The organism is Paenisporosarcina indica, assembly GCF_001939075.1.
GTDB classification, from domain to species: Bacteria; Bacillota; Bacilli; order Bacillales_A; family Planococcaceae; genus Paenisporosarcina; species Paenisporosarcina indica.
Window position 1 is genome coordinate 115344 of record NZ_MPTA01000001.1, and the last position, 57671, is coordinate 173014.

General features: G+C 38.9%; 42 protein-coding genes, 1 pseudogene and 1 riboswitch (2 of these 44 cut by a window edge). Of the genes and pseudogenes, 33 read left to right on the forward strand and 10 right to left on the reverse strand.

The window, feature by feature from the left end:
* The 8 genes and pseudogenes from GY23_RS00520 to GY23_RS00555 form a co-directional block, all read left to right on the forward strand.
* A protein-coding gene (locus GY23_RS00520) for a M14 family zinc carboxypeptidase (RefSeq protein ID WP_075617254.1) crosses the window boundary here: on the forward strand, positions 1-955 show its 3' portion. Its footprint begins 842 nt before the window's first position; the window shows 955 of its 1797 coding nt (coding positions 843-1797); its start codon lies off the left edge, out of view; its stop codon occupies positions 953-955.
* A gap of 51 nt (positions 956-1006) precedes the next feature.
* Positions 1007-2212 (forward strand): S-layer homology domain-containing protein, encoded by a 1206-nt coding sequence (locus GY23_RS00525; RefSeq protein ID WP_161487549.1) that lies wholly within the window; start codon positions 1007-1009, stop codon positions 2210-2212.
* Positions 2213-2393: 181 nt separating this feature from the next.
* Positions 2394-4753 (forward strand): annotated as a pseudogene (locus tag GY23_RS19075) (bifunctional 2',3'-cyclic-nucleotide 2'-phosphodiesterase/3'-nucleotidase).
* 540 nt (positions 4754-5293) lie between these two features.
* Positions 5294-5794: a C40 family peptidase gene (locus GY23_RS00535; protein WP_075617256.1), complete on the forward strand. Its 501-nt coding sequence runs from the start codon at positions 5294-5296 to the stop codon at positions 5792-5794.
* A gap of 182 nt (positions 5795-5976) precedes the next feature.
* The gene (locus tag GY23_RS00540) at positions 5977-7671 is read left to right on the forward strand and encodes a DUF4855 domain-containing protein (RefSeq protein ID WP_075617257.1); all 1695 of its coding nucleotides are present in this window, start codon (positions 5977-5979) and stop codon (positions 7669-7671) included.
* Between the two features lie 109 nt (positions 7672-7780).
* Positions 7781-9235, forward strand: a complete 1455-nt coding sequence (locus tag GY23_RS00545) for an O-antigen ligase family protein (RefSeq protein ID WP_075617258.1) — start codon at positions 7781-7783, stop codon at positions 9233-9235.
* Entirely contained in the window at positions 9232-10323 is a 1092-nt protein-coding gene (locus tag GY23_RS00550) for a glycosyltransferase family 4 protein (protein ID WP_075617259.1), read from the forward strand. The genes GY23_RS00545 and GY23_RS00550 overlap by 4 nt, the downstream gene beginning before the upstream one ends.
* Before the next feature lie 1071 nt (positions 10324-11394).
* Positions 11395-14133: a phosphodiester glycosidase family protein gene (locus tag GY23_RS00555; protein WP_075617260.1), complete on the forward strand. Its 2739-nt coding sequence runs from the start codon at positions 11395-11397 to the stop codon at positions 14131-14133.
* Between the two features lie 251 nt (positions 14134-14384).
* Here GY23_RS00555 and GY23_RS00560 read toward each other — a convergent pair whose 3' ends face one another.
* Both GY23_RS00560 and secA2 read right to left on the reverse strand, forming a co-directional pair.
* Positions 14385-15281 (reverse strand): accessory Sec system S-layer assembly protein, encoded by an 897-nt coding sequence (locus GY23_RS00560; protein ID WP_075617261.1) that lies wholly within the window; start codon positions 15279-15281, stop codon positions 14385-14387.
* Positions 15281-17641, reverse strand: coding sequence for an accessory Sec system translocase SecA2 (secA2, locus tag GY23_RS00565; protein WP_075617262.1), 2361 nt, complete (start codon positions 17639-17641; stop codon positions 15281-15283). Before secA2 ends, GY23_RS00560 begins: the two co-directional genes overlap by 1 nt.
* 247 nt (positions 17642-17888) lie before the next feature.
* On the opposite strand from secA2, the gene GY23_RS00570 reads away from it, so the two are divergent.
* Positions 17889-18929: a glycosyltransferase family 4 protein gene (locus tag GY23_RS00570; protein ID WP_075617263.1), complete on the forward strand. Its 1041-nt coding sequence runs from the start codon at positions 17889-17891 to the stop codon at positions 18927-18929.
* Between the two features lie 297 nt (positions 18930-19226).
* On the opposite strand, the gene GY23_RS00575 is transcribed toward GY23_RS00570, so the two are convergent.
* Positions 19227-20270: an LCP family protein gene (locus GY23_RS00575; RefSeq protein WP_075617264.1), complete on the reverse strand. Its 1044-nt coding sequence runs from the start codon at positions 20268-20270 to the stop codon at positions 19227-19229.
* 214 nt (positions 20271-20484) lie between these two features.
* Entirely contained in the window at positions 20485-21117 is a 633-nt protein-coding gene (locus GY23_RS00580) for a YigZ family protein (protein ID WP_075617265.1), read from the reverse strand.
* A gap of 176 nt (positions 21118-21293) precedes the next feature.
* On the opposite strand from GY23_RS00580, the gene GY23_RS00585 reads away from it, so the two are divergent.
* From GY23_RS00585 to GY23_RS00665, 17 genes are all read left to right on the forward strand, one after another.
* Positions 21294-22445, forward strand: a complete 1152-nt coding sequence (locus GY23_RS00585) for a sensor histidine kinase (RefSeq protein ID WP_084543922.1) — start codon at positions 21294-21296, stop codon at positions 22443-22445.
* Between the two features lie 31 nt (positions 22446-22476).
* Positions 22477-23151: a response regulator gene (locus tag GY23_RS00590; protein WP_075617267.1), complete on the forward strand. Its 675-nt coding sequence runs from the start codon at positions 22477-22479 to the stop codon at positions 23149-23151.
* Between the two features lie 230 nt (positions 23152-23381).
* On the forward strand, positions 23382-23963 hold the full coding sequence (locus tag GY23_RS00595) for a DUF4440 domain-containing protein (protein WP_084543923.1): 582 nt from the start codon (positions 23382-23384) through the stop codon (positions 23961-23963).
* A 237-nt stretch (positions 23964-24200) separates the two neighbouring features.
* Positions 24201-25553 carry an ATP-dependent helicase ComFA gene (locus GY23_RS00600; protein WP_084543925.1) on the forward strand — a complete coding sequence of 451 codons (1353 nt, stop codon included), beginning with the start codon at positions 24201-24203 and terminating at the stop codon, positions 25551-25553.
* Positions 25550-26170 (forward strand): ComF family protein, encoded by a 621-nt coding sequence (locus GY23_RS00605; RefSeq protein WP_075617269.1) that lies wholly within the window; start codon positions 25550-25552, stop codon positions 26168-26170. Before GY23_RS00600 ends, GY23_RS00605 begins: the two co-directional genes overlap by 4 nt.
* 116 nt (positions 26171-26286) lie before the next feature.
* Positions 26287-26850, forward strand: a complete 564-nt coding sequence (hpf, locus tag GY23_RS00610) for a ribosome hibernation-promoting factor, HPF/YfiA family (protein ID WP_075617270.1) — start codon at positions 26287-26289, stop codon at positions 26848-26850.
* A gap of 1212 nt (positions 26851-28062) precedes the next feature.
* The gene (gene secA / locus GY23_RS00615) at positions 28063-30576 is read left to right on the forward strand and encodes a preprotein translocase subunit SecA (RefSeq protein WP_075617271.1); all 2514 of its coding nucleotides are present in this window, start codon (positions 28063-28065) and stop codon (positions 30574-30576) included.
* A gap of 18 nt (positions 30577-30594) precedes the next feature.
* Positions 30595-31696, forward strand: a protein-coding gene (gene prfB, locus GY23_RS00620; protein ID WP_139311073.1) for a peptide chain release factor 2 whose coding sequence is annotated in 2 segments (ribosomal slippage) — positions 30595-30666 and positions 30668-31696 — 1101 coding nt in all. Because the reading frame shifts where the segments join, the coding sequence is not laid out codon by codon here.
* A 231-nt stretch (positions 31697-31927) separates the two neighbouring features.
* A complete protein-coding gene (locus GY23_RS00625; protein ID WP_075617272.1) occupies positions 31928-32791 on the forward strand; it encodes a YitT family protein in 864 nt (287 codons plus the stop codon).
* A 52-nt stretch (positions 32792-32843) separates the two neighbouring features.
* The gene (gene cccB / locus GY23_RS00630; protein WP_075617273.1) at positions 32844-33185 is read left to right on the forward strand and encodes a cytochrome c551; all 342 of its coding nucleotides are present in this window, start codon (positions 32844-32846) and stop codon (positions 33183-33185) included.
* Positions 33186-33594: 409 nt separating this feature from the next.
* Positions 33595-34281: a cell division ATP-binding protein FtsE gene (ftsE, locus tag GY23_RS00635; RefSeq protein ID WP_075617274.1), complete on the forward strand. Its 687-nt coding sequence runs from the start codon at positions 33595-33597 to the stop codon at positions 34279-34281.
* Positions 34271-35155: a permease-like cell division protein FtsX gene (ftsX, locus tag GY23_RS00640; RefSeq protein WP_075618199.1), complete on the forward strand. Its 885-nt coding sequence runs from the start codon at positions 34271-34273 to the stop codon at positions 35153-35155. The genes ftsE and ftsX overlap by 11 nt, the downstream gene beginning before the upstream one ends.
* A gap of 24 nt (positions 35156-35179) precedes the next feature.
* Positions 35180-36523: a murein hydrolase activator EnvC family protein gene (locus GY23_RS00645; RefSeq protein WP_075617275.1), complete on the forward strand. Its 1344-nt coding sequence runs from the start codon at positions 35180-35182 to the stop codon at positions 36521-36523.
* A 598-nt stretch (positions 36524-37121) separates the two neighbouring features.
* Positions 37122-37697: a peroxiredoxin family protein gene (locus tag GY23_RS00650; RefSeq protein WP_075618200.1), complete on the forward strand. Its 576-nt coding sequence runs from the start codon at positions 37122-37124 to the stop codon at positions 37695-37697.
* 143 nt (positions 37698-37840) lie between these two features.
* Positions 37841-39274, forward strand: coding sequence for a S41 family peptidase (locus GY23_RS00655; RefSeq protein ID WP_075617276.1), 1434 nt, complete (start codon positions 37841-37843; stop codon positions 39272-39274).
* Positions 39275-39311: 37 nt separating this feature from the next.
* On the forward strand, positions 39312-40526 hold the full coding sequence (locus GY23_RS00660; protein ID WP_245827524.1) for a PDZ domain-containing protein: 1215 nt from the start codon (positions 39312-39314) through the stop codon (positions 40524-40526).
* A 10-nt stretch (positions 40527-40536) separates the two neighbouring features.
* The gene (locus GY23_RS00665) at positions 40537-40782 is read left to right on the forward strand and encodes a CsbA family protein (RefSeq protein WP_075617278.1); all 246 of its coding nucleotides are present in this window, start codon (positions 40537-40539) and stop codon (positions 40780-40782) included.
* A gap of 193 nt (positions 40783-40975) precedes the next feature.
* On the opposite strand, the gene GY23_RS00670 is transcribed toward GY23_RS00665, so the two are convergent.
* The 6 genes from GY23_RS00670 to GY23_RS00695 form a co-directional block, all read right to left on the reverse strand.
* Positions 40976-42181, reverse strand: a complete 1206-nt coding sequence (locus tag GY23_RS00670) for a M20 family metallopeptidase (RefSeq protein WP_075617279.1) — start codon at positions 42179-42181, stop codon at positions 40976-40978.
* A 2-nt stretch (positions 42182-42183) separates the two neighbouring features.
* The gene (locus GY23_RS00675) at positions 42184-43041 is read right to left on the reverse strand and encodes a MetQ/NlpA family ABC transporter substrate-binding protein (protein ID WP_075617280.1); all 858 of its coding nucleotides are present in this window, start codon (positions 43039-43041) and stop codon (positions 42184-42186) included.
* 181 nt (positions 43042-43222) lie between these two features.
* Positions 43223-43885: a methionine ABC transporter permease gene (locus GY23_RS00680; RefSeq protein WP_075617281.1), complete on the reverse strand. Its 663-nt coding sequence runs from the start codon at positions 43883-43885 to the stop codon at positions 43223-43225.
* The gene (locus GY23_RS00685) at positions 43875-44900 is read right to left on the reverse strand and encodes a methionine ABC transporter ATP-binding protein (RefSeq protein ID WP_075617282.1); all 1026 of its coding nucleotides are present in this window, start codon (positions 44898-44900) and stop codon (positions 43875-43877) included. The genes GY23_RS00680 and GY23_RS00685 overlap by 11 nt, the downstream gene beginning before the upstream one ends.
* Positions 44901-45098: 198 nt before the next feature.
* Positions 45099-45214: riboswitch (SAM riboswitch) on the reverse strand.
* Positions 45215-45652: 438 nt separating this feature from the next.
* Positions 45653-45964, reverse strand: coding sequence for an AzlD domain-containing protein (locus tag GY23_RS00690; RefSeq protein WP_075617283.1), 312 nt, complete (start codon positions 45962-45964; stop codon positions 45653-45655).
* Positions 45964-46668, reverse strand: a complete 705-nt coding sequence (locus GY23_RS00695) for an AzlC family ABC transporter permease (RefSeq protein ID WP_075617284.1) — start codon at positions 46666-46668, stop codon at positions 45964-45966. Before GY23_RS00695 ends, GY23_RS00690 begins: the two co-directional genes overlap by 1 nt.
* A gap of 78 nt (positions 46669-46746) precedes the next feature.
* On the opposite strand from GY23_RS00695, the gene GY23_RS18615 reads away from it, so the two are divergent.
* From GY23_RS18615 to GY23_RS00725, 7 genes are all read left to right on the forward strand, one after another.
* Positions 46747-47001 (forward strand): helix-turn-helix domain-containing protein, encoded by a 255-nt coding sequence (locus GY23_RS18615; RefSeq protein ID WP_245827527.1) that lies wholly within the window; start codon positions 46747-46749, stop codon positions 46999-47001.
* A 125-nt stretch (positions 47002-47126) separates the two neighbouring features.
* A complete protein-coding gene (locus GY23_RS18620) occupies positions 47127-47303 on the forward strand; it encodes a cupin domain-containing protein (protein ID WP_245827528.1) in 177 nt (58 codons plus the stop codon).
* A 59-nt stretch (positions 47304-47362) separates the two neighbouring features.
* The gene (locus tag GY23_RS00705) at positions 47363-48001 is read left to right on the forward strand and encodes a TVP38/TMEM64 family protein (protein ID WP_075617285.1); all 639 of its coding nucleotides are present in this window, start codon (positions 47363-47365) and stop codon (positions 47999-48001) included.
* On the forward strand, positions 47998-48567 hold the full coding sequence (gene lepB, locus GY23_RS00710) for a signal peptidase I (RefSeq protein WP_075617286.1): 570 nt from the start codon (positions 47998-48000) through the stop codon (positions 48565-48567). The genes GY23_RS00705 and lepB overlap by 4 nt, the downstream gene beginning before the upstream one ends.
* A 746-nt stretch (positions 48568-49313) precedes the next feature.
* On the forward strand, positions 49314-52808 hold the full coding sequence (gene addB / locus GY23_RS00715; protein ID WP_075617287.1) for a helicase-exonuclease AddAB subunit AddB: 3495 nt from the start codon (positions 49314-49316) through the stop codon (positions 52806-52808).
* Positions 52792-56517, forward strand: a complete 3726-nt coding sequence (addA, locus tag GY23_RS00720; protein WP_075617288.1) for a helicase-exonuclease AddAB subunit AddA — start codon at positions 52792-52794, stop codon at positions 56515-56517. Before addB ends, addA begins: the two co-directional genes overlap by 17 nt.
* Positions 56514-57671, forward strand: the 5' portion of a protein-coding gene (locus tag GY23_RS00725) for a DUF418 domain-containing protein (protein WP_075617289.1). It continues 18 nt past the right edge of the window; the window shows 1158 of its 1176 coding nt (coding positions 1-1158); its start codon is at positions 56514-56516; its stop codon lies off the right edge, out of view. Before addA ends, GY23_RS00725 begins: the two co-directional genes overlap by 4 nt.

A 57671-nucleotide genomic window follows, 5' to 3' on the forward strand; every position in this document is an offset into this window, starting at 1 on the left:
TGGACAAGAGGGAAGAGTAGATTTCTCTCAGTTCGTTCATACGAATCTATTAAGTCCTAAGAAAAATGTATCGCATGAAGAAATGAGCTATTTGGTTCAAGTGTTTGCGGCGATGTATCCGGAATTTACAAAGTTAGAACAAATAGGAAAATCAGTTGAAGGACGTCCTATTTATGCCATTCGTTTAGGGAATGGGAAGAAAGAAGTGTTGTTTGATGCCTCCATGCACGCTCGTGAACATATGTCGACTAATGTCGTATTGGAGATGCTAGATACTTATAGTTATCATTATTTAAATAAGACCAAGTATGCGGGTTACAATGTGAAGTCCACATTGGATGCGGTCTCCATATGGTTTATCCCGATGATGAATCCAGATGGTGTCACATTAGTCCAAGCTGGAGCTAAAGCTGTGAAAAACGGGGCACTAGCAACGAAGATAAATGGCAGTAGCAATTTTGCACGGTGGAAGGCAAATGTTCGTGGCGTGGATTTAAATGATAACTTTGATACGGGATGGAAATATAATAGTCCGAATGTAAAGAAGCCGAGTTTTATGGGGTACCGTGGACCACGCGCATTTAGTGAACCGGAGTCCGTAGCATTGCGTGATTTTGTATTAAAGCACTCATTTAAAACATATATTTCTTACCATTCGTCTGGACAAATTATTTACTGGTTCCAGTGGCAGAAGGGGGCGCAAGCAACTCGAGACCTTACTCTTGCACGGAGCGTTTCAAGGATAACAGGATATAACGTTGTTCCACCTATGTACCTTCAAGGAACAGGTGCCTCAACAGATTGGTTTATTGATCAAAAAAAGATGCCTTCATTAACAATTGAAATATCACCGTATGTAAGCAACCGTCCTGTTCCATTAGCATACTGGGATCGCATTTGGAAACAAAATCAAAAGATTGGATTATTTATTGCACAAGATGCATCCAAACGATGACGATGACGTGAACAAAGATCTTACTATTAAAAGGAAGGATGAATGCAAACTATGAAAAAGATATGTTCGATTATGTTGATTGGGACTCTAGTATTTGCGAGTATGACATCCAGTGTTTTTGCAGCAAGTAATCGGCAGTCTGTTTTTTCAGATCTTACCATGAGTAGTCAATTCTACGAGCCTATTTATTCCATGTATCTAAAAGAAATTTATGAAGCGGATTACTCCAATGATTCCGCATTGATTCACCCCAAAAAGAATGTGACCCGGGGAGATGCAGCCTATATGTTGTATCATTTACTTGGATTGACATATGAAGATGGAAGAGATTTTTCTGATATGAATACATCGGATCATTATTATGAGGCCATTGAGACTTTAGCTGCACGTGGTGTAATAGATGGATTTAAAGATGGCACATTTCGCCCGATGGATTCTTTAACGCGTGGACAAATGTCGAAAATTATTTCATCAGCGTTTGATTATCAAATCAAGATAAGTCCTACGCTTCCTTATACTGATGTAACGGAAGCATTTAAACCATTTGTACACGCGTTATCCGAACAAGGAATTACAAAAGGGGTTACTGCTACAAAATTTGCACCAAACCGATTTATAACAAGACAAGAAATGGCCGCTTTTTTACACAGAGCTTATAAAAAGGTACCAGGTTCTGAATACAATGATTTTGAAGTAATGAATACTGTCAATGAAGCTACTAGAAAAACCAGAATGATAGCTGTTCAAGGACTGGAAGCCAATTTCCCGAATCAACGAATAACTGATATCAGAGAAGATATGAGTACAGTTACGGTTGAACCATACTTAACAAAAGCGTTAACTGATTATCTGGATTCTTGTTACTATTGCGATGGTGCTAATGTACAATCGGACTTTGATTTTGGATTGAAATATACGCTGAAAACACTAACGAATACATCGATCATCGTTGAATCTGCCATACCTTCAAATATAATTAATGAAGGACATCAAGCAACTATCAAACTTGTTCGAATCAAAGATGTTTGGAAAATCCAGTCGGTCGTGACAAAATCATTTGATGATGAACCATTAGATCTATCAATTGAACAAGCAATCGACTATTTGAATTTTGCAATCCCAGTACATTGGAACGAGGAAGTGAAATCCATCAAATATATTGGAAAACATGCAGTAAGTGGTGTGGAACAGTTCTTAGTAAATGATCAGTCACTATACTGGTTTAACTTAAATACCGGAGAATTAAATAAGCAATAGATTGATTGCCAGTTGAGAAGATATTTTGACCATCTCAACTGGCATATTTAATGTACATAGTAAATAGCATAATAGTTTGATAATTAAATTTAGAAAACAATTACTTTGGCTTAATATTTCGACAACAATTATTTGGTAGAATAGAATTGTTTCACTATTTGGGATCAAGGGAGAGAAATAAATGACAATGTGGAAAAAAGTGTCTGCATCAGCATTAGCGATGTCGCTAGCAGTGAGTGGATTAACTGTAGGACAAGCATCAGCTTCAACAAATGTTGAAGTAACACGGGGAGAATACGTGAAGTCATTAATTTCTGCAATGGGCGTTGAACTTGGAACAGGTAAAACAATTAAATTTGATGATGTTCCAGCAGAATTAAAACCGTATATTGAAAAAGCAATTGAGTTAAAGTTAATCAAAGGTAAATCAGTCTCCAAGTTTGATCCGAACGGCAAACTTAATCGTGAGCAAGCATTTGTGATTGCAGTACGTGGCATTGATTCAGAAAAAGCCTACCCAATAAATAACTTGAAGAAATTTAAAGATGAAAACAAAATCAGTGGAAGTTTGCGTACAGATCTTTCAAAAGGTGTTGGAATGGGCTTTTTGTTGGGATACGCAGATGGCACTGTAAAACCTGGCAAACACATGAGTAAAGGTGAGATGCGTGCAATTGTTCAACGTTTCTTGAAAGAATATAAACCGTCTACGGCAAATACGACAGTGTCCCTACGAATTCTTGGTACATCGGACATCCATACAAACATCGTTAACTATGATTATTACAAAGATTTACCTTCGAACAGCTTAGGTCTTGCAAAAACAGCTACATTAATTAAAAAGGCACGCTCAGAAAATAGCAATTCATTATTATTCGATAATGGGGATTTAATTCAAGGTACACCACTTGGGTCATTCAAAGCATCCGTTGAAACATTAAAAGATGGAGAAGTGCATCCGTCTATCGCAGCACTAAATTTACTAGACTATGACGTAGCCACTCTTGGTAATCATGAATTCAACTATGGACTTCCCTATTTGAATGAAGTGCTAGATGATGCAGGATTTCCTTATGTAAATGCAAATGTGAAAGATGCTAAAACAGGGAAAAATATGTATACACCTTACGTAATAGTAGATAAAAAAGCGAAAGATTCAAAAGGAAAAGAAACAACCATTAAAGTGGGCGTAACTGGTATTGTTCCCCCGGCTATTTTAAAATGGGACAAGTCTCATTTAGAAGGTAAAGTGACTGTAGACGATTCGGTGGATGCAGTAGAAACTCTTATTCCGCAAATGGAGAAAGCTGGAGCGGATGTAATCGTTGTGCTTTCTCACTCAGGGATGGGGGATATGGTTCATGAAAAAGGAGAGGAAGATGTCACGTATTTAATGACACAGGTTGAAGGTGTCGATGCAATCATTACAGGGCATGCCCATCAAGTATTCCCAGGTAAAGTAGATGCCTCGTTAACTGGAGTTAATGTTGAACAAGGCACGATTAATGGGGTTCCTGTGGTGATGCCAGGTAAATTCGGAAGTCACTTAGGTGTCATCGATTTAAATTTGAAGAAAAAGGAAATGATTGGGCAGTTTCTTCTTCGAAAGCTGAAGTGCGCACCATCGCAAAAGATGATAGCGATGTTGATGCCTCTGTTGTAAACTCAGTTAAAGCAGCTCATGAAGGAACCATTAAATATGTTCGCCAAGCGGTTGGGACAACCACTGCTGACATTCATAGCTACTTCTCACAGGTACAAGATGACCCTTCCATTCAAATCGTTACAAATGCACAAAAATGGTATGTTGAACAAAAGCTTAAAGGAACTGCTAATGGAAACCTGCCAGTACTTTCTGCAGGTGCACCATTTAAGGCGGGTACACGAAGCGATCCAGAATATTACACATTCGTCCCTAAAGGCGAGTTAGCCATTAAAAATGTAGCGGATCTATACCTGTATGACAATACTGTTGCCACATTGAAAGTGACTGGGGCAGACGTAAAGGAATGGTTGGAGATGTCTGCAGGACAATTCAATCAAATTGATGCCAACAAAACGGGTGAGCAATCATTGATTAATACGGACTTCCGTTCATATAACTATGATGTGATCGATGGGGTGACCTACGAAATCGATGTAACGCAACCAGCGAAATATGATGTGGATGGCAAATTGATAAATGAAAAGGCAAGCCGTATAAAGAACTTGAATTTCGATGGCAAGTCAATCAAATTAGATCAAGAGTTTATCGTGGCTACCAATAACTACCGAGCAAATGGCGCATTCCCGGGTGTACGTAATGCAACATCTATTGAAATATACCCTGACGAAAATCGTCAAGCGATTATTGATTACATCTTAGTTCAAAAAACAATCGATCCTTCTGCAGATGGCAATTGGAAATTCTCTAGCTTGCCAACTGGTGCCAAAGTGATTTTTGAGACTTCTAAACAAGCGGTAGACGTGATTCCTTCAGGAAGCAATATTAGTTATGTTGGAAATGGAACAGACGGATTCGGTAAGTATTTATTAAAGTGATCAATCATAATTTGTACAACTACCAGCCAAAGCAAGATTTTGGCTGGTTTTTTCTTGAGATAAGGAGTAAAGTTGCGCCTTCTCCACATGGATGTGTACGTTTGGGCATGCAAGCAAATATTCCGGGAAAGTTGTTCAAGTCATCTAACGAACTCATAAAGATTAATCCGAAAATGAAGAGTTGCGACTAATAATCGAGAAGTTGCGACAATCCTCAAGAAAGCTGCGACAAAAAGCCGAGAAGTTGCGACCAAATTCAAGAAAGTTGCGACAGTCCTTCAAAAAGTTACTGTAGTCAAGCGTTCAAAGCATTCAAGAATCCTTCAAAACATCGATTTCAATAATGAGTAAATGAACTATTTTTATCTCTCACTGTGGTATAAAAATTACAAATGTTACAATGTCGATTCTTGATGACACTAAATGTAATGATATTGTTACATAATTGTAACCATAATTAGGTTTATTTCGTGCTAAACTGAGCTTAATAAAATTTTCAGAAAATTGTAGCCATGGGCCAAACCGGAGGATTATAAATTTATGAAATTACAGTCTCAGTTGCTTAAAGTCATTTCGATGATTACAATCGCACTATTATTAGTACTAGCTCCGTTAGCAAACCAAGCAGACGCATCAAGTGGTATTGACTCAAAACAACTTGTTGAAGCAGCTAATGGTGTTATGGGCGTTAATTATATGCGAGGCGGCACTACTGCTAAAGGATTCGATTGTTCAGGTTTCATAGGTTACGTATACAATAAAGTAGGAGTTAAGCTTCCTAGAACATCTGCTGGAATGTATGCTACTGGAAAATCAGTCGTGAAAAAAGATCTGCAAGCGGGAGATTTAGTCTTCTTCAATACATCTGGTAAAGGTGTATCTCATGTAGGTGTTTATATTGGGGAAGGTCAGTTCGCTCACTCTTCATCAAGTAAAGGTGTATCAATTGCAAAATTAAATGACCCTCATTATTGGGGTTCAAAATACATAGGTGCTAAACGTGTTGCAACAGTAACTCAAGTAGCTTCTGCAAAAAAATAAATGCATCTTTTATTCGCCCTGTTACGACATAAATCGTAACAGGGCATTTTTGTGTATTTATGGTTGCAAACTCAGCCAAATGCAAACCGAGTCTTATATATGCTATCTATTTGTTTCCTTTACTTTTTCCGTGAATATTGAGACAATTAAATAGTTTGGTTAGTAAAGATTAGGAGGACAACATGAATTTGAAGAAAAAAATTTCCAGTTTACTCGCCATTTGTTTGGTAACCACCCTGTTTTTTTCTACTTCGTCTTACGCTAATACATATAAAGACGTTTCGTATAAATACTGGGCTTATCAAGATATTAATTTTCTTACATCACATAAGGTCATCAATGGCTTCAAAGATGGTTATTTTAAACCTGGAATCGTTATTACACGGAAAGATGCTGCCGTCATGATGGTTCGAGCTTTAGAATTATCCGAACTAGGGAATCAACCTTATGAAATCAAGGACATGAAAACGACTTCACCAGGGTATAAAGAAGTTTCAATTGCACTTAGTCAAGGGTGGTTTTCAACATTTGAAGGGGAATTCAAACCTACTGAATTTTTAACCCGCAATGAAATGGCAAAAGCCTTAGCTATCGCATTCGATTTTACTGGAGACAATACTTCGAAGTTCAAGGATATTCTGATGACGGATCTGTATTATGAATACATTGATGCAATCTTATACCGTGGGGTAACTACTGGATATTCTGACGGAACCTTTAGACCTCTTGAAAAAGTGACAAGGGCACAATTCACAGCCTTTTTATCACGCGTCTTCCATCAACCCATTGCGTATGAGATAAAGGTGAATGGGGAGGTTGTAGATAAAGTTCCTTCTATAGAAGAGGCACTTGCCCTTTCCAAGCAATATGAACAAAGCACTATTCACCCTGCGAGCAATAGATATAAACAATTTTCTCAGACCATTGCCAGTGCGGATAAAACTGGAATCAAAGCGGGTGCTTTAATTTACAATGGAGTTGGAGAAGTTAATACGTTTACACCATCTTTTTTCAATCCTTATTTAAGTTACCAAACGATAAATTATACCAACCAACCGATGTTCGATACATATATCATACTGGGTCTACGTTATGAAGGCGGTCAATTTGCAGAAAATGCGTTAAATAAAGCGAACTATGCTGAATGGCAATCGCAGATTGATCGAACATTTGCAGATTCCGGAGCACTTAATAACTTGAACGAGGCAGCCAAGTACCAAAATCGTAAAGCAGACGTTTATATCGCCATACCATATCCAAAACGAACGGAACCATTTATGACATTGGATGGACGTGAAATTGCGAATAATTTATATTCTCGATACGACATTGCTAAATGGTTTATCACCAGCACGATGGACAAGCTAGAAGAGGAACGTTATTCGAACTTGAATTTCAAAGGGTTTTATTGGATGAACGAAACGATTAAAGTGGCAGAGGATGCAACGTTAATCTCGAGTCTTGCACAAACCATTCATAGCAAGGATAAATTCTTTATTTATGCACCACATGCTACGTCTACTAACTTTGAAAATTGGCAGTCTTATGGATTTGATGCGGCATTCTTACAGCCAAATGCCTTTAGAAAGTCTGTCGCCAATAAAGATGAACGCTTACACCGTGCATTTATCAATGCTCAAATATATGGAAGTGGAATTACAATTGAAATTGATTCATATGCACCTTTCCAAGCAGAAGATGGTGTCGAGGCATTTAATCTGTATATGGATTATGCGAAACGATATGGATTGGACAAAAATAGCATGATTTTTTATCAAGGTACAGATATGGTCGTCCGGATGTCAACCTACGATCATCCCGTATATCGATTGTGGTATCAACAATTAACCAGCACATTTTTCCCTGAGACACCTTAATGCCATATTTAAATCATTGAACGATTAATGTGTAAAAAAAGGATGAGAACGAAGTGTTTGGATATGATATACTTTTAATTTGAAAGAAGTATAGAAAGGATGTTATGTAGTGAAGTTATCAATTTTTAATGAACAATGGAAGGTAGTAGGAGTTGGTGTCATCCTTCTGATTCTTGCTTTAGTTCTTCCACTAAGCATGATTGCTTATTTAAGTACAGTGATTATAGGGATACTAGCTTTTATGAAGCCAAAAGAATCTATGTTCCTATTATTATTCTATTTCCCATTACGATCATTTATTATTGAAATCAATCCATCTCTGAAGTTAGTAGGAGATTTAATTATTGTTGCTGCGTTCCTTCGTGTGTTATGGAATTCACGAACGAATCCAAAATCAATTTTCAAATTTGAGAAGTTTGAATGGGCTTTTATCGCTTTCTTGGTCGTAGGTGCAATATCTGCATTCATAACAGGAGTAAGTTTAGGAGCGATCGTGTTCCAACTTCGTGCGTTTGCCATTACATTCTTAATTCTGTATATAGTCAAAAGACTTGGCATCACAAAACAAGATATCAAAATGTTCTTGTGGACCACTTTTATTGTCGCAATGATTCTCGTTGTTCAAGGTTTAGTAGAAAAGCTATCGATGCGTTCGGCATGGATGCCCGAGTTTTGGATTAATCGCTCCTTATCACCAAACAACAAAGTTAGAATCTATGGTTTGATTAATAACCCGAATGTTTTGGCTGTATTCTTGACCATATCAGCGATTTTGACCGTTTATTTGAAAATGCTACTTCCTAAAAATAAAGTCCAGTGGCTATTGAATATTTCACTTGTCCTAATGTCAGGTGTGTGGATACTTACCTATAGCCGAGGAACATGGATTGCTTTTGCAATCGGGTTGGCTATTTATGTTTTATATACACGCAATTGGAAATTCTTGGTAAAAACGGCAGTCGTCGTGGGACTTTCTTTTGTTCTCGTGATGATTCCTGCTACAAATATTTCTCAATGGATCAGTAGTAATACGGAAATCGGTAATTTTGAACGGACTGGTCCTGCAGAGGTTGAAGGATTTGCAGTAGAAAAGAATCGTATAACAGAGACATTCAATAAAAGTACTCTAGAAAAAAGTATGACAACAGGCCGTTTATATATCGTTGCAAAAGGCTTTGAAATCTTCAAAGACTATCCAATTATCGGGACTGGATTTGCTACATTTGGCGATTCTGCTTCAAAATCCTATTCGTCTCCAATTTATAAAGATTATGACATTGGGTATGATATCTATGCCGATAACCAATATATCCAAATCATTACCCAAACTGGCGTTGTTGGTGTCTTGTTATTTGCCGTATTCTTACTTGGAATGCTTGTCTTGTTCTGGAAGTATCGAAAATCGTCACCCTATGCCATTCCAATGGTAGCCGGATTAATCGGGGTTTTCTGGTGTGGCTTAATCTATAACATATGGGAAGATAAAACGTTTACGATGTATTTCTACTTCCTGACAGCGGCATTTCTACTGGCGGTTACTAAAAAGGAGAGAGCTACTAGATGACCATTTTGCATCTAATTAGTGGAGGAGAAACAGGTGGATCTAAAAATCACCTGATCACACTGCTTCAACAATTCTCAAAAGAAGAAGTTGTGTTAGGTGTCCTGCAAGAAGGTCAACTTTCGAATGAAGCCCGCAAAGCGGGTATTCAAACGGTCGTATTCAATCAAACGTCACGTTATGATTTTTCGTTTTTAAAAAAGCTTTCGTCTTTTATTCAAAAGAATCATATTCATATCGTTCATACACATGGTCCACGAGCAAATTTCTTTACGTATTTACTTAAGAATTTTGTAATGTTCCGTTGGTTTACGACCATTCATAGTGATCCAACAAAAGACTTTATAAAAGGTGGCATCAAGGGCAAGATATTCACTTCCCTTAATATGCGTGTCATCAAAAAAATTGATCACTTCTTTGCGGTTTCACATCGTTTTGGTGAAATGCTAGAGGGATTTGGTATAAAATCAGACAAAATCAGTATTATTTATAATGGGATCTCATTTGCTGAGCCTGTTGGGTTACCCGTAACTAGAGAGCAACTAGGTTTGAATAAGGATGCTTTTGTTGTGACAATGGTAGCTCGTTATCATCCGATCAAAAATCATCCACTAGCTTTTGATGCTGTTAACAAGCTTCGTGATGAAGGAATCCCAATTCAACTATATGCAATTGGTGATGGGCCTGAGAGAAATCATCTTGAAAAGTTAAGTGATGACAGAGATTATATTCACTTAGCAGGGTTTAGACAAGATATTCATGAATGTCTTAAAGTGTCTGATAGTCTATTACTTACTTCAGATAGTGAGAGTTTCCCATTGGTCCTACTAGAAGCTGCACGTGCTAAAATTCCAGTCGTAACAACCGACGTTGGTGGAGTTAGTGCTCTATTACCATCACAAGAGTTTGGTTATATCGCACCAACAGGTGATGTTGAAAAAGTGGCTAATTATTTACGAAAACTTTATGAGTCAAAACTGTCAGGGGACATTGAAAGCATGGGAGAGAAACTCTATCAACATGCAAAGCACAACTTTTCATTAGAGCAACTCGAACAAGCCACACGAAATGCCTATCGGAAATTCAGTTAATGTTAATGTTCGCCAGTTCCAATCTAAGAACCATCAACTAAAAAGCATTAAGCCCGTTGGATCAACTCCAGCGGGCTTTTTTGACATATAAAAAAGTATAAAATGGGGGATTACATTGAATATAGTTTTCAAAACTTTTCCTATCCTAAAATGAGGGCACTGAAAAAGTTCACCAATATAAAATATTTCCTATTATTCAAGCTTCGGCGCTTTGTGGATGCCTCTCGCGAGAAGCCATGCAGAAGATCACTGCCCGTCTTCTCGCTCCGGCTACCATTTGAAAGGCCCATACGTTGGTTCTGCCTAGGCAAATGAATAGGCGGAAATCATGCGTGAACGGGTAGAAAGTGATGATGTACGGGTAGAAGCAGCTCGCGAACGGGTAGAAATCAACATGAATGGAAATAAAAAAGACAGCCACGCTTCTCTAACAGTAGTGTAGCGGAAAACAAAACTAATTAGCCCCCTCACACTTTGTTCAGACTACTGAAAAGGACTAGATTAAGTATTCACTATAAAACACTAATATGCTACTTCAAATTAATGAGCTTAATCGACAACACAATTGGAAAACAGAGCTGTCACTAAACCAAGGAAAGTAGTGGGAGATCAAATTTCATCTTTGACCGATTGATCTTTAAAGGAAGTATCTATTCACTAGTTGCTCAAATCAAAATCACTGTGACTTAACAGAATGCAAGGGGGCAACGGACGCATATCAGCCACAGGATGGTCTGAAAAAAGAGGGATGGGCGGAGTGACGAAGTCACCCGCCCATCCCTCTTTTATTCTTAGACCATGGTGTAGCAGTTTAGCGTCCAAAGCACCTGGAATTCTTTAAATGTCAGTGAATTAATAAAAAACTCTAGATTTTCTTGTGGCTATTTCGGTAAAAAACAAACTTAATATATTGTCTTTGACTACGTATAGAGATTATTGAATCTACTATTACTAGGAGCAAATTAGGAAATACGGCTCAATTCTATTAATATGCCTAACTAATAATGCTTATAAAACTAGCACTTGTTATAATAGACATAGATTACCAGGAAAGCGAGGACAACTACTATCTTGAAAAACTTACAAAAAAACAGATTGATCGCGATTTGGGCATTGGTATTACTACTGGTGTTCCCAACAACTTCCCTTGCGGCTATTACAGATCAACAAAAAATCTCGGGTGGAGTTGACTATCAGTTCAATCAGGAAACCATTTCTTCTAATCCTCAAGCCATACGAATGTTAACCGCAAACTTAAACGATCCCTATACAACCATTGATGTAGGAATTCCCAATCCTTTAAATAGGTTAGCTCTCACAACGGCTCAAGCTAATGCCTACACTGGCCCTGGAAAGCAAGTTGCAGGTGCCATAAACGGGTCGTTCTTTAGTCAAGATCTGTTGCCTATGTATTTAATTTCCTACAGAAACAAACTAGTGAATGCGGGAATTATTGCAACAGGGGAAGACCAATACGTAAATGAACCATTAGCGTTCGGTATTGATGCGACAGGGACAGCTAAAATTGATACATACAATTTAGATTTATCCCTTACGCATAATGGAATCAAAACACCCATTACAAGTACAAATAAACAACGTTCAAACGATAATTTGATTTTGTTTACACCGATTTTCCCTGGCGGAACGACAAAGACGAATCCATATGGAATGGAAGTTGTTCTCTCTGGGGTTATCGAGGGAACTGATTTGGAATTTGGCAAGACAGTAACCGGTACTGTGTCACATATTCGCCCACACGGCACCGACGAAATTACAACCATTCCGAAAGACGGCTTTGTATTATCCGCACACGGAACCGCAATGGAAGCATTGAAGCAAATGCAAATGGGAGAACAAGTTACGATTTCTGCAGATATTGATGCACAATGGATGAACTCTTCCTTTATGCTAACTTCTGGTCCAATGTTGGTGAAAGATGGAAAAGTCGCTTTATCGATGGACCCGAATAGTAGCCGTGCTCGTGAAAGGGCTCCACGTACGGCAATTGCTATTGATGCTACCGGTAAAAAAGTATGGATGGTGACCGTAGATGGCCGCCAAAGTGGATACAGTACAGGCATGAGCTTAAACGAGTTTGCACAGTACCTGGCATCATTGGGGGCTCACCGTGCATTAAACCTTGATGGTGGAGGATCGACAGCCATGACGGTTCGTAAACCAGGTGATACAAACGTTTCTTTATTTAACCGACCTTCAGATGGAAGGGAACGTGCCGTTTCTACAGTTTTATATGCACTTTCTACAGCTCCTGCGGGTCAGGCTACTACTATAACCGCACAAATTGCCAAACCCGGTGTTTATTTAAAAGGAACGAAAGGTTCAATAACAACGGGAAATGTAATGGACCAATACTACAATCCTGTGATGACATCGCCAAGTGGTTTCTCCCTGAGTTCACCAACTGGTTTAATTACAACTTCAGGCATGACATTTACTGCAGCCAAAGCGGGTAAAGGATCAATTGATGTAACTTACGGAACAGCAAAGAAATCCATTCCGTTTGAGGTAGTAGACCACATTTCTAAGGTTCAGCCCGTCGATAGTACATTAAATTTACGCATTGGTGAATCGAAAAAATTAAGTGTAAAAGCACTTGATGCACAAAACAGAGATGTAATATTTGATTCCTCATTAGTAAAATGGACAGCAAGTGCTGGAATTGGATCCATTTCTGCAACTGGAGAATTTAAAGCAACAAATACTGAAACAAAAGGTTCCATTACAGCGACACTTGCAAACATGAAAGTTACGATTCCAGTAACGATCAGTGGCTCAACATTATCGATGGATACGATGGACAGTATAACGAATTGGACTTCTTCTGCAACAATGGGTACAGCTTCCATTAGCATGAACTCATCTAAGGAGCCTGCTTATGAAGGGAAAGGTGCAATTAAGTTGGACTATAACTTCATGAACCAATCAGGTACTTCTGCTGCATATTTAGATACTAAAAATGTCTTAACTACAGGTGGGTTACCGAAATCTATTGGATTACGTCTATACGGGGATGCAAGTAACTCGTGGGTACGTGGACGAATCGAAGATGGAAACGGTAACGGACATACCATTGATTTTACACCTGAAAATGGTCTGAAATGGATTGGTTGGAACTTCGTTACAGCAGCAATTCCACAGAACGTACCAGGTCCTGTGAAATTAACGCAAATCTATGTTGCACAACCTTCTGGGACTTCTAAAACGAAAGGCACAATCCTGTTCGATGATATGAAAGCAATATATGCCGATCAATATCGAGAGCCATTATTTAAAGACACAGGATTATCTTTCCGTGCAGAAAAAGAAATTGGTGATTTAGTAAACCGTGGAGTCATCGGTGGCTATAGCGATGGAAATTTCGGACCATATCAAGAGTTAACAAGATTACAAGGTGCTATTTTACTTTCTCGAGCAATGAATCTATCAACAGAAAATGTTGTAGATCCTGGATTTAAAGACATGCCAAAAGGTACTCGGTTCTATGAAGAAGTAGCAGCCGTGGCAAATGCTGGCGTCATTCGAGGGAAAGACAGTGGGGCAAATTTTGATCCAAGCGGAAAATTGACTCGTGCTGAAATGGCAGCGATCTTACAACGTGGATTTAAGTTATCTTCTGGTACTAAAAACTACTTCAGCGATACGAAAGGCAGCTTTGCTTATGATTCCATTAATTCTCTAGCAGAGAATGATATAACCATGGGAATTGGTGGAGGCAAATTTGGTCCATCACAACTTATCACACGTGTAGATTTCTCTATCTTCTTATATCGGACTTTGAATCAATAATTAGATAGAAAATGGTTAATTTTCTCACGAAATGTGAATTCTTTTTCTTGTGAATAAACAAAATTGTGTTAAAATAAGTGAGTAGTAACCATTCCCGATTTTTGAATATAGGTTAAGTTTTCAGATGTGCTTGGTTGATGCGCAAAAAAGAATCCATTGAGGGTCCACCTCAATGGATTCTTTTTGTCTACATTTTTATATAAGTTCCGCATAGAAAAAGCGTCCTCAGAAAGGACGCTTAGAAGGAATTGTTACTCTTGTATCACTTTGACAGCCCAGCGAGAAAGATCTGGATTTACTTTTGTGATCATCTGACTTGGGAAGATGAATGTCCACGGTTTAGATGTGTTCGCTTTTACTTCAAGATTGTCCAAGCTAAATGATCCACGAGCGACGATCTCACCACTTGCATCTAAAACCTCTAAAGGAAGTTGTTCTAGATTTATATGTCTGGAATGACCATTACGAATAAAGAGTGACACTGCTAAATCGCCACTTTCTTGCGGTATAACTTGGAAACCACTAAAATTCACTTCACGTTCTTTGAGTGATGGCAGAGACGTTACAAGTTTTGATAATTCCTCTTTTTGTTCTTGTGACAATGCTTCTTCCCAAGCTGGGTCTAAATCTACCTGATGGGGAACAAGAGATTGTACATTAAATGCTATTTTCCAACCTTCAACAGGCATATCTGAAACAATGTGAGTCTCTTTCTCAAATGCAAATATCCAAGGACGGTCACTTCGTGCCGGTATTTCACCCAGTTCAGCTAAATCAAATTCTTTAGCTGCCACTACATTGTCAGTATCGGAGAGAAGGATTAATTCTACCTTGCCTAATGTGATTGGTTTATTTAAAGAAGAACGAAAGAACGCTTTTACAAGCCATTCTCCTGATTGTCCATCCTCATCAATTTCAAACCCCGAAAGTGAAATCTGATCTTGTTTCAGTGGAGGAAGTTCGTTTGATAAAAAGCTGAATACATATTGTTGTTCTTTTGGAACATCCCATTCAGGGTGATAGGAAAGAGTAGTCTCCACCGATGATTCCAAAGACTCATTTGAGACGTCCTGAATGAGTTCATTTGATTGAACTGTGCTATCCGTACCCGTTTTTTTGGTTTTGTTAAAAAACGAAAAGAGTCCCATTAGTTTGCCTCCTGTTGTAAAGCTATATTCTTCATGAAGATAGTTATTTCTGAAGCAATAGAACGTCGCAATTCTTGATAATGAATCTGGAACATTTCGAGACCCTCATTTTGATAAATACGCATTGGATCCTCTTGCTGATACGCACGCAATCCGATGCCTTCTTTTAAGCGAGTCATCGATTCTAAATGGCGAACCCAAGTAGAATCAATGTATGCTAACATGACTCGTGGAATGGTATCCATTACTTGATGTTGTTCTTTAAACTCATCCATGAATGTTTGTAAATCTGTAATTTGAGTTTGAACTTGTTTTTTAACGTCTTTACTATGGGTCACTTTACGATCGAGCTTGATCGGTTCAAGTAATAGTTGATTCATCGTACGTTCCATTTTTTCAAAATCCCATTGATCAGTAGCTTCGTCTTCAGAACAACTTTCCCCAATGACGAAATCAACCGTTTCCTCAACCATATTTTTCAATTGTCCAAGTAGATCATGACGATCTAGTACTCGGTCACGAAGAGAATAGATGACCTTACGTTGCTCATTAATCACATCGTCCAATTTCAAATTGTATTCGCGCATGGAGAAATGTGAACCTTCAACAATGCGTTGTGTACGTTCTGTCAGTTCGTGAACGTCTTTTCCGAGGACAAGGCCGAGACTATCAGTTTTTACTTTTTTGTTAAACTTCTCTAATTCATCTTTTGCAAATCGTTTAAACATATCGTCTTCTAATGAGAGAAAGAACTGAGATTCCCCTGGGTCACCTTGTCGACCAGAGCGTCCTCTTAATTGATTATCAATCCGACGACTTTCGTGTTTTTCCGTACCTAGGACAAATAAGCCCCCAATGTTTGCTACACCATCACCAAGAACGATATCGGTACCACGCCCCGCCATGTTTGTAGCAACGGTAATTTGATTCATTTGTCCAGCTTGGGAAATCAGGTAAACTTCTTGTTCCACACTTTTGGCATTTAACAGTTGGAAGACTAAACCTTCTTTTTTCAAATAGTCGGCCACTGTTTCAGATTGAAGAATGGAAGTGGTTCCGACAAGTACGGGTTGTCCAGTTGAATGTCGTTTTTTCACTTCTTTTGCTACAGCTATATACTTTTGATCGATTTTCTCGAAAACTTGATCGGTGTGATCGACACGAATTCGCGGACGATTCGTCGGGATTTGTAAAACTTCCATTCCGTATACTTCCCGGAACTCTTTTTCTTGCGTCTTTGCTGTACCTGTCATGCCACAAAGTAAAGGGTACATACGGAAGTAGTTTTGAATGGTTACTTGTGCTTGTGCTTTATTTTCTTCTGTAATTGTGACGCCTTCTTTTGCCTCAATTGCTTGATGAAGGCCATCAGAAAGTGTTCGTCCATCCATGATACGTCCGGTGAACATATCTACTAAATAGATTTTGTCTTCTTTTACAATATAATCGACGTCAAGTTCGAACATGACATGTGCTCGTACGGCTTGAATGACGTAATGAAAGAGGGACTGATGTTCTAGTTCATATAAATTTTCAATCCCAAATGCTTTCTCTACTTTTTCGATGCCGATATCTGTCAACGATGTAGCTTTCGTTTCATCATCAAAATCGTAATCGCGTTCTTTTTTGAAGCGTTTGGCTAAACGGGCTGATATCATGTGTAAATCAGCATTTGCAGACATTTTCCCTGCTACTATTAAGGGTGTTTTTGCTTCATCTACTAACACACTATCCACTTCGTCAATTATTGCGAAATGATAAGGGCGTTGAACTTTTTGAGAATGATCGCCTGCCATGTTATCACGAAGGTAATCGAATCCAAATTCTGTCCCCACACCATAGGTGATATCAGCTGCATAAGCTAGTTGCTTTGCTTCTGATTGCATCATTGGTAAGTTGATTCCTACTGACAGACCTAGAAAACGGTGAATTTGGCCAATTTGGTCATAGTCACGCTGTGCAAGATATTCATTGACCGTAATCACATGCACACCTTTTCCTTCTAATGCACGAATGTAAGAGGGGAGGGAGGCGACTAGTGTTTTTCCTTCACCCGTTGGCATTTCTGAAATATTACCTTCAGTTAATACGAGCCCGCCAATCAATTGGACATCAAAGTGACGCATATGTAATACACGTTTTGACGCTTCACGAACGACTGCAAATCCATCTGGGATAATAGCTTGTATGTTTTCACCATCAGACAATCTATTTTTGAAAGTCTGTGTCATGGCACGTAGTTCTTCATCTGACATTTGTGCGTATGTTTCTTCTAATCTATTTATTTGATTGACCAATTTTCTATATTTTTTTAATTGACGTTCGCTTGTTTCGGTTGAACGTTTAAAAAGTGAGATCATCGTTTTCCCGCTCCTTCGAATTCTAGACACGAGATTATTTTAACAAAAAATTGAGAGAATTACTATGAAACTTCTAAGATGGCGTTTACGTCTATTAATTTATTGGGTTTAGAAGACTCGATTTAGGACATAATATAGGAGGAAACATTAATTTTGACGAATATTGTTTACCATAATAGTTTTCATGATATAATACATATGGATTTATCTATTTATATTATTTTGTAACGACATAAGGAGGAATGACATGCTATACCTATCTTTGGTTCTGGCATTTGTCGCTTCAATACTGTTAACTCCAGTGGTGAAGGCCATTGCGTTCAAAGTGGGCGCCGTTGACCGACCGAATTATAGAAAAGTACACGCACGAATTATGCCACGTTTAGGTGGTCTCGCAATATTTGGTGCGTTTTTAATTGGTTATTTTGTGTTACATCCCGAAGATCCGACTGCCCTGTATATTATATTAGGTGCTTTTATGATCATCATTACAGGCGCACTTGATGATATGTTTGAAATTACTGCTAAAGCGAAGCTCCTTGGGCAATTTATTGCAGCTGGTCTCGTGATTTATGGTGGTTTGCAAATTGAGTTTATTAATTTACCATTTGGTGGACAATTAGACTTTGGCTACTTTAGCATTCCACTGACCATTATATGGATTGTTGGAATTACGAATGCCATTAACTTAATTGATGGTCTAGATGGTTTGGCTGCAGGTGTTTCTACGATTGCTTTAGTTACATTAGCAGGAATGGCCTTTATGATGGGCGACATGTTCGTGTTCTCTATGGCAGCATTGCTTGCTGCAAGTTCTGCAGGATTTTTATTCTATAATTTTCATCCAGCAAAAATATTTATGGGTGATTCAGGGTCCTTATTCCTTGGATATATGATTGGAGTACTTGCTTTACTTGGATTTAAAAACATTACCGTAATTTCATTAATCATTCCAATTATCATGCTTGGAGTACCGATCTCTGATACATTTTTTGCCATCGTTCGTCGCGTACGAATGAAACAACCCATTTCTGCGCCGGACAAGTCTCACTTACATCACTGTTTATTGAATGTAGGATTTACACATCGTCAAACCGTTCTAATTATTTATGCTTTTGCAGCATTATTTGGAGTAGCAGCATTGATCTTCTCACAAGCAACCTTATGGGGCGCGATTTTATTAATCGCAGTGATGTTGGTAGCAATAGAATTATTTGTTGAAGCAGTTGGACTAGCAGGCAAGAACTACAAACCTTTAATCAATTTTGTTCGAATGATAAGCAAATGACTAAACCTCATGCAGAGATGCATGGGGTTTTTTATTATGTATTAACACAATGCAAATGCCGGATTGAAGAGGGAATAGATAAACAGAGTGCCAATTCAACCAACTCCACCAGTATGCCCAGAAAACCAAAACTTACTCTAACATTGAAAAAAGAGAGTACAATTGCGCTTAGCCTCATGCAAGAGCGTTAAGCGTGAGGATAATACTAATTCACGATATACAACAGGATTGATCCACAGAGTAAATTATATAAACAAAAAACCGACACAGTAATTATGTGTCGGTTTTTAGGTATGCTTATTCGTTTTCTAAAACCAATTTGTTTGAATCTGTTTCAGTACTGTTATCTGAATAACTTGACGAACCTGGATTTAATCCCATATGACTTTGTAGAAGTTCTTGTGTTTCTTCTAGTGATTCGTCATCGAGTAGCCAGTAATATGTGCCAGTTGACATGTCATCATATCCTTCAAGTGTCAGCGTATCTACTTGAGGCATCCCTTTTTTGATATAAGCAAAGAACGATTTCATTTCATCAAAAGTCATATCGGTTTTCATATTGTCACCGACCGCATCAATCAGATTCCCATACTTTGTAAAGGAAGATGCTGAAGATGCTCTCTTGATAATGGAAGCTAGTATTTCTTGTTGACGTTTACCACGTTCAATATCACTATCTAATTTACGTGTTCGAGCTAATGCTAAAGCTTCACGTCCGTCGAGTTTCTGATAACCTTCTTTTAATTGTACAGAGTAGACATCAAATTCATCTTTTTCCAAACGATCGTAGGGAACAGTTGCATAAATCCCATCAAGAGCATCTACTACATCAATGAATGCATTGAAGTTCATACGTACATAATAATCAACAGGGACATCAAGAAGCCCTTCAACGGTTTCGATTGTTGTTTTTGTGCCACCATGTCCGATAGCGTGTGTTATTTTATCTTTGTATCCTACTTCTGGGATGTACACCAATGTGTCACGTGGGATACTGACTAACTTTATGGTTTTATCTTTATTGTTTAATGTTGCAAGCATTAGAGCATCTGATCGACTAGAATCTGCACCTTGATTGCGAGTTTCGCTATCGTCTATTCCTATAAATAAGATAGATATATTATCCTCTACAGGTTTCACCACTTCTTCACGAAGATTAGAACCTTGTCGGTCTTCCACGGCTTCGTACGAATTATCTGCTGCAGTTTCGACTTTTTTCATCAAGATAATCCCGTAGGCAGTTCCGGAAATTAGTATGGAAGCTAGAACCATAATGGATATTTTTATTATCAAAGACTTTTTTGAGCCTGTTTTAGTTGTTTTGAATTCTTTTCTTTTCATACGAATAGATTCTCCTTTAGTGGGATACTTCCTCACCTGTTCCATAAGACGCAAGAAGTTAGCACAATGTTTCATATCTAACGACAGTACTCCTCATTATACAACGATTTTCGTATTCCTCAAAGGAAAATTTTTTCAGATAATGTGAGAAGAATATAACCTGATCGCTTGTAATCTTACTTTCGAGTTTATTATTTGACTTATTATGAGGGGATTATAAGTCAAACTCGAGAAAATCTGGTGCGTTGCGTTCAATAACAGCTTGCCCATTGGTCATTTCGGTTAACCATTCAATAAATGTTTCTTCCGACGCAATTGGTACATATAGAAATATATCGACGGAATCTGCATAATCAATGCGTTGGAGTGGATAGGATGAACTGCGGACTTCATTCTCAACTTTACCGAGCCATGAATATTCGACAGATACTTTCATTAAATGATGTAATTGTCTTTTTACGATTTGCGCAGCTTCAATCCCTTCTGTTGTTGCTTTACCGTATGCTCGGATTAATCCACCACCGCCTAATTTAATGCCACCAAAATATCTAGTGACCACAACGACTGTATCTTTTAACCCTTGTTTTTTTAGAACCTCTAGCATTGGTACACCAGCAGTACCACTTGGTTCACCGTCATCATTGGCTTTTTGCACGGAATCATGCTCGCCAATTAAATATGCAGAACAATTATGATTCGCTGATTTATGTTGCGATTTTATTTCGTCAATGAAAGCTAGAGCATCATGCTCGCTTTCTGCTCGGTTTACATAAGTTAGGAAACGCGATTTTTGAATAATGATTTCTGATGATCCAAATCCTTTAACTGTTATGTAATCTTTCCTCAAGGAAACTCACTCCTATTGACATCTAGTTGTCATGTAATTTTAATATTTATTTTAATGCTTAGTGGTATAATTGATGCAGTCCTTGCAGGAATATGTGCATTAATGACTAATACTATATAGAGAGAAATGAATGCACAGTCATTCATCAGTATATTGCTTAAAAAGGAGAATACCTGATGACTGCTAAAAAGGTTGATATCAATTCATTAGATTATATTTTTAGTCAAATGGTCGAAACGATGGATAGTTCGAAAAATGATATCTATAAAATAAGTGAACAAAATCGCCAGAGTTTATTACAAATGCAAAAAGAATTAGAAATCGTCCATTCAAAGTTAGCAGAAGTTTTAATTGATGGAGATATTCTAGAAGAAGAGACTCGTTTATCGAGAAAACGATTAGGAGATGTCTCAAAGCATTTTAACACGTTTTCAGAAGAACAAATACGTGAAGCTTATGAACAAGCGAATGACTTGCAAATAAAACTTTCAATTAATCGAACAGAAGAACGTCAATTGCGGGAACGGCGTGCTGATTTGGAAAGAAGATTAACGGAATTAAACGAATCCATTTTGCATGCGGATCAATTAGCAACGCAAGCAAATGTCGTGATGAATTATTTAACTTCAGACCTAAAAGAAGTTGGACAAGCATTAGAAAATGCAAAGTTAAAACAAGAATACAGATTAAGAATTATTGAGGCACAAGAAGAAGAACGAAAAAAATTGTCTCGGGAAATCCATGACGGTCCAGCTCAAATGATGGCCAATGTTTTGGTTCGCTCGGACTTGATTGAACGTACATATCGCGAAAAAGGGGTCGATCAGGCTCTCATCGAAATTTCGAGTTTGAAAGTCATGGTTCGAAGTGCTCTGTCTGAAGTACGTCGAATTATTTATGATTTGCGACCAATGGCATTGGACGATTTGGGTTTAGTACCGACACTTAAAAAATATTTAATGACTATCGAAGATTATAATATAGGGTGCAAAATACACTTCCACTCCATTGGTGATCAACGACGTATCATCACCAACTACGAAATAGCCATTTTCCGATTAATCCAAGAATCTGTGACCAATGCAACCAAACACGGCCAAAGTAAGAACATTGAGGTGAAGGTTGAATGGTGCACACAAATGGTGACGATTACCGTAAAAGATGATGGAACAGGGTTCGATCCAAAGTTCGTTCGCGAGAGCTCATTTGGATTATTGGGGATGCAAGAACGTGTTGATTTGCTAAAAGGTGAAATGATTGTTGAATCTTCTCCTGGAAACGGAACAACAATGATGTTTAGAATTCCTTTGAAAGAGGAAAAAGAATAATAGCTGTGCTTAAATTTAGGAGGAAATGTAAATGACAAAGATAATAATCATAGATGACCACCAATTATTCCGTGAAGGAGTAAAACGAATATTAGATTTTGAAGATTCATTTGAAGTAGTAGCTGAAGGCGGAGACGGTAGTGACGCCATTAATTTATATGAGGAATATGCACCAGAAGTGATTTTAATGGATATCAACATGCCCCGTAAAAATGGAGTTGATGCTACAGGCGAACTAATGGCTAAATACCCTGAAGCAAAAGTCATCATGTTATCAATTCACGATGATGAGTCCTACGTAACGCATGCGTTAAAAACGGGTGCACTTGGATATATGCTGAAAGAAATGGATGCAGATGCAATCGTACAAGCTATTAAAGTGGTAGCTACAGGAGGATCTTATTTACATCCTAAAGTTACACGTAACTTAGTTGCGGAATTCCGCCGCTTAAGCGAGCGTGAAAATAAAGGAACGTTCCACCAATCAGAAATTCGTCGTCCATTCCACTTATTGACTAAACGTGAATGTGAAGTATTACAATTATTGACCGACGGACAAAGCAATCGCATGATTGGTGAGACGTTATTCATCTCTGAAAAGACCGTAAAAAACCATGTATCAAGCATTCTACAAAAAATGAATGTAAACGATCGCACACAAGCAGTTGTCACAGCTATCAAAAATGGCTGGGTAGAAGTACGATAATTCATTTAATCAATCCTCACGAGCACATGCTTGTGGGGGTTTTTTTGCTGGTTTTCTGTTTGTAAGCTACTCCAAGGTTCCTTTAGGTTAGGGGAAATGAAGTAGACCCTTTTTCAGTTTCTCAGAGAAACTTTCCTTATATGATTTCGTCTCAATACACATGTCCGGCTTTATTTATTGTCATATTCGACTTTTTATGACAAAATAGCCGTGTAGGAGGGACGAACTTAATGAAACTTAAATATATGACTATGCTTACATTGATATTACTGCTGTTGTCAGCTTGTGCAGGCGAAGAAAATCGCGAAGGTGCTGGTTCAATATCTGATGGAGAGTCGTCTTCAGGAAAAAACAATGCGTTAGAGCACGGTGTGACAGATCAAGCTCCGTCTGAAGTAGGATTTAGCATGACGGGTAAAGATATCGAAGCAGCACAAAACGTACCAGCTGCAGAGAAAAAAGCATTAATGGAAACATTTGATATTTATTTAAAAGCCTTTAACGAAGAAGATCTTGAGAAATACATGTCAGTAATCGCAAAAGAACCAGAAGGGTTTGATTACAAACAAGAAGAGAAGGACGTTAAAGCTGCTTTTGAAAATTATGAAGTAAACCGAACAGCCGAAGATGTTACTGTTATTAAATACAATAAAAATCAAGCACAAGTTTTTGCATCCTTGTCTATTTCAATGGAGCAAGAGACAACCGGTGCTAAAGTTGACAGAACTGGTCGACAAGTCACTGTTTTTGCAAAAGAGGATGGAAACTGGCGGGTGACCAGTGTGTATTTCATCGGAGATGTAATTGAATAATTGTGAACAAGCCTCGCCTAGTGTGGGGCTTTTATTTTTGCATTAAGGAAATGACGAGAAAAGTTACGTTTATTTAAGTAAACACTCTATACAGAGTAAATTACTATTCATTACAAGAAGGGCACGCCTTCAATTTCGGACCTTCCAACTTCGGTGTCGAGCGCAAGTGTCACTTTCCGTTTTTCGTGATAAAATCAATGAGTAGGAATGAGGTCAATCCGAATAGGAGGGATGCTCATGAAAGAAGTACAAGAATTTTTATCTGGTCGTATTTGGTTGAAGGAGGAAACCCCATTTCCTTTAACGGTTATCGACATGTTTATCCGCAAAGGTTTTATTACCCCCCACAAAGGCATTCAGTCGAATTATAATTCCCTTATCAGTCAAAAAGAAAAAAATCAATGTCGTCGGTGCGGAAACAAAAAGTTGATTACGTTTCAATGTGCTAAATGTAATGGACCGTGTCAATATTGTAGACATTGTATTCGTATGGGCAGAGTCAGTAGTTGTACAGAGTTAATCACTTGGTCTGGCCCATTGGTTGAATCATCCAGTCAACACACGTTTAATTGGACTGGTACGTTAACTGTTTTACAAGCTAAAGCATCACGAGAGTTGCTACACAGCGTTCTAACGAATCAAAGCCATTTAGTCCATGCTGTTTGCGGAGCTGGAAAAACGGAGCTATTATTTCCAGCAATTTTTGAATTGCTGACACATGGCCAACGAGTCTGTATAGCAACTCCGAGAACAGATGTCGTTTTGGAACTGGCTCCAAGATTTCAGCAGGTTTTTCCGAATACAGTGATACATGCGTTGTATGGTGGAGCGCCTGAAAACACAAACTATGCACAATTGATCATTGCAACAACACATCAATTATTACGTTTTGAAGAAGGGTTTGATGTCGTATTTGTAGATGAAGCAGATGCGTTTCCATTCACGATGGATGAAGCTTTGCAATATGCAGTTCAAAAAGCAAAGAAACAACAAGCAGTCGTTCATTATATTACCGCCACACCTTCTGACGAGTTAGTACAACAAGTGAAAAATATATCGCTTATTTCTGAACGTTTTCACGGATTTTCTTTACCAGTTCCAAGATTTGATGGTTTATGGAACTACAGTAAGCATATAAAGAAAGAGAAGCTTTCGCCTAAATTACAAAAGTGGACACAACAATGTCTGGATAACAAACTACCATTTCTCGTTTTTTTTCCAACAATTGAATTAATGGAACAAGCAACCCCCTTATTTCAACGGCTTCATAAGGAGATTGTATCTGTTCATGCGGAAGATGCAGAACGCAAATTGAAGGTACTGAAATTGCGTGAGAAGAAAGTTCCTGGCCTTTTAACAACTACGATTTTGGAGCGAGGGATTACCATTCCAAACGTCCAAGTCGCAGTAGTTGGAGCGGACGAAGCCATTTTCACGAGCAGTGCTTTAATCCAGATTGGTGGTCGAGTAGGTCGCTCGATTGAGTACCCGACAGGTGATCTTGTGTTTTTTCATCATGGCATATCGTTTGAGATGGATCAGGCGAAATCCATAATAAGAGCACATAATGCGAAACGAGAAAAGCCATGAATTGCTTAATTTGTTCAGCTCCATTTTTAGAAGCTCCTTCTTGGCAACGACTGTTCACCATGAAACAATCTGAGACCACTTGTGAAAAATGCAAAAGTAAATTTGAAAAAGCGACCGATAAAGAGCATGAAACGGACTGGATTGGAACAATATACGAAGGTGCACTCGATTCATTAACATCGATCTATTCTTACAACATGTGGATGAAACAAGTTTATCAACAATATAAATTTCAGCATGACGTGGAACTGGCAAAAGTTTTTGCAGCTGACTTTTCTCATCTAAAGAAAAACAAAAATCTCATTGTTCCCATCCCACTTCATCAGGATATGTTAAAAAGTCGAACTTTTTCACAAGTAGATCAATTATTATTAGCTGCAAGAGTGCCATTTACACAAGTCTTAACGAAAATTACAAACAGTTCCCAAATAAAGAAATCAAAAAAAGAACGAATCGAATCAGAAATTAATTATTCAGTATGTGCAGATGTTCAAAGTCAAACCATATTATTAGTTGACGATTTATATACAACCGGCACCACACTACGTCACATTGCATTTATCCTTAAAGAAGCGGGTGCACAAGAGGTGAACGCAATCACATTGATTCGAGCATGACTTGCAGAAAAAACTCTTTCATTCGACAAAATGTAAAAGTTTTTAGTTTGTGGCAGGATAAATTAGGGGATATGTAGAATAAGGTATACATAGCCTTAATTAAAGGAGGAGTTTAAATGTTAAATTTTAATATCCGCGGTGAAAACGTTGAGGTAACTCCTGCGATTCGCGATCATGTTGAAAATAAAATTAACAAAGTAGAACGCTATTTCAACGAAGATTTTAAAGCGAACGCAAATGTCAATTTAAAGGTATATAGCGACAGTCAGACTAAAGTAGAAGTAACAATCCCAATGAAAAATTTAACGCTTCGTGCTGAAGAACGACACAATGACATGTATGCAGCCGTCGATTTAATCGTCGACAAGCTAGAGCGTCAAATTCGTAAACATAAAACAAAAGTAAATCGTAAGTATAGAGACCGTGAAGGCGGAGCAGCAGCCTATTTTGCTTACGCTCAATCCCCTGAACAAGCCGCTTATCAAGATGAAAGTGAAGATGACGTTCATATTGTACGAACAAAACAGTTTGAATTAAAACCGATGGATCAAGAAGAAGCTGTTTTACAAATGGATATGCTCGGCCATAACTTCTTCGTCTTTACTGATGCTGAATCAAACGGCACGAATATTGTTTACAAGCGTAAAGATGGCAAATACGGTTTAATTGAAACGAATTAATAAATATAAGTGGAAGCCCTCAATTTTGAGGGCTTTTTTTTGTAAGTCCACCACGCATCCTGTATTCAAAGCTTTTCCTAACCTAAATAGAGGGCACTGAAAAAGTTCACCAGGATAGACTGACGAGTATTCCCTAGAAATAACGCTCTGGGGCTATGTGGATGCTTCCTGCGGGAAGGCAGAAGGCGCCTAGGATGGTTCTCTGCCTTGGCGATAAAGTCCAGTGTATACAAATTAAAAGCGAGCCTTTCCTTGATTTATCGGGAAAGACTCGCTTTGACTTTTTCGGTGGCCACCTCTACTGAGCTGCCTATTGAAATATGACTATGTTTAGAACGCTTCCCATATTGAATTAAAAACGAAAAAGTGCATTTGCGCGTAAACTCCCGCAAATTTTGAAGAATGTGACCCACAGGTATGCGGTCTTCATACTTGTTTGCTCACGCGGAACCTGCGGAAGCGCAAATGCATGATAAACAACAGGTTGTTTTCGTACAGCTTTGTTATTAAAATTCTTCCAATACAGGAGAGATTCCTACCTGAACAACAATAATTCCTACGTCATATCGTTATTTTCCTACGTCATCCTCGATTATTCCTACGTGACCCACGATAATTACAACTGAGCACTCGCTCAGCTTATTATTAATGGGTATGTTAAAGAATGCTGCTTGATTTTAAAAAAGAAGAAGAGTTCATTTGCGCCTACACGGCCGCAATAGAGTGAAGCGTGAGACCCACAAGTATGTGATCTTCATACTTGTTGGCTCATGCGGAACGTGCGGCAGCGCAAATGCACGATAACAAAAGGGTAGATCTAGGTAAATATGATTGAGAACGGGGAGTTTTCTACATGAATGACGATAATTCCTACGTCATATCGTTATTTTCCTACGTCATCCTCGATTATTCCTACGTGACCTACGATAATTACAACTGAGCACTCGCTCAGCTTATTATTAATGGATATGTTAAAGAATGCATCTTGATTTTAAAAAAGAAGAAGAGTGCATTTACGCATACAAAATCGCAAAAGAATGTTTACAAATTTAACAGATAGCTTCAATGGTAAAAGTGAATAGTTTCATAACTTAATGAGATGCCGGATAGGCATAAAAATATAGCATTCTAGCCTTAATGAAAGTTCGTAATTTGCACCCCTATAGCAGCAGTGGTAAAATAGACGTTGAGACTATATGGGAAGTGATTCTAATGCTTGGTGTATTAAAAAAAGTATTTGACACAAATAAACAAGATTTAAAGAGACTTGAAAAAATTGCCGATAAAGTAGAGGCATTTGCAAAAGAGATAGAAGCATTAACTGATGATCAATTACGTGCAAAAACCGACGATTTTAAAGGTCGTTTGGCAGATGGTTCTACACTGTCTGATATTCAAGCAGAAGCATTTGCTGTAGTTCGAGAAGCAGCTAAACGTGTACTTGGTATGTATCCATTCCGTGTTCAAATCATGGGTGCTGCGGCACTTCATGAAGGAAATATAGCGGAAATGAAAACTGGTGAAGGGAAGACGTTAACGTCAACAATGCCAGTTTATTTAAATGCATTGACAGGTAAAGGTGTACACGTTGTAACCGTCAATGAATATTTAGCTAGTCGTGATGCAGTCGAAATGGGTCAGCTGTATAATTTCTTAGGATTAACAGTTGGTCTAAATATTAACAGTTTGAATAAAGATGAAAAACGTGAAGCGTATGCAGCTGATATTACGTATTCCACTAACAACGAGTTAGGATTTGATTACCTACGAGATAACATGGTGTTATACAAAGAAGAACATGTACAACGTCCGCTTTTCTTTGCTGTAATCGATGAAGTTGACTCAATCTTAATAGATGAAGCACGTACTCCACTCATTATTTCAGGTAACGCGGCTAAGTCTGCACAACTTTACATTCATTCAAATGCATTAGTACGTACTCTTCGTATAGAAGAGGATTATTCATATGATGAATCGACAAAAGGCGTTGTGTTAACAGAAACAGGTATTGAACGAATTGAAAAAGCATTTGGAATCGATAATTTATTTGATTTGACACATGTTGGGTTAAATCACGCAATCAACCAGTCGTTAAAAGCACATGCAAGTATGCATAATGATGTCGATTATGTTGTGCAAGATGGTGGAATTGTGATAGTTGACTCATTTACTGGTCGTTTAATGAAAGGTCGTAGATATTCAGACGGACTTCACCAAGCGATAGAAGCGAAGGAAGGCCTGGAGATTCAAAATGAATCGATGACGATGGCAACGATTACGTTCCAAAACTACTTCCGTATGTATGAAAAGCTTTCTGGTATGACGGGTACAGCGAAAACGGAAGAAGAAGAGTTCCGTAATATCTACAATATGAACGTCATTGTTATTCCAACTAATAAATTAATTGGCCGTGATGACCGTGCCGACTTAATTTATGCTTCAATGGAAGGTAAATACAAAGCAGCAGCAGAGGATATTGCAGAACGACATAAAGCAGGACAACCTGTTCTAGTAGGTACAGTTGCAATTGAAACTTCTGAAATTATCTCGAAATTATTATCGAAACATGGGATTCCCCATAATGTACTTAATGCGAAGAATCATGAACGCGAAGCAGAAATCATCGCAACGGCGGGTCATAAAGGGTCGGTAACAATCGCTACCAATATGGCTGGACGTGGTACGGATATTAAACTTGGTGATGGAGTCGTTGACGTTGGTGGTTTAGCTGTAATAGGTACCGAACGTCATGAATCTCGCCGTATTGATAACCAGCTTCGTGGACGTTCTGGACGTCAAGGTGATCCTGGTGTTACCCAATTCTATTTATCAATGGAAGATGAATTGATGCGTCGATTCGGTTCAGATAATATGCGTGCGATGATGACTCGTTTAGGGATGGATGATTCTCAACCAATCCAGTCTAAAATGGTGACACGTGCAGTTGAATCGGCACAAAAACGTGTTGAGGGGAATAACTTTGATGCCCGTAAACGATTGCTCCAATACGATGATGTTTTGCGTCAACAACGTGAGATTATCTATAAAGAACGTCTAGAAGTTTTAGAAACAGATAATATGCGCAATTTAGTCGAAACGATGATTAATGAAGTCATTGAGCAAGTAGTTGCCATTCATACAACATCTGAAAAGCAGAATGAATGGAATTACAAAGGTCTTGAAGATTATATTAAAGCCAACTTCTTGGATGATGGGACGATTACACGCACACAATTAGAAGGTAAATCAGCGGATGAAATTATTGCGTTAATTAAAGAAGAAGTGTACAAACACTATGACGAAAAAGAAGAAGAAATGACGGCTGAACGTATGCGTGAGTTCGAAAAAGTTATTTTACTTCGATCAATTGATACGAAATGGATTGATCATATCGATGCGATGGATCAACTTCGTCAAGGAATTCACTTGCGTGCATATGGACAAATTGATCCTTTACGTGAATATCAAAATGAAGGATTTGCCATGTTTGAAACCATGGTTGATTCGATTAAAGAAGACGTTGCCAAATATGCGTTGAAAGCTGAAATTCGCAACAATTTACAACGTGAAGAAGTGGCAAAAGGACAAGCTGTAAACCCGAAAGAAGAAGCTGGACCAGTTAAGAAAAAACCAGTGCGTGCTGCAACGTCTGTAGGACGAAACGAAATATGCCCATGTGGGAGTGGCAAGAAATTCAAAAATTGCCATGGAGCTGTTGAAAGATAACGGAGGAATTATGAAATGATGGAATTATCAGATGTACGGAATGAACTGGATAGAACTGCTTCAAAATTAACCGACTTTAGGGGGTCTCTTTGACTTAGAAAACAAAGAGGCACGTATAGCGGAGTTGGATGAAAATATGTCTATGCCCGATTTCTGGAATGATCAGAATGCAGCACAGACGGTTATTAATGAAGGTAATGCACTAAAAGAAATTGTCAATGAATTTAAAATATTAGTGGATACGCAAGAAAACTTAGAGATGACGCTTGAGTTATTGCGCGAAGAAACTGATGAAGACTTACAAGAAGAACTTGGTAACGAAATGAAAGAATTCACAGCTAAAATGAATGACTTCGAGTTGCAACTGTTATTGAGTGAAGAATATGATAAAAACAATGCAATCCTAGAATTACACGCCGGTGCGGGTGGTACTGAATCGCAAGACTGGGCATCTATGTTACTCCGTATGTATCAACGTTGGGGTGAGAAAAAAGGCTTTAAAGTTGATACGCTTGATTACTTGGCAGGAGACGAAGCGGGTGTTAAATCCGTAACTCTAGGATTTAAAGGTCATAATGCTTATGGATATTTAAAAGCTGAAAAAGGCGTTCACCGTCTTGTACGCATTTCTCCATTCGATTCATCAGGAAGAAGACATACATCTTTCGCTTCGTGTGAAGTAATGCCTGAATTTAATGATGAAATTGAAATTGAAATCCGTACGGAAGATTTGAAAATTGATACGTATCGTGCTAGTGGAGCGGGTGGACAGCATATTAACACGACTGACTCTGCTGTTCGTATTACTCACTTACCAACAGGAGCTGTCGTTACCTGTCAGCAAGAACGTTCTCAAATCAAGAACCGTGAAAAAGCTATGACGTACTTAAAAGCAAAATTGTATCAGTTGAAAATAGAAGAAAAAGAAGCACAAATGCTTGAAATTCGTGGTGACCAAAAAGAAATCGGATGGGGAAGTCAAATACGTTCATATGTATTCCATCCATATTCTATGGTGAAAGATCATCGAACTAATGCAGAAAGTGGTAACGTCCAAGGTGTTATGGACGGTGACATCGATTTATTTATCAATAGCTATTTACGTTCTAGAATGAATTAACTAGCAAATGCGGGCATCCTATATGGGTGCTCGTTTTTTTGATGAAAAATCTTGCTGTGAAACGGTACTGCTAGTATGGAATATGTGACTCATGAATGAAAAGCTATTTTAGATCAATGAAACAGTGTGTAAGATTTCTTTAGTGATTCACTAGGGTGAACTTCACACGCTACACTGTGTCTGCTATACTTCTGAAGGGAAATTTTACAGATTAAGAAAGTAGGTCGTATGATGAATCGTAAATATCGGAAAGAGCCACATCCAATGTTGGCTTCCGTTTTGGAGTATATATATATTATTATCGGCGCGGCAATTATTGCAGTTGGCTTTAACGTCTTTTTATTACCAAATGAAGTTGCATCGGGTGGAGTAAGCGGGATTAGTACGATTTTAAAAGGATTATTTAACTGGAATCCAGGTCTTGTGCAATATGCATTTAATATTCCATTATTCATCGCAGGAGTTATTTTTTTGGGGAAACAGTTTGGTGCTCGCTCGCTCGTGGGGACATTAACGTTGCCATTAATTGTTATATTAACAGCAGGGTGGGAACCAGCCACACTTAATCCATTGCTTGGGGCTTTGTTTGGTGGTATATCAGTAGGGACGGGCTTAGGGATTGTCTTCCGTGGTCGTGCATCAACAGGTGGTACAGATCTAGCTGCTCAAATTATAGCGAAATATACAGGTTTTACACTTGGAACTAGTGTCATGTTGATCGATGGACTCATTGTACTTTCTGCTGCGATTGTTTTCGATGTCGAAAAAGGGTTATATGCATTAATTGGCTTATTTGTCACAACAAAGACAATTGATATCATCCAACTTGGATTCAGCCAATCGAAAATGGTTTATATAATTACGAATAAACAAGAAGAAATACGGGATGCTATCTATATGGAAGTAAATCGTGGAGTGACGAAGCTTCCGGCAGTTGGAGGATATACGGAACAAGAACGTCCCATTTTACTTGTTGTCGTTTATCAAACTGAATTTACGAAATTGAAACAAGTCGTAAAATCCATTGATCCAGCTGCTTTTATCATTGTTTCGGATGCCTATGAGGTCCTCGGTGAAGGTTTCAAACGTTCTTGAATTTGGTATACTTTAAGTTAGATTAAAAATGTATTCTACAGGAGGTAAAAGAATGAATAAGAAATTATTAGCAGCTATTTTTGGTTCGTTATTAATGCTTGCGGCGTGTGGCGGTGGGGACGACGAGAATGCAGCCGTAAAAAATGACAAAAAAGGCGGAGAAGTAGTTCAAAGTGGTGATGCAGAAAAAATTGTGCAAGGGAATTGTACGATGTGTCATGGTGGGAATTTAGAAGGGCAAGGAAATGCTCCGGCTTTAACTGACGTTGGAGCGCGACTGTCAAAAGAAGAAATACTTGCTGTCATTAAAAAAGGCCAGGGCGGAATGCCACCAAACATAATTGAGGGTGCCGAAGCAGAAGTTGTAGCAGAATGGTTAGCGAATAAAAAATAATAATACAAATTGACCCATGACGATTCTTGTCAGGGGTCTTTTTTTGTCGAGCATTAATGTCAATTAGCAACACAGCATTCATTTCATACATAACTTATACCCGTTTTTTCGATTCGTTTCCTCTAGTATCGCTATCGAGTATTAACTTGTTTCAGTACTTTTTTAAATTATGTCAAAAATATGTTCAAAAAAAGAAGGGATTCCTGGTGTTAGTGCCGAATTTTGTGATTAATAGGTCAAATTCCCTTATCTAACGTTAAGTCCTTTGACATGGTTTTTTCGTCCTGTAAGTCTTCTGCACGAACTTTTGTAATAGTACTGTAATGAAATTTTGTCGACTTACTTGTTATAATGAATTTGTCGGAAAAAATCTGACGAAAGGTAGTAAACAATAGGTGGTTACAAATATATGATTTCAATGAAAAATGTTTATAAAAAATATCCAAACGGCATTGTTGCTGCAAACGGATTAAATGTAGAAATAATGCAAGGTGAATTTGTTTATGTCGTAGGTCCAAGTGGGGCAGGTAAATCGACATTTATTAAAATGATGTATCGAGAAGAACGCCCAACTAGTGGAGATATCTTCATTAATGACATTAACTTGGCAACCTTAAAATCGAAGCGTGTCCCTTACTTAAGACGTCAAATCGGGGTGGTGTTTCAAGACTTTAAATTATTACCTCGTTTAAATGTATATGAGAACGTAGCCTTTGCATTGGAAGTAATTGAAGAGTCTCCAAAAGTAATTCGTAAACGTGTAATGGACGTATTGGAATTGGTGGGACTTAAACATAAAGCACGCATGTTTCCAACTGAACTTTCTGGTGGAGAACAACAACGGGTTTCAATTGCGCGTTCGATTGTAAACACGCCAAAAGTAATTATTGCGGACGAGCCTACAGGTAACTTGGATCCCGAAACGTCATGGGAAATTATGAAAGTTTTCCAGGAAGTCAATAATCGAGGAACGACGATTATCATGGCAACTCATAACAAAGAAATAGTAAATACAATTAAGCACCGAGTAATTGCAGTTGAAGGTGGACTTATTGTCCGTGACGAAGCCGGAGGTGACTATGGCTATGAAAGCTAGAACATTAGGCCGTCACTTTCGTGAAAGTTTTAAAAGCGTAGGAAGAAACAGCTGGATGAGTTTTGCATCTGCAAGTGCCGTAACGGTTACTTTACTTCTAGTTGGTGTGTTCGTCATGATCATGATGAATCTTAATAAAGTAGCGGATGATCTTGAAAAAGATGTTGAAGTAAAAGTGCTGGTTGAGTTAACGGCAGATGAAAAGATGATTACAAAATTAGAACAAGATATAAAAAACGTTAAAGGTCTCGAAACAATCGTTTATTCGACTAAAGAAGAAGAATTAGAAGACTTGATTAAAGATTTTGGTGGGAAAATGGGATTATCTGATCAGAACAACCCCCTTCGAGCCGCGTTTTATGTCAAGGCATCTAACCCGCAAGAAACAGAGAAATTGGCAAAACAAATTGACCAACTTCCAAATACCTATTCAGTTGAATATGGAGAAGGCAAGATTGATAAACTATTTAGCTTTTTAAATCTTGCTAGGAATATTGGACTGGGCTTAATTTTAGCGTTATTATTTACGGCCATGTTTTTAATTTCAAATACGATACGCATTACAATAGTTGCCCGTCGTCGTGAAATTGAAATTATGAAGCTAGTGGGAGCAACTAGTTGGTTTATTCGAATTCCGTTTGTCCTAGAAGGCATTTGGATTGGAATTCTTGGTGCAATTCTGCCAATTGTAATTGTGACGGTACTCTACATTAATTTATACGAATTGGTTCAGCCCTATTTAGTAGGCGAATTATTTAATTTATTACCACTTACTCCATTCTTGTTCCAAGTGAACGCCCTCATATTGCTAATGGGCATTTTTATCGGAGTCTGGGGAAGCTTTATGTCAGTACGTAAGTTTTTACGCGTTTAATCGCGAGCTTGAAAGGGGCAGAACATGAGAGAAAAACAATCTAGATGGACAATGATAACCATTGCAACGGTATTAGGCTGTTCAGTTTTCATGGCACAACCGACTGCATTGGCGGATTCATTGAAAGATTTGAAAAATGAACAAAAACAAATGGAACAGAAAAAGAGCCAATTGAATTCTACGATTACGGATAAAAAAGGTGATATTACAATAAATCAAAGCAAACAAGAGCAATTAATTGAACAAATTCAAAGTCTCGATAGCAAAATTATTGAAACTGATAGCGAAATAGATAGTGTACTAGGTGAAATTAATCGCACAACCCTTGAGATTGAAGAGCTGAAAAAAAGCATTATCATTTTAGAAAAGAAAATTGCTGATCGAGATGAATTAATCAAAGAACGCTTACGTGCTGTTCAAGAAAGCGGTGGATCTGTCAGTTACTTAGATGTTCTTTTAGGAGCAAGTAGTTTTGCTGATTTTATTGACCGTTTTTCTGCAGTAAATACATTGATGGATGCCGATCGTAAGATTCTAGAAGAACAAGCGAATGATAAAGGATTACTTGAAGAGCAAAAAACTTCTGTTGAGGACAAATTGGCTCAACAAGAAGCTAGCAGAGATAAGTTAGTGAGTCTTAAAGCGGATCTTGATTCTCAAAAAGCTTCAAAAGGTAAATTAGTAGATCAACTAGAAGCTGAACAAGCAAGATTATATGAAGAAAAAAATGAGCTTGAGGCTGAATTCGAAGAGGCAATAGAAGTTAGCAAGGAAGTCGAAAACAAAATCATTGCAGAACAAGCACGATTAGTTGAAGTTGCACGACAAGCGGAAATAGCGCGCAAGAAAAAAGAAGCTGCTGAACGAGCTCGACAAGAAGCAGCCTCTAAAGCAAGAGCTTCTAAAGCAAGCAGTAATAGTGTGAGCAATGGAAACGTCTCTGCACCTGTCGTATCTTCAGGTACTTGGACACGCCCTGCTTCAGGTGTTTTCAAATCCACGTTTGGCCCTAGGGGAGACGTAGGTTTTGGAGCGAAGTTCCATTACGGTAGTGACATTGCGAATGATATTGGTACACCTATTGTGGCAGCTGCCGACGGTGTTGTTTCATATGCATCAACTATGAATGGTTTTGGTAATGTAATCATGATTACACACTCTATTGATGGTCAAATTTTCACAACCGTTTATGCACATTTAAGTGCTTTTAATGTAAGCTCTGGTACGCATGTTTCAAAAGGACAACTCATTGCTAAAATGGGTAACACAGGTAATTCAACTGGACCACATTTACACTTTGAAATTCATGTAGGTTCATGGCAAGGTAATTCAAATGCTGTGAATCCGATTCGTTATGTATCATTCTGATCGACATTAAAATTCACTCCTTTCTATTTACTAGAGGAAACAGAAAAACTTCCGTTTATAAAATTTGTAAGTAAATTTAAATATTAAAAGGCGACATATCGTTCATTTTGAACGAAATGCCGCCTTTTTCTTTCGTATTGCTTACTCTGATTTCTTAAATATGGTCATAATACAGTAGATGATTACTGCGAATATGGACATATATGGCTACTTGCATTTGCATAAAATTCGACAAGTACATTGATTTGGCGAAGTATATAATCAGGATCGATAGTGGTTTATACATTTTGCTGAATTTGCTGGTATCAATATGCCTATGCAGTTTCAGCTAGGCGGCTTTCAAGTGATAGCTGGCTTCTCGCTGGAGGCATCCACAAAGCGCCGAAGCGGTATTAAAGGGAATACTTAGTCCAGTCTATAATGGTGAACTTTTTCAGTGACCTCATTCGCTAGGAGTGGGTTTTATGGTTGGTCTTTTACTTTTCAAGATTTAAAAGGATATCACTTGATGGTAAATAGATTACTTCATCGCGAAGCTCATGATACAATTACATCAAACGTTATCGGAGTACCAAATAGATTAAACGGAGGAACTTCCATGAAGAAAAAAATAGTTGGCCTGGTCTTGTTGGCTGTATTAATTGCAATTGCCATCGGGAATATGGTGAATAATAATATTGATCGGGAAAGGTCTATGACCAATGAACAACTAGGCGTAGATATGACCCGTGTGGCGGCAAAAGAAGGCTTAAATAAAGGGGATGTCCCACCAGACTTTGAACTCACCACACTAGAAGGGGAAACGGTAAAGCTTTCAGATTATAAAGGAAAAAAAGTTGTTCTAAACTTTTGGGCGACTTGGTGCCATCCTTGTCGAGCAGAAATGCCACATATGCAAAATTACTATGAAGATTTTGCGGAAGAAGAAAATGTTGAAATGTTAGCGGTCAATTTAACTAATAGAGACAGTGAGAGTAAAGTGGTGGATTTTGTAAAAGATTACGGCTTGACTTTCCCAATCCCAATGGATGAGGACGGAAAGATCGGCGAAATGTTTGAAGTTATTACGATTCCATCCTCTTATATCATTGATTCCTCAGGAAATATTCAAAATAAAATCCAAGGACCAATGGATGACCAAATGCTTGCGGATTTACTTTCTGCTATTGAATAATTACTCAATAAGTAGGGGGAATAGGTGAGTTGATCAATTCATCTCGGATTATCAAATACGAAATAACAAATCTGGTTTCTTCTTGTCCTAAGATTGCCTACTCGTTCATACAATGAAACGAAGAATGTAGGGGGCGATTTTATTTGAGACGAAGCCGGGTTTTTTTATTTTGTTTATTAGTTGTATTGATTCTTTGTTTACTTGTTTTTTGGTCACCGTTTAAAAAAGACAAGGAAAGTACGTCTTCGGTTAGTCAATATTCTCCAATCGATGAGGCATATGAACGCATTTTGGCAAGTTCAGTCCATCCAGTTGAAGAAAAAAAACTGATTGAAGGTGCTCTAAGAGGTATGGCTGAAACCCTTGGTGATCCATATAGCAAATATATGACTAAGGAAGAAGCCACGTCTCACAGAGAATCACTTTCGGACGAGCGCGTAGGGATTGGCATAGAAATAATGGAGAATAAAGGTCATTTTATTGTTGTAACACCAATGAAATCATCACCTGCAGAAAAAGCAGGAGTGAAGCCATATGATGAAATTGTGCGTGTAAATGGAAAACGAGTAGAAGGAAAGAGTTTATCTGATTTACTAACAGTCATAAAAGGTGAAAAAGGAACAACTGTATCGTTGACTGTTTTTCGTGAAACCGAAGATCGACATCTAGAATTGACTATGAAAAGATCTGCACTACAAATTCAAACTGTAACAAGTGAACGCATTGAAGAAGATGGCCAAGCAATCGGCTATGTGACGATTTCACTATTTGGAGAAAAAACGGCCGAAGAATGGGAAGAACAAACGAGAACACTTGTAAAACAAGGGATTGATGGTTTATTAATCGATGTACGGGGCAATCCAGGGGGATATTTACATAGTGTTCAACAAGTTGTAGGAACCATGCTGAAGACTGGTGAAATTTTTGCTTACATGCAAGACCCTAAAGGTGTACTTGAACCGTTGCCTGTAGAGGCAATGAAAGAAGATGACTATTCAAAAGTAATGAAGAAAATTCCAATTATCTTATTACAAAATGAAGGCAGTGCTTCTGCAAGTGAAGTACTAAGTGGGGCACTTAAAGCCAATCAACGTGCTGTCATCGCGGGTAGTACGAGTTTTGGCAAGGGGACCGTACAAGAAACATGGAAATTAACAAACGGCGGGGAAATGAAATTATCATCACACAAATGGTTAACCCCAAAACAACAATGGATTCATGGGATCGGGATTGAGGCAGATTATAAAGTAAAGGCAAGCGAACTATATCAACTTGAACCACTGCCAATCGATGGTTCGTATCATGTAGGAGATATGAATGAAGATATTATTTATGGACAAAAAGTTTTGAAAGCACTAGGTTACGATGTTACACGTGTCGATGGCTATTTTGATGAAAACACAGCAAATGCCGTACTGGCTTTCAAACAAGATAAGAAAATAGAGGCAAATGCATCAATGGATACCGTTTTCTTTCAATCTACTAGAGAGACGATTTTGGCAAATAAATCTAATAAGAAATATGATGATCAACTACAAAAATCTTTAGGTTATTTATTCCATTCTATTCAAAAGTAGAAAAAACCTATACGCAATCCATCAATGGTTTGTTACAATGGAAAGAAATACACAAACCGTTGATTGGGTGGTGTTCAGTATTATGTGGCAAGAGATTATTATAGAAATAGTAAAAGGGATTGGGAAACTGTTCATTAATCCATTATTTTATGTGGCGATCGCATTCGCTATCTTACTTGGATATGTACGAGTAAAAAGAGAACGTCGCTTTTTTCGAACGCGTATTTTATGGGGATGGACAGAAACCATTCGCATGTTTAAAGATACGTGGCTCTATACATTACTATTATCAATACTCAGTGTTGCAATCGGATTAACACTGACAACAGATTGGATTGTAACATTTAGTGTAATTAGTGTTATCCTTGTAGCCGTATTTATTTTTCAGTTAGGATCACCAATAATTGCAGCGTCTCTTGCAATTATTGCGTTATGGATCGGAACTAAAACGGGGGCTACATTTACTATTTTGTCGTTCGAGTGGCAGGGTGAATCAAATTGGCTTGAGTTGGCTTTACCTGTTGCTTTATTAATAGGGGCGGCTGTCATCGTTGAGGGAATTCTTATTCGCAAAAATGGCGCATTATCAGCATCTCCAATCCTCGAGAAATCTGACCGCGGTATAACAGCAGCTGGTTATCTTTCAAAAAAATTATGGATGTTGCCTGTATTAGTAGTGGTACCAGGAAATGTTATCCCGGATTTTCTTCCGTACTGGCCGCAATTCACTCTGGGGAACCAATCATTTGGTCTGGTTTTATTGCCGATTGTGATTGCTTTCCAGCAAAAAGCTCGTCGTACATTGCCAATCTATTTCTATCCAAAAGTAGGGAATGCAGTTAGTGGCGTTGGAATTGCCACAATCATACTTGCAGTATCCGCGATTTGGTTGCCGATTTTTGCAGTGGTTAGTTTAGCTGTTGGTGCACTGGCTCGTTTAGGTGTGTGGATCTACTTTGCATTGCAGGAGAAACAAGGAAGATATCTTGTAGTACCACAGGATTCTGGAGTTATGATTGCCGGTGTCTTACCGGAATCACCTGCTGACAAAATGGGATTGATCATTGGCGAGTGTATCCGCAAAGTAAATGGACAAACAGTATCAAACGAACGAGAACTGTACGAAGCGATTCAAATAAATGCGGCACATTGTCGACTTGAAGTACTCGATCATCAAGGTGAAGTGCGATTGAGACAACATGTGATTTATCATCATGATCATCATCGCCTTGGCTTATTGGTCGTAAGATAGGAGAACACCAGTGGAATCTATGTTTATCAAAATTATCCTAGCTTTCTTCTTACCAGGATTACTAGTTATCTTATTCACACGCATTACTTTTTCTCATTATGTAGCGTTGATCTTAACCGTAGCTCTAATAACAGCTTCAGTTTATGCAGGATATACGCATACATGGAGGCTTTACATAGTTGATGCCTTATCACTAACTATTGGCTTCTGGTATGCTACGAAAATGATGCAACGCGGAAAAACAGAAGAGCAGTAAGAAAAACGTCTTTCCGCATTTGTGGAGAGACGTTTTTTGTACGGGATTAAAGATAACTACTAATAATTCGAAAGTATTTATTGTATTTAGGGTAGGAAAAGCTTTGAACACTGACTTAGTAGTAGTCCCATTTTTATACTTTCTGGTAATAAATAATAAGAGCGGCCAAAAGCCGCTCGAATAATATCATCTTCTATTCATCTTTCTTCGCTTCAAGAGCCACTTCGTATGATTTACGTACTTGATGAAGCAGTTCTGGTTCGCTCAATAATCGATAAGCTGCACCAGCAAGTGCTTTAGCTCCAGTCACTAATCCTTTATAGCCGAGTTCAGAGTTTGCTGCTTCACGAAATTCATTCGTATGAGCAATCAAATCCTCAGGACCTATTTTGATATGAGGATGTGCAGTTGGAACCGCATAGCTAATGTTACCGGCATCCGTTGATCCTAAACCACGTCCGCGTTCAGAGTAAACAACTTCACCATGTGACTCCAATTCTTCATGAATAACGCTATCCAACACATTATTTAAAACAAAGTCTTGAACTTCGTTTTGGAAACGCTCGACTTTAACGGTAGCACCAGTAGTTAATGCAGCACCTTCCGCAATTGCGCGAATGCGTGTACTAACGGCCTCAGCCTTTGCCCATGTCTCTGCACGAATGTAGAATCTTGCTGATGCGTAGTCAGGTACAATATTCGGGGCATCTCCACCATGAGTGATAATACCATGGATGCGGACATCATTTGTAACGTGTTGACGGAGTGCATTGATGCCATTGAAGAGTTGGATGACGGAATCCAACGCGTTTATCCCTTTTTCAGGGGAGCCCGATGCATGGGCCGGTTTTCCATAAAAATGAAAGTCGAGTGGATCTACTGCCAGAGTCGGTCCAGTTAAACTCGTTCTTCCAGAAGGATGAATCATTAATGCAACATCGACATTTTCCAAGAAACCATGACGTACAAAACTTCCTTTCGCACTACCATTCGGGCCGCCTTCTTCTGCAGGTGTGCCTAGTACGACTACTTTTCCTCCCGTTTCTGCGATAACTTCAGAAATCGCGATGCCTGCAGCCACACTTGTTGTTCCAATAATATTATGACCACATGCATGACCTAAACCAGGGAGTGCATCATATTCGGCTAAGAATGCAATGGTAGGGCCTTCAATCCCGGAATCCTTCACTGCATAAAATGCGGTGTCATGTCCTGCAACTCTAAGATCTACTTGAAATCCAAATTCTCGTAAATACTCGGATAATACACCACTAGCAAACACTTCTTCATTACCAATTTCAGGTTTGGCATGGATTTCTTTTGCGAGTGCAATCACTCGGTCAGCGTGGCTATCAATTACATCAAAAATACGTGATTTCAAATCAATTGTCGTTGTCATTTTTATTCCCCCAGTTCCTTGTAAGCTTGAAGAAGTTCTTCTTGAGTTAAATCGACCACAAGAGATCCTCCATTTGTATCTTCTTTCACAGCAGCAATAACATCTTCATGGTGATAGATTTCAACTAATTTTAAATACGTTTCGTTTGTTGCATCTTCAGCACGAGCTGCAAAGACGTTAATATATGGTCTTACATTTTCATTTGTTGCATCTTCCAAGTAAATCGGGTCATTCGCTGTGTCAAATCCTGCTTGACCAGCAACTCCATTGTTAATGATAGAAGCGGCAACGTCAGGCAGTACACGAGGTGTTTGTTGAGCGACGATTGCATAAATATCTAGGTTTTTAGGATTTGAAGTGATTTTAGTTGGATCGCCGAATAATCCAAAATCATCTGCTAATTCAATAAGTCCAGCTGTTTCGAGAAGTCTTAATGCACGTGCTTGGTTCGATGGATCATCTGGTATCGCAATTTTCGAACCATCTGGAATATCAGCGATGTCTTCATATTTTTCAGAGTAAATGCCCATTGGAGCAATTAATGTTGCACCGATTGGTACTAAATCTAATCCACCTTGTTTTGTAAATTCACTTAAGAACGCGATATGTTGGAATGAATTCAAATCGATTTCACCGTTAGCGAGTGCTTGGTTTGGTAATGTGTAATCTGCAAACTCCACAAACTCTACATTAATCCCTTCTTCTTTAGCTAATTTAGCAACGATATCCCAAACCTGACCATCCGTTCCAGTCACCCCAACTTTTACTGTGGAACCATCTTTTCCTGCTGCATCTCCAGAGCAAGCCGATAAGACCAATACGGTCACAATCGCCAATATTAATACCTGTAATTTTTTCATGAATGAATTCTCCTTTTTAATCATAATTTGTCGAGCTAGAGTGGCGCTTTCCGCTTTTCGTTGTGTCTAGCTCCAAGCGCCAGCCTGCACCTAAGCTTCAGGCCCTCATGCGAAAGCAAGCTTCGAATCGGTCCTTCCAGCGCCGGCGTCAGGCAAGAGTGGCGCTTTCCGCTTTTCTGTGTTAACGTCGTAAAAATTTTCTGGATAAAGTGTTTCCAAGCCACTGAGCGAGTTGAACGAGTAAAATCAGCAATACAACTGTAACAATCATGACGCTGCCATCAAAACGTTGGTATCCGTACGTCATGGCAACATGACCAAGCCCGCCACCGCCAACTGTTCCGGCCATGGCAGAGAAGTCGATGAGACCTACAGTAACAAATGTTAATCCTAAAATAAGTGGTCCCAAAGCTTCCGGAATCAATACAGTGAAAATAATTTGGAAAGGACTTGCTCCCATTGCCTTAGCTGCTTCAATCACACCGGGATCAATACTAATTAAGTTGTTCTCAACAACTCGTGCAATGCCGAATGATGCGGCGATTGTCATTGGAAATACTGCTGCCCATGTTCCGATGGTCGTTCCGATTAATGTGCGAGTCAGAGGACTAATCGCCACCAAGAAAATAATGAATGGAATAGGACGTATAAAATTAATAAGTAGATTGAGTAACATCGAAACGAGTTTATTCTCTAAAATGTTTCCTTTTCGAGTAACAAATAAAAGTAAACCAATGGATATACCAAGGATTGAGCCTAAAATAAGGGTAGCAATGACCATGAATATCGTTTCACCGGTAGCTTCTACGATCCGTGGCCAAAAGGTTTGCCAATCAACTTGCATCTGTTTGTACCTCCTTGATTTCCGTTAGTTCAGAGAGTTCCGAGATGACTTGTTGTATAGCCAATTCTGGTCCATCAAACGATACGAGTAAATTTCCATATAGTTGTTCCTGAAGTTCTCGAACTGTTCCATAAACGATATTAAAATCAGTTCCGTGCTTTCGCGTGATTCGAGATAGAAGGGGTGCTCCGGCAATTTCACCTTTGAAAACAATGCGGTACAATTTTGTTCCACCATTAGAACGCCACTTTTCCAAAAGAGTAGAAGATGGACGATCCTGTTGAACCGACTGGATAAAGTTTTGAGTTGTCTCGTGTTGTGGATTAGTAAATGTGTCAAACACGGAGCCATTTTCAAGTACTTTCCCATTTTCCATAATCGCCACTTTATTGCAGATGGTCTGAATGACGTGCATTTCGTGTGTAATTAACAAGATGGTAATGCCAAATTCGGCATTGACCTTTTTTAACAGTCGCAAGATGTCTGAGGTTGTTTCAGGGTCCAAAGCGGACGTTGCTTCATCACAGATCAAAATATCTGGTGAAGTTGCGAGTGCTCTTGCAATTCCAACTCGTTGCTTTTGACCACCTGACAGCTGTTCGGGATAATCATTTGCTTTGTCTGATAATCCAACAAATTGAAGTAATTCAGCCACACGTCTTTGAACTTCTTGTCGAGAGGTGCCAGCCAGTTTCAAAGGGTAGCCCACATTGCCTGCCACAGTTCTTGACGTGAACAAATTAAAGTTTTGAAAAATCATTCCAATGCGTCTACGCAGTTTCCGTAACTCTTTTGGCGACAAGGTAGTAATATCGGTTCCTTGAACTTTTACTGAACCAGCGGTAGGTTTTTCCAATAAATTGACAAGTCGCAGCAAGGTACTTTTACCTGCTCCACTAAACCCAATAATTCCGTAAATATCGCCCTGCTCAATCGTAAGCGACACATCTTGGACCGCATGCACCTCCCGTTTGGCCGTCCGAAATGATTTCGTGGCCTTTAAAAATTCAATCATGGCTGTTCCTCCTAGAAGATTTATTCTGCAATTAAGCTCACGATGGAAGAAGGGGGCCTTCCTCGTGAGTCTACAATTGATTCCGCAAGCAAAAGATAGCGCATCAACTTTCTAAATCTGAACGAAAAAAAGGGAGAGCCTTCTTTTTCTCATACTCAAGAAAAAGAAGGCTCTCCGAAATTACGGAAAACCATCTCGTTCTCATCTTTCAAGCGACAGAAACGCTTGCAGGATTTGGCACAGTGTTCAACAATTAAGTTGAACCCGCTGCCGAGACGTCAAAGGGCCAGTCCCTCAGTCTCTCTGGATAAGAAAGTGATGTGTTGCTATTAAATTGTTGCAAGAATTGATTATGACTTTACACTTTTCGAAATAAATCGTCAATAGTTTTTAAAAAGTAAAACTATTCTGATAATTATATGTTGAAAATGAAAGGATATGCATGGGGATAAGTATTAAGAAAAATTAATTATATTGTTCTTAATCGTACATATTCGCTTACCGCACGTTCCACATGAGCCAACAAGTATGAAGAACACATACTGGTGAATCTCATTCTTCGTGCTCCTGCGCAAGCTCGTCGCAGAAAGCTGTGCTAGGCGCATATTCACATTTTTGTTTTTTTATATAATATCAACAGCATTTTCAAACAAAGCCAAGTATTAAAGTGGGAACAATTAGTAATCATTAAGGATTACAATAACCATCATCAGGGAGATAATCGACCTTACTTCTTCACCAACAACAAAGACTTATCCAACAAATAAACTATAGACCGCCAAGACTGCGATGGTACCCATCACCACAATAATTACATTGGCTCCCGCAAAAGCAATTGCAAATGCAGCAATTGTACCGATTAGACCAAATAATAAATTGCCTTCTTGGACAAATAGAATTGCTGGGAAAATCAAGGCACCAAGAACTGCATATGGAATATTTCGTAGCACGCCGCTAACAACGGGAGGCAATTCTCGGCCTTCTAAAAAGGTTAACGGAAACGCACGTGGGATATAGGTGACCAGTGCCATACCAAGTAACATCCACCAATACCAACTTTCCATTAAGCCTCACTTCCTTTCGCTACACGTTTCTCGATACGTGTATACATAATTTCCACCAATATGGCAGAACCAAGTGTGGCCACTAAGATTGCCCATCCTGTTGATAATAAACCAGTCCAACCGAGGAGTGAGTGGATGATGGCTCCAAATAAAGCTAGATAAACTACTTTTCGATTGCCTTTCATTGAGGGCACGAGTAAGCCAACGAACATAGCATACAAAGCAATGGACATGGCGGCTTTAAGGAATGCAGGTAAGTTTGCTCCAATCACATGACCAACTGATGTAAATACAACCCAGCTCCCATAAGAAACCAAAATGACACCAGCAGCAAAAGGAGTTCGGATATTGTTTTCCTTGCGAGTGGCTAAAACTGAAAATGTTTCGTCCGTTACCCCAAATGCATAGATTGCCTTTTTCCAAGCAGCATCCGGTTGCATCTTTTCATTAAGTGAAGCCGTCATTAAGAAGTGACGAATGTTCACGACAAACGTGTTTAGGACGATCAGTATGGGATCGACGCCTTTTGCTATCAACGTTAAAGATATGTATTGTGCAGCCCCAGCAAATACGAAAATACTCATAGCCGTTGCTTCCCACATGGACAAGCCTGTTGTTTTCGCCAGCAAGCCAAATGTTAAGGCAATTGGAAAATAGCCAATGGCAATACTTGAACCGGCTCGAATGCCATTCATAAAAGTCATTTGCAACACGTCCCTTTGCTCTAAAGTTTAATAGATTATACATCTGTATGTTAAAATAAACAACGAGAGGTGAAAGTAATGGATGGAATAAGACGTAATTTAGGGATGCAATTAAAAAAAGTTCGACATCAACGAGGGATGAGTTTAGATGAAATTGCCAAGTTAACGGACGTTAGTAAAGCTTTGCTTTTTCAAATAGAAAAAGGGGAATCCAACCCCACGGTGTCAACCATTTGGAAAATTGCAGATGGACTAAAAATAAGTTTTTCATCCTTATTACAACCACCCAAATCAAGCACAAAAAAATTAAAACATCAGAGACTCCTTTTTTAACCGAAGAAGAGGGGCGTTACCGCGTATTTTCCATCATTCCATTTGACCCTGATCGAGGATGGGAGTTGTACAGGATAGAATTGGATCCCCTTTGTTCTTACGAAAGTGCACCTCATATGGAGGGGGTGGAAGAAACATTAACACTTGTAGAAGGACAAGTAAATATTATCTTGGAAACGGAAGAAGTGACTCTGGAAATTGGCGAAACGTTAGTGTTTTCTGGAAATCAGCTCCATCGATACGAAAATGCATGCGAAAAAATGTCCGTTCTGCATCTAATCATTCATTATCAATATGTTTGATACGTGAGCTACTCGGGGAAACTAGGAGATAACTATTAATTTTTATAAGGATGAGGTACATGTTCGATTGGCTAAATGCAGACAATATAGTAGAACTAACAGGAGAATACCGTTCGCTTGGACCTCTCATCGGTTTAATCTTACCTTTTTTAGAAGCTTTTTTACCGTTTTTACCACTATTTGCATTCGTTATTGCGAATGCTTCAGCATATGGTTTATGGATAGGGTTTTTATTATCTTGGGTAGGTACTGTCATGGGCTCTTATGTGGTATTTTCAATCGTTCGAAAATATGGTCGTGCTCGGTTACTGGGTTTTATCACAAAGTATGAACGCGTTCAAAAATTAATCCATTGGGTTGAAACGCATGGCTTTGGACCATTATTTTTATTACTCTGTTTTCCTTTTACACCTTCCGCCCTCGTCAATCTTGTTGCGGGTTTATCCAACATGAAAAAGAAAAACTATTTGTGGACTTTGCTGGCAGGTAAATTTGTTATGATTTTCACGATTAGTTTTATTGGACATGACATAAAGGAATTACTAACGAAACCCATCCATACAGGAATTGTCCTGCTCGTGATTATGCTTTTATGGTTAGTCGGTAAACAAATTGAACGTCGACTCAATATGCGTGTAGAAGCGAACTATAGATTAGCTCAAAAAGAACGACAAGAAGGGAAGGGGCCCACGGTTTGAGTTCATTGAAACAAGAAACATGGGAATGGGCAAAAGCTATTGTTATTGGAATTCTTGTCATTGTCCTAATTCGTTCTTTTTTTATAACGAATTATACAGTTTCTGGACTATCGATGATGCCTACGCTTCATAATAAGGATAAAGTCTTAGTCAGTAAGATTTCTTATACGGTTGGAGAAATTAATCGCTTGGACGTATTAGTTTTTCATGTAGATAATGAAGACTACGTAAAGCGGGTAATTGGACTGCCAGGAGACACCATTACCTATGATAATGATATGCTTTTTATCAATAACAAGCGGGTGAAGGAACCATTTTTAACGTCTTACGAAGCTTTTATGAACCCCGAAAATCGATTCACGGAAGATTTTACACTCGAAACGCTCTCGGGGCAGACCCGAGTCCCACAAGGTACTTACTTTGTTCTAGGTGACAATCGTATCCAAAGTTTAGATAGTCGATATTTCTTGTTTGTGCAAAAAGAAGATATTGTTGGAAAAGTGGTGGCGAGGTATTGGCCACTGAAATCAGCGACAATGAATTTCACTGGTAAACATCCCGAATAATTTCCACCTCTAGCTGTTGTTATGTACAATAGAGGTAGGAGATTCTCGGGTTTTTTTAATGAACAAGAAAGCATAACATTTTTGTGTGATATGAACCCAGTGTTCCGAGTACTTTTAAGTAGGCTCTGGTAACTGATCCCACTGATTTCCGTTCCAACGCACTTTCATGTTTCGAAGCTAGCGTAGCGAAGCAGAAACAGGCGGACGCTTTCCGCGGGCGAGGCCGAGCCTCCTCGGTGGCTACGAAAACATGTGCTCCTGCGGTTACTCGTCGCAAACGGATTGCGCACAATCCGTTCCTTGTGGGGTCTCGACTGTCGCGCTTTTCCCGCTGGAGTCGCCGCCATCCACTACAATCAATTTAATTTTTAAATCAATCATAAAGGATAAGACAACCAAAAGAAAAGGAAGTATGTGCCCATAATGCCTTGCCTACGATATAGCAAAAGTAAGTCCGAAGCCGTCCGGAAACGAAAGTAAACAGGTTTCGCACTATAAAGGGCACTTGTGCTTTTCTTTTAATTTATATTTTTTAAAAAGTAGGCTGCTGTAGTTAAATAATGGCTATGTTAAATCCTACTGTTCACAGTTTTGCTCCATATTTATAAATAAGTAAATATAATGTGATTACTTCTAAAGTAGGCACTTAATCTGTAATAAATGCAAATGTACGATAAAGAACAGCGTAGTTTATATAGCTAAATTTATAGAACTAGAGATCAACATAATCTAAAGGGGGATTGAATGTGTCACTTCGATTGATTACTGGACGAGCAGGAGTAGGGAAGTCCGATTTTATGAGACATGAGGTTGCTGAAATGTCAGTAAGAAATCCACGAGGGACCCCTATATTCTTTATCGTACCTGACCAAATGTCATTTTCAACAGAATACGCGTTATCAACAATGGAGCAGTTAAACGGAATCATTCGTACACAAGTTTCTACCTTTAAGCGACTAGCTTGGCGTGTATTACAAGAAACCGGTGGGATCAGTAGACAAGAGATTAGTGGATTTGGCTATCGTATGTTAATACGCCGATTACTCGAAGAACATAAAGAAGAGTTTACTCTTTTTAATCAAGCCGCTAATAAACGTGGTTTTACAAATCAGATGGAAATGTTATTAAAAGAGTTTACTAGGTATTGCCTGGACTGTGACACTTTGCATTCTTTAGAAGAATCACTTAAACAAGTAAAAGCCCCGCGTACATTGCAAGACAAGGCACATGATTTGTCTGTATTGCTCAACGCATTAGAAGAGCGGCTTGGAACGGCTTACATCGATAGTGAAGGATACTTCGCATTACTTTCCAAACAAATTCATCAATCACAGCTGATAAAAGAATCGGATATTTATGTCGATGGTTTTGTGAGTATGACGACGCGTGAATACGAAATCTTAGGCGAGTTGATGAAGCACGCGAAACGAGTCACGATTGCCCTTCCGGTTCATGATGAAATCCTTGATTTAATGGATGATCAATCATTATTCAATAATGCTGCAAAAACGGCAGAACGTTTAAAAGAAATGGCACGGGATCTCTCGGTGGAGATAGAACCAAGCGTCCATTTACATGAGAACAAGCGTTTCGTGACGAATGAATTGAAACATATTGAAGCATGTTTACATACCTACCCGGCTCCAAAAATTGATGATCATGAACATGTCCATTTGATTGAAGCAGACAGTCGTCGAGCAGAAGTTCATGCAGTGGCACGACATATTAGACGGCTCGTACGGGATGAACAAATGCGTTATCAAGACATCGCCATCCTTTATCGTCAACCTGAAGTATTCGATGAGCTGATTGAAACTACTTTTGCTCAATACGATATTCCTGTTTTCATCAATCGAAAAAAAGCCATGTTACATCATCCTTTGGTCGAATTTAGTCGCTCAGCATTTGAAGCAGTTTTAAGCGACTATCAATACGAACCGATCTTTAGAGCGATTAAAACCGATTTATTTTTCCCGCTGCAAGCTAACAAGGAAATTTGGCGTGAACGTGCGGATCGACTAGAGAATTTTGTTCTTTCACAGGGCATATATGGGGATAGATGGGCCGATGAGAGACGCTGGCATGTGAAAAAGTATCGTGGACTTGAATTTCATTCGAAAATGCAAACGGATGATGAACGAGCTTTACAAGAAGATATTACATTTGTTCGGAATTTAGTGATGGAACCTCTAAAAAACTTCGCTCAAAAATTGAAGAACAATAAAACAGGCAGAGAAATTGCCCAAGCTCTATTTGAATTGATGGAAGAGTTATATGTTTTTGAGAAACTGCAAATTTTGAAGGATGAAGAAAACGAATTTGGTCATTTATTGCTCGCAACAGAACATGATCAAGCTTGGTCACAGTGGGTAGATGTTTTAGACCAATTTGTCTTGATGTTTGGGGATGAAGTATTAACACCGAAAGAATGCCTAAGCTTGCTGGAAGAAGGTTTTGACACGCTGGAATTCTCGCGTATCCCACCATCCATAGACCAAGTGTTAGTCGCATCAGTAGATCTCTCTCGCTTATCTAATATCCGAGCGGCATTTGTCATTGGGGTCAACGATGGTGTCTTCCCAAAACGCGTTGAGCAAGATGGTCTACTGTCAGATACGGAACGCGAATGGTTTATGCAAATCGGCTTTGAATTAGCTCCAACATCGAAAGTACGTTTGATGGATGAATCGTATATGGCGTACCGTGCCGTAACCACTGCCTCAGAGAAGCTTTTTATTTCGTATGCAGTTGCGGATGAAGAAGGAAAAGCTCTGCTTCCATCGACATATATAAAACGATTCCAGCAATTATTGCCAAAAGTCGAAACGGAACTAGCAGTGATTGATCCTGCTGTGCTAAAAGATAATTCTAGTCACTACATTCAACATCCACGTGCAACACTACCATCAATCGCAACAAAATTAAAACAAGCGGCAGTTGAAGGAAGCTTGGAAGAAGAGTGGCGTGCTGTTGCTGCCTATTACGAGAATGATCCATTTTGGCAATCCATTTTTGAACGTGTTGTCCGGCCAATCAACAAGCCCATACAAGCGGAACGATTGAGTCCTGAGACGACTAATGCTTTATACGGGGACTCATTTACATCGAGTGTGTCTCGAGTTGAAAAGTATTTCAGTTGTCCATTCGCCCATTTTGCGACATATGGCTTGAGATTGGAAGAGCGAGGAGAATACCGTCTGGAAGCACCCGCAATCGGGGATTTATTCCATGCTGCACTCAAATGGATTTCCGACGAAACGCAGAGACTCCATCTATCATGGGCACAACTTTCAACGAAGCAAGCTTGGGCATTAGCAAAACAGGCAGTGGATGAAATAACGCCATACTTTGTCCATCAAATATTACTGAGTACAAGAAGATATCAGTATATTCAACGTAAGCTTGTTCAAATTGTCCAACGCACGATGACCACTTTACGCGATCATGCCAGTGTTTCAACATTTGCTCCGATTGCCATTGAAGCTGGTTTTGGTCCAGGAGAACAATTACCATCTTTAGAGATTCCTCTACGAAATGGACATGCAATGAAAATGCGGGGAAGAATCGACCGAGTGGACGCTGCAAAAATTGATGGAAAACAATATGTACGCATCGTGGATTATAAATCATCTTCTAAAGAACTGGATTTAAACGAAGTATATTATGGGATCTCATTGCAAATGCTCACATATTTGGACGTTGCCGTAACAAATTCCGAGATTTTGCTAGGACAAGAGGCAGACCCTGCCGGTGTATTATACGTTCATGTGCATAATCCAATGTTGAAACTAAATCAAGAATTATCTGAGATGGATATTGCAGAAGAAATATTCAAGAAATATAAAATGCGTGGGTTATTAATTGATGATACGGACGTGTTGAGTGAAATGGACACGCATATACAAGGATTTTCTAAAGTCATCCCTGTACGAATCAACGTTAATGGTTCGTTGTCTAAAGCATCATCAAAAGTCGTATCACCCCAAGACATGAGTAACTTACGCACGTTTGTCCGACACAAGCACCAACAAGCGGGAGATGGAATGCTCGCTGGTGATACACGTGTATTGCCGTATCAAAAGAAAAACAAAACAGCTTGCGATTACTGCAGTTTCCGAAGCGTCTGTCAGTTTGATCCAACTGATCCTGACCAAAAGTATCGCAAGCTAGCGGTGGAAACAGCCGAAGAAGTAACAAAACGAATACAAGAGGAGGTCACACCGGATGTTAATACCGACTAAACCACTAGACGTCACCTGGACAGATGCACAGTGGAGAGCCATTTATGCTGAAGGGCGTGACGTTCTCGTATCAGCAGCAGCTGGTTCAGGGAAAACGGCTGTACTAATTGAACGGTTGATTAAAAAAATAACGCGAGAAGAAAACCCGATCGATGTCGATGAATTACTAGTTGTGACATTTACGAATGCATCCGCAGCCGAAATGCGACACCGAATGGCAGAAGCGTTGGAAAAAGCACTCGTAAAAGACCCGACTTCAAGTCATTTAAGAAGACAGTTGAGCTTATTAAATAAAGCTCAAATCTCTACTTTGCATTCTTTTTGTTTATCCATCGTGAAGCAATATGCGTATGTACTGGATATTGATCCTGGTTTCAGACTTGCGAATGAAGCGGAAGCTGCCCTCATAAGAGACGATGTGTTAGCGGAGGTTTTAGAGAATGCCTATAAAGCAGAGAATCCAGAAGCCATGTATCGACTAGCAGATAGTTTTACAACTGACCGCGACGATCAATTGATCGAAACGCTTATTGATAAATTGTTTGATACCGCAAGTGTACACCCGGATCCGAAGAAGTGGTTATTGGCGATTCCAGAAAGTTATGATGTAGCGGAAGACTTTATTATTGATGACTTGCCTTTTATGGATGCCCTCAAACTAACGATTAAACATTCGCTTGAAGAAGCCTATGCCATTACGGAAGATATTCGTCAATATGCCTTGCAACCGGCTGGTCCAGCTCCATTTGGGAAAACGGTGGAGGAAGACCAACTATTGATCGCTGAAGCGATTCGTCGGATTTCAACACAGTCTTGGCAGTCAACATTTGATTACTTCCAAAACTTGAAATTCTCCAAAGCAGCAAGCATCCGAAAAGATACGTATGACGAAGAACTGGTAAAAAACGCAAAAGACAAACGCAATTTACTGAAAAAAAGAGTTAATGATGTAAAAGATTCATACTTTACGAGAACGCCTGCGAGATTACTACAAGAAATGAGACTAATGCATCCGATATTGAAGACCTTAGTTGAATTGACAATATCGTTCGGTGAACAATATCGTCAAGCGAAAAATGAACGAGGATTAGTGGATTTTTCCGATCTTGAGCATTTTGCTCTTCAAGTTTTGACCAATGAAGAAAATGGTGAACTCTCTCCATCTAACATTGCAAAAGACATAACAGCACAGTTCAAAGAAGTGTTAGTCGATGAATATCAGGATACCAACCGTTTACAAGAAACAATTCTGCAAATCGTCAAAACTGGAACGGAAGCAAATGGAAACATGTTTATGGTGGGAGATGTAAAACAATCCATCTATCGTTTCCGTTTGGCCGAACCAATGTTATTTTTAAATAAATATGCAAAGTTTACAACTGAAGCAGGAAATTCAGGTGTGAAAATCGATTTAAACGCCAATTTCCGAAGCCGTCCCGAAGTACTTCATGCAACGAACTTTATTTTCTCGCAAATTATGGGCGAGCGTGTAGGAGAAATCGATTATGACGATGCAGCTGCCTTGAAGCCAGGGGCCCCCTATCCAGAGGTTGATGAACCAGTTGAGCTCATCATTCTTACACAACAGGAGGAAGACGAAGAAGTTAGTAGTGATGAAGAGGCTGACAATGAAGAAACGCTTGAGCTAGAAGAATTGAAGAAATCACAGTGGGAAGCACGATATATTATTAACAAAATCCAATCACTGATGGATGCGCAAACGAAGGTGTTTGATCCTTGGACAAAAAGTGAACGTCTCTTGGAATACAGAGATATCGTCATTCTGATGAGGTCCATGACGTGGTCAGGAGACTTAACGGAAGAATTTAAAGATGCTGGGATTCCATTATATGCTAATTTATCAAAAGGATATTTTGATGCACTTGAAGTAATGATTATGTTAAATACGCTACGGATTATTGACAATCCGTATCAAGATATTCCTTTGGCATCTGTACTCCGATCTCCATTCGTCGGATTAACAGAGTCCGAACTGTCACATATTCGTTTGGCTTCACCGAAAGAGCCATTTTTTGAAGCGTTGAAAATCTTTGTACGTACAGGTGGAAGTGGGATTGCTCCACATACTGCAGAAAAATTAGTGCGTTTCTTTCAGCAATTTGAAGAATGGAGAAATTTAGCACGTAGAGGATCATTGGCCGATTTAATTTGGCGAATTTATATGGATACTCACTATTACGAAATGGTCGGTGCCATGCCAAATGGCAAGCAGAGACAAGCGAATTTACGGACGCTGCATGACCGTGCTATGTCTTATGAGAAATCCTCATTCCGTGGTTTATTCCGTTTTTTACGATTTATTGATCGGATGAAAAAACGTGGGGATGATTTAGGAACAGCGCGCGCCATGAGTGAAAAAGAAAACGTGGTCCGTCTCATGACGATTCATTCTTCAAAAGGACTGGAATTCCCTTATGTATTTATTGCCGGTTTAGGTAGAGATTTTAATCAAATGGATTTCAATCAACTGTATTTATTTGATCAAAACTTTGGATTAGCGGTAAAAGCAGTCGATCCAGATAAACGAATTTCCTACACATCGCTTCCTTTTTTAGCTGTGAAAGAAAAGAAACAACTCGAGCTGAAAGCTGAAGAAATGCGGGTCCTTTATGTTGCGATGACTAGGGCAAAAGAGAAATTAATATTAATTGCAACAGTGAAAGATGCACAAAAGTCCATAAACAAATGGCAAGATATCGCGTTTAATGCCGGAGACATGTTACCAGAGTATGTACGATCGCGTGCCAAGGGATTTCTGGATTGGATCGGACCGGCAATTGCTAGACATCCTGACTTTGCAAAGTGGCAAGGCATACCAAACAATCGAGTTGTTTCGGATCCATCAAAATGGTCGATTGAAACGATTCATGTAGATCAATTACGTCAAGAAATGTCTAGCAAATCACCTATAACCGATTATGAAACAACCGAAACAACAGTAGTTTCAAAACAAATCTATGCAGAAGTGGAACGTCGATTCAATACCGTGTATTCATTTGAACGTGCCATTGGCAAACGAACGAAACAGTCGGTAAGTGAGCTTAAACGCTTAGACCAATTACGAAAAGAAGAAGAACCTGAATACTTTAGACCAACACAAGTTCAACAAGCCATTTCAACCGTCTATAAGCGACCAGCGTTTCTACAACAAGATGAACAAAGACTGACATCAGCAGAAATTGGAACAGCGATGCATACAGCGATGCAACATGTGGACATCCATCTCGAGCCGAGTAAATCATCCATTGAGCAGTTCATCCGTGAACTTGAAAACAAACAACTGGTCACATCAAACGAAGCAAGGTCTATAAAAGTTGAGGCAATACAGATATTTCTACAATCACAGATTGCTGAGAGGTTACGTCAAGCTAAACAATTCTTACGAGAAGTGCCATTTACGTATGCGTTGAAAGATGAAGATGGAGATGTACAAATATTACAAGGAATTGCAGATGGATTATTCCAAGAAGCAGATGGTCAATGGGTACTTCTTGATTACAAGACTGACCGGATTAATGGGGTTCTAATAACAGAGTCGTCTGTTTTACACGAAATGCACCATCGCTATGGCATGCAATTATCTCTATATCAACAAGCAATTGAGAACATCTTATCCATACAAATTAAAGAGAAAATATTGTATTTGTTTGATGCGAATCAAACGATTTTATTGGAGGATTCATTGTGAATGTCAGACCTACTGAATTAAATGAACGAGTGGTCGCGCTTGATATGATGCGAGGCTTCTCGCTACTCGGTATTTTTATTGTCAATATGCTCGCTTTTCATACGCCATATTACTACATTAATCCATATACATGGTATACGAATCTAACGGATGCTAGTACATTTCAATGGATTGATATTGTCCTGCAAGGGAGTGTGTACCCGTTATTCTCCATTCTTTTCGGCTATGGGTTAACAATGCAATTTACGAAATCGGTGGAACGTGGTGCATCATTTACAACTTTGGCAGTTAAAAGATTGACCGTGTTATTAATATTAGGCATACTTCATGCATTTCTTGTGTGGTCAGGCGATATATTAATTAGTTATGCGATTAGTGGATTTATCGCCATCTGGCTGTTCCGTTTGTCTCGTATCTGGTTACTCAGCATCGCACTCACACTTTACCTCATACCAAATATGGTACTAGCATTTCTTATGTATCTAGTAGGGGTAATGGGTGAGGGGTATTATGCGGGCGTACAAGAAATTGAATCGTCAATTATTGCATTCGGTTCAGGTTCCTGGTCAGATATTTTCATCCAACGAGCCGCTGATTGGAGTTACGCCAATCTTGAATCAGGGTCATTGATATTAATCGGGATCACCATTTTACCCTATATGTTAATTGGAGCGGCAGCTGCTAAAGGAAAATTAATTGAGCGGACATCCGAGAAGAAAGTTTTCTGGCTGGTACTGACGATCGTATCATTGGGCGTAGGTTATTCTATAAAAGCATTACCGTTTGTGTTTGAACCAAACTTTTACTATATGTTTGTCCAAGATATATTTGGAGGGCCAATAGTAGCCATTGGATACGCTGGGTTGATTACTCTTTTGTGTCAACTATCTATGTTCAAAAAGCTATTTAATCCTGTTGCAAAAGTAGGAAGAATGTCCATGACAACGTATTTGTCACAATCTATTATTGCAACGACCATTTTCTACTCTTATGGATTTGGCTTATATGGAAAAATAGATGTCTTGACCGGAACTTGGTTGGCGATTGGAATCTTCATCATTCAAATAATAGGTGCAGAAATTTGGTTCACTAAATATAGACAAGGACCTGTTGAAGCAATCTGGAAACGACTGACGTATGGAAAAAAGAGTGAA

Coding starts and splice junctions, on each gene's coding strand:
- GY23_RS00525 (WP_161487549.1), top strand. CDS start 1,007: ATGAAAAAGATATGTTCGATTATGTTGATTGGGACTCTAGTATTTGCG.
- GY23_RS00535 (WP_075617256.1), top strand. CDS start 5,294: ATGAAATTACAGTCTCAGTTGCTTAAAGTCATTTCGATGATTACAATC.
- GY23_RS00540 (WP_075617257.1), top strand. CDS start 5,977: ATGAATTTGAAGAAAAAAATTTCCAGTTTACTCGCCATTTGTTTGGTA.
- GY23_RS00550 (WP_075617259.1), top strand. CDS start 9,232: ATGACCATTTTGCATCTAATTAGTGGAGGAGAAACAGGTGGATCTAAA.
- GY23_RS00560 (WP_075617261.1), bottom strand. CDS start 15,281: ATGGGACTCTTTTCGTTTTTTAACAAAACCAAAAAAACGGGTACGGAT.
- secA2 (WP_075617262.1), bottom strand. CDS start 17,641: ATGATCTCACTTTTTAAACGTTCAACCGAAACAAGCGAACGTCAATTA.
- GY23_RS00570 (WP_075617263.1), top strand. CDS start 17,889: ATGCTATACCTATCTTTGGTTCTGGCATTTGTCGCTTCAATACTGTTA.
- GY23_RS00575 (WP_075617264.1), bottom strand. CDS start 20,270: ATGAAAAGAAAAGAATTCAAAACAACTAAAACAGGCTCAAAAAAGTCT.
- GY23_RS00585 (WP_084543922.1), top strand. CDS start 21,294: ATGACTGCTAAAAAGGTTGATATCAATTCATTAGATTATATTTTTAGT.
- GY23_RS00590 (WP_075617267.1), top strand. CDS start 22,477: ATGACAAAGATAATAATCATAGATGACCACCAATTATTCCGTGAAGGA.
- GY23_RS00595 (WP_084543923.1), top strand. CDS start 23,382: ATGAAACTTAAATATATGACTATGCTTACATTGATATTACTGCTGTTG.
- GY23_RS00600 (WP_084543925.1), top strand. CDS start 24,201: ATGAAAGAAGTACAAGAATTTTTATCTGGTCGTATTTGGTTGAAGGAG.
- GY23_RS00605 (WP_075617269.1), top strand. CDS start 25,550: ATGAATTGCTTAATTTGTTCAGCTCCATTTTTAGAAGCTCCTTCTTGG.
- hpf (WP_075617270.1), top strand. CDS start 26,287: ATGTTAAATTTTAATATCCGCGGTGAAAACGTTGAGGTAACTCCTGCG.
- secA (WP_075617271.1), top strand. CDS start 28,063: ATGCTTGGTGTATTAAAAAAAGTATTTGACACAAATAAACAAGATTTA.
- GY23_RS00625 (WP_075617272.1), top strand. CDS start 31,928: ATGAATCGTAAATATCGGAAAGAGCCACATCCAATGTTGGCTTCCGTT.
- cccB (WP_075617273.1), top strand. CDS start 32,844: ATGAATAAGAAATTATTAGCAGCTATTTTTGGTTCGTTATTAATGCTT.
- ftsE (WP_075617274.1), top strand. CDS start 33,595: ATGATTTCAATGAAAAATGTTTATAAAAAATATCCAAACGGCATTGTT.
- ftsX (WP_075618199.1), top strand. CDS start 34,271: ATGAAAGCTAGAACATTAGGCCGTCACTTTCGTGAAAGTTTTAAAAGC.
- GY23_RS00645 (WP_075617275.1), top strand. CDS start 35,180: ATGAGAGAAAAACAATCTAGATGGACAATGATAACCATTGCAACGGTA.
- GY23_RS00650 (WP_075618200.1), top strand. CDS start 37,122: ATGAAGAAAAAAATAGTTGGCCTGGTCTTGTTGGCTGTATTAATTGCA.
- GY23_RS00660 (WP_245827524.1), top strand. CDS start 39,312: ATGGAAAGAAATACACAAACCGTTGATTGGGTGGTGTTCAGTATTATG.
- GY23_RS00670 (WP_075617279.1), bottom strand. CDS start 42,181: ATGACAACGACAATTGATTTGAAATCACGTATTTTTGATGTAATTGAT.
- GY23_RS00675 (WP_075617280.1), bottom strand. CDS start 43,041: ATGAAAAAATTACAGGTATTAATATTGGCGATTGTGACCGTATTGGTC.
- GY23_RS00680 (WP_075617281.1), bottom strand. CDS start 43,885: ATGCAAGTTGATTGGCAAACCTTTTGGCCACGGATCGTAGAAGCTACC.
- GY23_RS00685 (WP_075617282.1), bottom strand. CDS start 44,900: ATGATTGAATTTTTAAAGGCCACGAAATCATTTCGGACGGCCAAACGG.
- GY23_RS00690 (WP_075617283.1), bottom strand. CDS start 45,964: ATGGAAAGTTGGTATTGGTGGATGTTACTTGGTATGGCACTGGTCACC.
- GY23_RS00695 (WP_075617284.1), bottom strand. CDS start 46,668: ATGACTTTTATGAATGGCATTCGAGCCGGTTCAAGTATTGCCATTGGC.
- GY23_RS18615 (WP_245827527.1), top strand. CDS start 46,747: ATGGATGGAATAAGACGTAATTTAGGGATGCAATTAAAAAAAGTTCGA.
- GY23_RS00705 (WP_075617285.1), top strand. CDS start 47,363: ATGTTCGATTGGCTAAATGCAGACAATATAGTAGAACTAACAGGAGAA.
- addA (WP_075617288.1), top strand. CDS start 52,792: ATGTTAATACCGACTAAACCACTAGACGTCACCTGGACAGATGCACAG.